Source organism: Enterococcus pernyi, from assembly GCF_045371165.1.
GTDB classification, from domain to species: Bacteria; Bacillota; Bacilli; order Lactobacillales; family Enterococcaceae; genus Enterococcus_B; species Enterococcus_B pernyi.
The window spans coordinates 1-57671 of the sequence record NZ_JBIQDM010000011.1; the positions used below are offsets into that span (position 1 = coordinate 1).

The 57671-nt window shown below is 38.2% G+C and carries 56 protein-coding genes, 1 pseudogene and 1 other annotated feature (1 of these 58 running past the window's edge); of the genes and pseudogenes, 13 read left to right on the plus strand and 44 right to left on the minus strand.

Going from position 1 to position 57671, the window contains the following annotated elements; translation table 11 throughout:
* Positions 1-118 precede the first annotated feature (118 nt).
* Positions 119-310: a helix-turn-helix transcriptional regulator gene (locus tag ACH0AK_RS11805; RefSeq protein ID WP_271524997.1), complete on the minus strand. Its 192-nt coding sequence runs from the start codon at positions 308-310 to the stop codon at positions 119-121.
* A gap of 103 nt (positions 311-413) precedes the next feature.
* On the opposite strand from ACH0AK_RS11805, the gene ACH0AK_RS11810 reads away from it, so the two are divergent.
* Positions 414-617 carry a hypothetical protein gene (locus ACH0AK_RS11810; RefSeq protein WP_430607942.1) on the plus strand — a complete coding sequence of 68 codons (204 nt, stop codon included), beginning with the start codon at positions 414-416 and terminating at the stop codon, positions 615-617.
* Here the strand turns inward: ACH0AK_RS11810 and ACH0AK_RS11815 are convergent.
* Positions 614-820: a hypothetical protein gene (locus ACH0AK_RS11815; protein ID WP_430607945.1), complete on the minus strand. Its 207-nt coding sequence runs from the start codon at positions 818-820 to the stop codon at positions 614-616. The genes ACH0AK_RS11810 and ACH0AK_RS11815 overlap by 4 nt on opposite strands.
* A gap of 301 nt (positions 821-1121) precedes the next feature.
* On the opposite strand from ACH0AK_RS11815, the gene ACH0AK_RS11820 reads away from it, so the two are divergent.
* The 3 genes from ACH0AK_RS11820 to ACH0AK_RS11830 are packed head-to-tail and all read left to right on the plus strand — an operon-like array spanning position 1122 to position 3109.
* Positions 1122-1472, plus strand: coding sequence for a helix-turn-helix domain-containing protein (locus ACH0AK_RS11820; RefSeq protein WP_430607947.1), 351 nt, complete (start codon positions 1122-1124; stop codon positions 1470-1472).
* 14 nt (positions 1473-1486) lie between these two features.
* Complete coding sequence (locus ACH0AK_RS11825; RefSeq protein WP_430607950.1) at positions 1487-1912, plus strand: ImmA/IrrE family metallo-endopeptidase; 426 nt, start codon at positions 1487-1489, stop codon at positions 1910-1912.
* 57 nt (positions 1913-1969) lie between these two features.
* A complete protein-coding gene (locus tag ACH0AK_RS11830; protein WP_430607953.1) occupies positions 1970-3109 on the plus strand; it encodes a site-specific integrase in 1140 nt (379 codons plus the stop codon).
* A 79-nt stretch (positions 3110-3188) separates the two neighbouring features.
* Here the strand turns inward: ACH0AK_RS11830 and rplL are convergent, their stop codons facing one another.
* From rplL to rplK, 4 genes are all read right to left on the minus strand, one after another.
* Positions 3189-3557: a 50S ribosomal protein L7/L12 gene (gene rplL, locus ACH0AK_RS11835; protein ID WP_010734285.1), complete on the minus strand. Its 369-nt coding sequence runs from the start codon at positions 3555-3557 to the stop codon at positions 3189-3191.
* Positions 3558-3615: 58 nt separating this feature from the next.
* On the minus strand, positions 3616-4119 hold the full coding sequence (gene rplJ / locus ACH0AK_RS11840) for a 50S ribosomal protein L10 (RefSeq protein ID WP_010734284.1): 504 nt from the start codon (positions 4117-4119) through the stop codon (positions 3616-3618).
* 170 nt (positions 4120-4289) lie between these two features.
* Positions 4290-4415: a sequence feature (ribosomal protein L10 leader region), on the minus strand.
* A gap of 79 nt (positions 4416-4494) precedes the next feature.
* Positions 4495-5184, minus strand: a complete 690-nt coding sequence (rplA, locus tag ACH0AK_RS11845; protein WP_010734283.1) for a 50S ribosomal protein L1 — start codon at positions 5182-5184, stop codon at positions 4495-4497.
* Between the two features lie 101 nt (positions 5185-5285).
* Complete coding sequence (gene rplK, locus ACH0AK_RS11850) at positions 5286-5708, minus strand: 50S ribosomal protein L11 (RefSeq protein ID WP_010734282.1); 423 nt, start codon at positions 5706-5708, stop codon at positions 5286-5288.
* Positions 5709-6028: 320 nt separating this feature from the next.
* Here rplK and sdaAB point away from each other — a divergent pair, with 320 nt between their 5' ends.
* Together sdaAB and sdaAA are read left to right on the plus strand one after the other, a co-directional pair.
* Positions 6029-6697 (plus strand): L-serine ammonia-lyase, iron-sulfur-dependent subunit beta, encoded by a 669-nt coding sequence (sdaAB, locus tag ACH0AK_RS11855; RefSeq protein ID WP_010734281.1) that lies wholly within the window; start codon positions 6029-6031, stop codon positions 6695-6697.
* A 15-nt stretch (positions 6698-6712) separates the two neighbouring features.
* Positions 6713-7585 (plus strand): L-serine ammonia-lyase, iron-sulfur-dependent, subunit alpha, encoded by an 873-nt coding sequence (sdaAA, locus tag ACH0AK_RS11860; protein ID WP_023520400.1) that lies wholly within the window; start codon positions 6713-6715, stop codon positions 7583-7585.
* A gap of 113 nt (positions 7586-7698) precedes the next feature.
* On the opposite strand, the gene ACH0AK_RS11865 is transcribed toward sdaAA, so the two are convergent.
* The 8 genes from ACH0AK_RS11865 to nusG all read right to left on the minus strand — a co-directional run bounded on the left by ACH0AK_RS11865 (position 7699) and on the right by nusG (position 16494).
* The gene (locus ACH0AK_RS11865; protein WP_023520401.1) at positions 7699-9009 is read right to left on the minus strand and encodes an amidohydrolase; all 1311 of its coding nucleotides are present in this window, start codon (positions 9007-9009) and stop codon (positions 7699-7701) included.
* Positions 9006-10730 carry an adenine deaminase C-terminal domain-containing protein gene (locus ACH0AK_RS11870; protein WP_062806143.1) on the minus strand — a complete coding sequence of 575 codons (1725 nt, stop codon included), beginning with the start codon at positions 10728-10730 and terminating at the stop codon, positions 9006-9008. The genes ACH0AK_RS11865 and ACH0AK_RS11870 overlap by 4 nt, the downstream gene beginning before the upstream one ends.
* A gap of 109 nt (positions 10731-10839) precedes the next feature.
* The gene (locus tag ACH0AK_RS11875; RefSeq protein ID WP_023520403.1) at positions 10840-11901 is read right to left on the minus strand and encodes an ABC transporter substrate-binding protein; all 1062 of its coding nucleotides are present in this window, start codon (positions 11899-11901) and stop codon (positions 10840-10842) included.
* A gap of 22 nt (positions 11902-11923) precedes the next feature.
* The gene (locus tag ACH0AK_RS11880) at positions 11924-12964 is read right to left on the minus strand and encodes an ABC transporter ATP-binding protein (RefSeq protein ID WP_023520404.1); all 1041 of its coding nucleotides are present in this window, start codon (positions 12962-12964) and stop codon (positions 11924-11926) included.
* A gap of 61 nt (positions 12965-13025) precedes the next feature.
* Complete coding sequence (locus tag ACH0AK_RS11885) at positions 13026-13805, minus strand: ABC transporter permease (protein ID WP_010734275.1); 780 nt, start codon at positions 13803-13805, stop codon at positions 13026-13028.
* Positions 13798-14634, minus strand: a complete 837-nt coding sequence (locus ACH0AK_RS11890; protein ID WP_023520405.1) for an ABC transporter permease — start codon at positions 14632-14634, stop codon at positions 13798-13800. Before ACH0AK_RS11890 ends, ACH0AK_RS11885 begins: the two co-directional genes overlap by 8 nt.
* A gap of 343 nt (positions 14635-14977) precedes the next feature.
* Positions 14978-15823, minus strand: a complete 846-nt coding sequence (locus tag ACH0AK_RS11895; RefSeq protein WP_228065561.1) for an alpha/beta fold hydrolase — start codon at positions 15821-15823, stop codon at positions 14978-14980.
* A gap of 125 nt (positions 15824-15948) precedes the next feature.
* Positions 15949-16494: a transcription termination/antitermination protein NusG gene (gene nusG / locus ACH0AK_RS11900; protein ID WP_010734272.1), complete on the minus strand. Its 546-nt coding sequence runs from the start codon at positions 16492-16494 to the stop codon at positions 15949-15951.
* Between the two features lie 372 nt (positions 16495-16866).
* Here nusG and ACH0AK_RS11905 point away from each other — a divergent pair, with 372 nt between their 5' ends.
* Complete coding sequence (locus ACH0AK_RS11905; RefSeq protein ID WP_010734271.1) at positions 16867-17028, plus strand: hypothetical protein; 162 nt, start codon at positions 16867-16869, stop codon at positions 17026-17028.
* Between the two features lie 97 nt (positions 17029-17125).
* Here the strand turns inward: ACH0AK_RS11905 and ACH0AK_RS11910 are convergent, their stop codons facing one another.
* The 4 genes from ACH0AK_RS11910 to rpmG form a co-directional block, all read right to left on the minus strand.
* On the minus strand, positions 17126-17752 hold the full coding sequence (locus tag ACH0AK_RS11910; RefSeq protein WP_306795957.1) for an Rgg family transcriptional regulator: 627 nt from the start codon (positions 17750-17752) through the stop codon (positions 17126-17128).
* Positions 17753-17759: 7 nt separating this feature from the next.
* On the minus strand, positions 17760-17993 hold the full coding sequence (locus ACH0AK_RS11915; protein WP_023520407.1) for a helix-turn-helix domain-containing protein: 234 nt from the start codon (positions 17991-17993) through the stop codon (positions 17760-17762).
* A gap of 182 nt (positions 17994-18175) precedes the next feature.
* Entirely contained in the window at positions 18176-18346 is a 171-nt protein-coding gene (secE, locus tag ACH0AK_RS11920) for a preprotein translocase subunit SecE (RefSeq protein ID WP_010734269.1), read from the minus strand.
* A gap of 17 nt (positions 18347-18363) precedes the next feature.
* Positions 18364-18516, minus strand: coding sequence for a 50S ribosomal protein L33 (gene rpmG, locus ACH0AK_RS11925; protein WP_005878997.1), 153 nt, complete (start codon positions 18514-18516; stop codon positions 18364-18366).
* Between the two features lie 158 nt (positions 18517-18674).
* Between rpmG and cbpA the strand changes: the two genes are divergently transcribed.
* On the plus strand, positions 18675-19319 hold the full coding sequence (cbpA, locus tag ACH0AK_RS11930; RefSeq protein ID WP_010734268.1) for a cyclic di-AMP binding protein CbpA: 645 nt from the start codon (positions 18675-18677) through the stop codon (positions 19317-19319).
* A gap of 124 nt (positions 19320-19443) precedes the next feature.
* Here the strand turns inward: cbpA and ACH0AK_RS11935 are convergent, their stop codons facing one another.
* Entirely contained in the window at positions 19444-19947 is a 504-nt protein-coding gene (locus tag ACH0AK_RS11935; RefSeq protein WP_019722317.1) for a QueT transporter family protein, read from the minus strand.
* Positions 19948-20649: 702 nt separating this feature from the next.
* Between ACH0AK_RS11935 and ACH0AK_RS11940 the strand changes: the two genes are divergently transcribed.
* Positions 20650-21654 (plus strand): diacylglycerol/lipid kinase family protein, encoded by a 1005-nt coding sequence (locus ACH0AK_RS11940; protein WP_023520408.1) that lies wholly within the window; start codon positions 20650-20652, stop codon positions 21652-21654.
* 342 nt (positions 21655-21996) lie between these two features.
* Here the strand turns inward: ACH0AK_RS11940 and recD2 are convergent.
* From recD2 to ACH0AK_RS11960, 4 genes and pseudogenes are all read right to left on the minus strand, one after another.
* A pseudogene (recD2, locus tag ACH0AK_RS11945) lies at positions 21997-24319 on the minus strand (SF1B family DNA helicase RecD2); the annotation flags it as partial.
* An 18-nt stretch (positions 24320-24337) separates the two neighbouring features.
* Entirely contained in the window at positions 24338-24991 is a 654-nt protein-coding gene (locus tag ACH0AK_RS11950) for a histidine phosphatase family protein (protein ID WP_010734264.1), read from the minus strand.
* Between the two features lie 326 nt (positions 24992-25317).
* Positions 25318-25821, minus strand: coding sequence for a tRNA (cytidine(34)-2'-O)-methyltransferase (locus ACH0AK_RS11955; RefSeq protein ID WP_010734263.1), 504 nt, complete (start codon positions 25819-25821; stop codon positions 25318-25320).
* A gap of 229 nt (positions 25822-26050) precedes the next feature.
* Positions 26051-26908 carry a methyltransferase domain-containing protein gene (locus tag ACH0AK_RS11960; RefSeq protein ID WP_041684305.1) on the minus strand — a complete coding sequence of 286 codons (858 nt, stop codon included), beginning with the start codon at positions 26906-26908 and terminating at the stop codon, positions 26051-26053.
* A gap of 193 nt (positions 26909-27101) precedes the next feature.
* Between ACH0AK_RS11960 and ACH0AK_RS11965 the strand changes: the two genes are divergently transcribed.
* Positions 27102-27743, plus strand: a complete 642-nt coding sequence (locus ACH0AK_RS11965) for a copper homeostasis protein CutC (RefSeq protein ID WP_023520410.1) — start codon at positions 27102-27104, stop codon at positions 27741-27743.
* Between the two features lie 187 nt (positions 27744-27930).
* On the opposite strand, the gene mgtE is transcribed toward ACH0AK_RS11965, so the two are convergent.
* The 4 genes from mgtE to yjbM are packed head-to-tail and all read right to left on the minus strand — an operon-like array spanning position 27931 to position 31691.
* The gene (gene mgtE, locus ACH0AK_RS11970; RefSeq protein ID WP_010734260.1) at positions 27931-29292 is read right to left on the minus strand and encodes a magnesium transporter; all 1362 of its coding nucleotides are present in this window, start codon (positions 29290-29292) and stop codon (positions 27931-27933) included.
* Between the two features lie 17 nt (positions 29293-29309).
* A complete protein-coding gene (locus ACH0AK_RS11975) occupies positions 29310-30209 on the minus strand; it encodes an RluA family pseudouridine synthase (RefSeq protein WP_010734259.1) in 900 nt (299 codons plus the stop codon).
* Between the two features lie 2 nt (positions 30210-30211).
* On the minus strand, positions 30212-31009 hold the full coding sequence (locus ACH0AK_RS11980; RefSeq protein WP_010734258.1) for an NAD kinase: 798 nt from the start codon (positions 31007-31009) through the stop codon (positions 30212-30214).
* Positions 30987-31691, minus strand: coding sequence for a GTP diphosphokinase (gene yjbM, locus ACH0AK_RS11985; RefSeq protein WP_019722324.1), 705 nt, complete (start codon positions 31689-31691; stop codon positions 30987-30989). Before yjbM ends, ACH0AK_RS11980 begins: the two co-directional genes overlap by 23 nt.
* 130 nt (positions 31692-31821) lie before the next feature.
* Between yjbM and ACH0AK_RS11990 the strand changes: the two genes are divergently transcribed.
* Positions 31822-32397 (plus strand): CYTH domain-containing protein, encoded by a 576-nt coding sequence (locus ACH0AK_RS11990; protein ID WP_499796929.1) that lies wholly within the window; start codon positions 31822-31824, stop codon positions 32395-32397.
* Between the two features lie 114 nt (positions 32398-32511).
* Positions 32512-33180 carry a DsbA family protein gene (locus tag ACH0AK_RS11995; protein ID WP_023520411.1) on the plus strand — a complete coding sequence of 223 codons (669 nt, stop codon included), beginning with the start codon at positions 32512-32514 and terminating at the stop codon, positions 33178-33180.
* Positions 33181-33281: 101 nt separating this feature from the next.
* Here ACH0AK_RS11995 and ACH0AK_RS12000 read toward each other — a convergent pair whose 3' ends face one another.
* The 14 genes from ACH0AK_RS12000 to spxA all read right to left on the minus strand — a co-directional run bounded on the left by ACH0AK_RS12000 (position 33282) and on the right by spxA (position 49091).
* The gene (locus tag ACH0AK_RS12000) at positions 33282-33470 is read right to left on the minus strand and encodes an RICIN domain-containing protein (RefSeq protein WP_023520412.1); all 189 of its coding nucleotides are present in this window, start codon (positions 33468-33470) and stop codon (positions 33282-33284) included.
* 52 nt (positions 33471-33522) lie between these two features.
* The gene (locus ACH0AK_RS12005) at positions 33523-33882 is read right to left on the minus strand and encodes a ricin-type beta-trefoil lectin domain protein (protein ID WP_224434923.1); all 360 of its coding nucleotides are present in this window, start codon (positions 33880-33882) and stop codon (positions 33523-33525) included.
* Positions 33883-34009: 127 nt separating this feature from the next.
* On the minus strand, positions 34010-34549 hold the full coding sequence (locus ACH0AK_RS12010) for a ricin-type beta-trefoil lectin domain protein (RefSeq protein ID WP_023520414.1): 540 nt from the start codon (positions 34547-34549) through the stop codon (positions 34010-34012).
* A 980-nt stretch (positions 34550-35529) separates the two neighbouring features.
* Positions 35530-36477, minus strand: a complete 948-nt coding sequence (locus ACH0AK_RS12015; protein ID WP_023520416.1) for a transketolase family protein — start codon at positions 36475-36477, stop codon at positions 35530-35532.
* 3 nt (positions 36478-36480) lie between these two features.
* The gene (locus ACH0AK_RS12020; protein ID WP_010734250.1) at positions 36481-37338 is read right to left on the minus strand and encodes a transketolase; all 858 of its coding nucleotides are present in this window, start codon (positions 37336-37338) and stop codon (positions 36481-36483) included.
* Between the two features lie 12 nt (positions 37339-37350).
* The gene (ulaA, locus tag ACH0AK_RS12025) at positions 37351-38715 is read right to left on the minus strand and encodes a PTS ascorbate transporter subunit IIC (protein ID WP_010734249.1); all 1365 of its coding nucleotides are present in this window, start codon (positions 38713-38715) and stop codon (positions 37351-37353) included.
* 27 nt (positions 38716-38742) lie between these two features.
* Complete coding sequence (locus ACH0AK_RS12030) at positions 38743-39024, minus strand: PTS sugar transporter subunit IIB (RefSeq protein WP_010734248.1); 282 nt, start codon at positions 39022-39024, stop codon at positions 38743-38745.
* Positions 39021-41060: a BglG family transcription antiterminator gene (locus ACH0AK_RS12035; RefSeq protein WP_023520417.1), complete on the minus strand. Its 2040-nt coding sequence runs from the start codon at positions 41058-41060 to the stop codon at positions 39021-39023. Before ACH0AK_RS12035 ends, ACH0AK_RS12030 begins: the two co-directional genes overlap by 4 nt.
* A gap of 294 nt (positions 41061-41354) precedes the next feature.
* A complete protein-coding gene (gene abc-f / locus ACH0AK_RS12040; RefSeq protein ID WP_499796931.1) occupies positions 41355-42827 on the minus strand; it encodes a ribosomal protection-like ABC-F family protein in 1473 nt (490 codons plus the stop codon).
* 356 nt (positions 42828-43183) lie between these two features.
* The gene (locus tag ACH0AK_RS12045; RefSeq protein WP_023520418.1) at positions 43184-44215 is read right to left on the minus strand and encodes a zinc-binding dehydrogenase; all 1032 of its coding nucleotides are present in this window, start codon (positions 44213-44215) and stop codon (positions 43184-43186) included.
* A 605-nt stretch (positions 44216-44820) separates the two neighbouring features.
* Positions 44821-46632 (minus strand): oligoendopeptidase F, encoded by a 1812-nt coding sequence (gene pepF, locus ACH0AK_RS12050; RefSeq protein ID WP_010734244.1) that lies wholly within the window; start codon positions 46630-46632, stop codon positions 44821-44823.
* Between the two features lie 130 nt (positions 46633-46762).
* A complete protein-coding gene (locus tag ACH0AK_RS12055) occupies positions 46763-47758 on the minus strand; it encodes a competence protein CoiA (protein WP_137072862.1) in 996 nt (331 codons plus the stop codon).
* A 120-nt stretch (positions 47759-47878) separates the two neighbouring features.
* Positions 47879-48529, minus strand: a complete 651-nt coding sequence (locus ACH0AK_RS12060; RefSeq protein WP_010734242.1) for an adaptor protein MecA — start codon at positions 48527-48529, stop codon at positions 47879-47881.
* A gap of 163 nt (positions 48530-48692) precedes the next feature.
* Positions 48693-49091 carry a transcriptional regulator SpxA gene (gene spxA / locus ACH0AK_RS12065; RefSeq protein ID WP_019723016.1) on the minus strand — a complete coding sequence of 133 codons (399 nt, stop codon included), beginning with the start codon at positions 49089-49091 and terminating at the stop codon, positions 48693-48695.
* A 753-nt stretch (positions 49092-49844) separates the two neighbouring features.
* Here spxA and ACH0AK_RS12070 point away from each other — a divergent pair.
* On the plus strand, positions 49845-50567 hold the full coding sequence (locus ACH0AK_RS12070; protein WP_010734240.1) for an HAD family hydrolase: 723 nt from the start codon (positions 49845-49847) through the stop codon (positions 50565-50567).
* 136 nt (positions 50568-50703) lie between these two features.
* On the opposite strand, the gene ACH0AK_RS12075 is transcribed toward ACH0AK_RS12070, so the two are convergent.
* The 3 genes in view from ACH0AK_RS12075 to ACH0AK_RS12085 are tightly spaced (at most 18 nt apart) and all read right to left on the minus strand, a layout consistent with a single transcriptional unit that may run on beyond the window.
* Positions 50704-53898, minus strand: coding sequence for a DEAD/DEAH box helicase (locus tag ACH0AK_RS12075; protein ID WP_178946524.1), 3195 nt, complete (start codon positions 53896-53898; stop codon positions 50704-50706).
* 18 nt (positions 53899-53916) lie between these two features.
* Entirely contained in the window at positions 53917-57048 is a 3132-nt protein-coding gene (locus tag ACH0AK_RS12080; protein WP_023520421.1) for an AAA family ATPase, read from the minus strand.
* A 6-nt stretch (positions 57049-57054) separates the two neighbouring features.
* Positions 57055-57671: the 3' portion of an exonuclease SbcCD subunit D gene (locus ACH0AK_RS12085; RefSeq protein ID WP_019723019.1), read on the minus strand. 502 nt of this gene lie beyond the right edge of the window; the window shows 617 of its 1119 coding nt (coding positions 503-1119); its start codon lies off the right edge, out of view — the gene reads right to left on this strand; it ends in the stop codon at positions 57055-57057.

Genomic DNA, 57671 nt, shown 5'->3' on the forward strand with positions numbered 1-57671 from the left:
GGTAGCTCAGCAGTCTTTGTCATCATTTTGATGCGCTTCTCAAACTCTGCTACTGCCAAACTAACGATTCCTGATGCTACTTGCTTTTGAATTTGTTCATCTGGTATATGCAAATCCATTAACTATTCCCCTCCCTCAATAAAGCTAACGCATCCTCGATTGGTTTAATTTGCTTTTCAGGACTGCGTTTTCCGTTCATAATGTCAGACATATAAGGTCTAGAAATTCCGATAGTATCAGCTAACCAATTTTGAGACTTCCCATACTTCGCTAATTGAATTCTGACTTTGACAATGAAATCTTGTGACACATTTAACACCTTCTTTCTTATTTTTCTTAAACGTGTTTAATAATTTTGATATAATTCTCCTATCAACTCATTTGTTGAAATAAATTGAAAGGAGAGTGATTAAATGAAGCAAATAATTATTGATGCATTAACCTCTGGTAAAATAGTTAGATTCTACTTCACGAGCGAGAAAAGTTATTCTGCGAATGAGTTACTAGATCGTATGGAGCAATTCCCTGATCAGATTTATGTTGGACAATCTAGATATGATCAAGACTCTGTTGTAAATCTAAATCAAGTAACACATGTAAAAATTGTAAAATCCTAAAATGTTTGTTTAACTACCTTGAGCAATCCTGCTAATGCTGACACCATTTCAGGATTGTTTTTAGTCTCATTAATTTCGATAGTCGTGTTAATGAATTCTAAAATATTTAATTCTGTTTCTCGGATAGCCTTTTGATACTTTCTAGCTTCCTCTTTGTTTTTCATATGAACATCGACTACTCCTTTCCCATCTGATTTCTCCATTCTGCTCACCTCATTCCTTTTAAAATTTGTAAGCTAATAAAATTAGCTAATTTCCGTTGACAACAAGTATCGAATAGGGTACCATTTAGACATAGTTAAATAAGCCTAGAATTATCCCTATTAAATCAACATTCTTAGTTTGGCGACGTCGAATTGTTTATTTTTACTAGGTCTCTTTCTTGTTGCTTTTTAGCTTATTAAATTAGCTTACGAGATAAATATAATCGAAAAAGATACTTAAGTCAACTGAAAAATATCTTTTTTTACAATTATTCATCTCGAAGATGTAAGGAAGATTGCTATGACAACGTTTGATAGAATAAAAGAATTATCGAAGAAACGTGGAAAAAACCCGAAGCAAGTTGCACTTGAACTCGGGTTAGGAGAAAATTTATTTTATAAGTGGAAAACTAGCAGTCCTACAGCAGATAAACTTCAGCTAGTAGCTGACTATTTCCATGTCTCTACTGATTACCTATTAGGAAGAACCGATGATCCTACTGCAGGAACGTCTGAGAAGCCACAGTTTACCGTTGAGGAAGCCCTTGCTTCCGTTATGAGCAGTGATGGGAAACCTTTAACTGAACATGATAGGAAGGTTCTCACTGGTATTATCGAAGCGTATATTGAAAATAATTCTGATGCTGAGTAGGTGATTTTTTGGATTTGGATAATGAAGTAGACAAGATTATAGACGAGCTTGGGGTAGCTGTTATTGAGGTACCCGAGCTCGATGCTGATGCTAAGTATATTGCTATAATAAACACGATTGTTATAGATTCCCGATTGCCTGATCGAATTAAATTACTTAAACTTTTACATGAATTGGGTCATGCTGCTCAGCATAAAGAAAATTATGTGTTATACAGAAGAACTTACGCTTTGCATTCAAAAATGGAAAACGAGGCGGAGGAATTTATGATTGAAAAAATGCTTGAGGTTACGTTAAATGATCCAGAATTTAATCCAGACTCTTTTGATTGTATTAATTTCTTGGAAAGTTATGAAATGGAAGTACGATACGAACCTTTAGTTAAAGCATTTATGACAGAATATCTCGTTGGCGCCAATGCCAACAATATATTTTTTTGACAAAAAGAGAACATATATTCGCTAAAACAATATAAAAGATGGTAACGGAGGAATCTTATGATTAAGGAATATGAAAAGAAGGATGGGAAAAAATATTGGATGTTTAAAGCTTATTTAGGGATCGATCCTGCCACTGGAAAGAAGCTTTATACAACTAGGCGTGGTTTTAAAACACAGAAGGAAGCAAAGATTGCAAAATCTAGGCTTGAATTGCAGGCACAAGATAACAAATACACACCTGAAAAAAATTATACTTTTATAGAGATCCAAGAAATGTGGTTTGAAGAATACAAAAGCACTGTTAGAGATAGCACTCTATCAAGAGTTAAATTTCTTTTTGATAAAAACATTTTTCAATATTTTGGAAACAAAAAAATTTCATCTTTTACACTGGCCTATTGCCAGAAAACAGTTAATAAATGGAAAGATGAATATGCAACTTATAAAGCTTTAAAAACTTATACTACAGCTGTTTTTGATTATGCCGTGCGAATAAATGTTATTAGTACAAACCCGATGAAAGAAGTATATATTCCAAAAGGTAAGTTTCGAAAAAAAGATAAACGAGTCAAATTCTATGAATCAGACGAATTAAAAAAATTCTTAGAAGTCGCTAAAAAAGACAAATTTCCACTCTCCTATCCATTCTTTAGATTACTTGCTTTTACTGGTATCAGAAAAGGAGAAGCTTTAGCACTAACTTGGGAAGATGTGGATTTCGACAGAAAATTGCTAACGATCAATAAAACAATCGCAAGAAATACAAAAAATGAAATTGTCATCAACCATCCAAAAACTCAATCTTCAGTTCGAGAAATTTCCTTAGATGATATCACCCTTGATATATTGAAAAAATGGCGCCAAGATCAGAGGAAATACTTGCTAAGTTATGGCCACAACTCACTAAGACCTAATCAAATAATTTTTGCTTCAAAAAATAATAATCACCTAGATCCAATTAGACCAAATAATATTCATAAAAGGCTTTGCAAAGAAAGTGGAATAAAGGATATCACGATACATGGTTTTAGGCACACTCACTGCAGCTTATTATTTGAAGCTGGTTTATCTATACAGGATGTTAGGAATCGACTCGGTCATTCGGATATCCAAACAACAATGAACATTTATGCCCATGTCACTAAAAAGCAAAAAGATACCTCGGCGGAAAAATTCGCCAGATACCTTAATTTTTAGCAGTATGGTCAAAAGTATGGTCAAAACAATAAAAAAAGCGCCAAACCCTTTGAAATCAAAGGATTCAGCACTCATAAAATTATTTAACTGTTACAGAAGCGCCAACTTCTTCAAGTTTAGCTTTTAATTCTTCAGCTTCTTCTTTAGAAACGCCTTCTTTAACTGGTGCAGGAGCGCCATCAACTACAGCTTTAGCTTCTTTCAAGCCTAAGCCAGTTGCTTCACGAACTGCTTTGATAACTTTAACTTTTTGGTCTCCAGCTGCAGTTAATTCTACAGTGAATTCAGTTTGTTCTTCAGCAGCAGCACCGCCACCAGCAGCAACTGCAGCTACAGGAGCAGCAGCAGATACGCCAAATTCTTCTTCAATAGCTTTAACTAGGTCGTTAAGTTCTAGGATAGTTGCTTCTTTTAACTCAGCAACGATGTTTTCAATGTTCAATGCCATTTTTGTTTCCTCCATTTTAAATGTTCTTTTTTTATTTATTGTTTATGCTATGCGGCGATTAAGCTGCATCTCCATCTTCTTTGTCTGCGACTGCTTTGACAGCGTAAGCCACGTTGCGGACTGGCGCTTGTAGTACAGATAGCAACATAGATAGAAGTCCTTCGCGGTTTGGCAATTTTGCCAATGCTGTGATTTCTTCCAATGTAGATACTTTACCTTCGATGATACCGCCTTTGATTTCTAATGCTTTTGCTTCTTTAGCAAATTCGTCCATGATTTTCGCTGGTGCTACTACATCTTCGTTACTGAATGCAACGGCTGTAGGGCCAGTGAAAACTTCGTCCATGCCTTCTAGGCCGGCTTTTTTCGCTGCACGTGAAAGGATTGAGTTTTTGATAACTTTCATTTCAACGTTAGCTTCACGAAGTTGTTTACGTAAGCGAGTTACTTCATCAACAGTTAATCCACGGTAGTCAACTACGACTACAGAAGCTGCTTCAGTAAATTTTGCACTTACTTCGTCAACGATTGCTGCTTTTTTTGCGATAATTGCTTCACTCATTTTTGAGTTTCACCTCCTGAATTTTGATGGAAGAGTTTTTTACGACTGAATCGTTTGTTCATCATCTAATCACTGCGTTCTTAGTGATTCTACTCGCTTGCGCTCGAAAGGAGACTCCTTTCGCTCAACTCAATGAGTATTGTTCATCATCTAATCTCTTCGTTCTTAGTGATTCACAACAAAAAACTCTATGCCACCGTAGACATAGAGGGACTATTGAATATATTCAATAAACGTCCTCGGTAGGAAATTAAGGCTACGCCACCTACTGTCTTCGGTACAAGTTAATTATTAACCTCAACTAGCTTAGCACGCTAAACTAGTTGAGTCAAGAATTATTTTTCAGTTGGATCAATCAACGTTCTAATCGTTGGATTAGAAAGAAGCTTGGTCTACATGGATACCAGGTCCAAATGTTGTTGTTACAGTAATGTTTTTCATGTATTGACCTTTAGCTGCAGATGGTTTAGCTTTCACTAATACATCATGGATCGCAGCAAAGTTTTCAACTAATTTTTCGTTGTCGAAAGAAACTTTACCGATTGGTACGTGGATGTTTCCAGCTTTGTCAACGCGGTAAGTTACTTTACCAGCTTTTACTTCGTTGATTGCTTTTGTTACGTCCATTGTTACAGTACCAGTTTTAGGGTTTGGCATTAAGCCTTTAGGTCCTAATACACGTCCTAGACGACCAACAGTAGCCATCATGTCAGGTGTTGCAACAACTACGTCAAAGTCAAACCATCCGTTTTGGATTTTTTGAACCATGTCGTCGTCACCAACGAAGTCTGCACCAGCTGCTTCAGCTTCTTTTGCTTTGTCTCCTTTAGCAAATACTAAAACAGTTTGTGTTTTACCAGTTCCGTTTGGTAATACAACAGCTCCACGAATTTGTTGGTCTGCTTTTTTAGGGTCTACGTTTAGACGGTATGCAACTTCAACTGTTGCATCAAATTTTGCAATGTTTGTTTCTTTCGCTAATGCTACTGCTTCAGCGACAGAATAAACTTTACTTGAATCCACTTTTTTCAATGCTTCTTGCATTTTTTTGCTCTTTTTAGCCATTTTGGTTCCTCCTTGATTGTGGTTATAACGGTTGTACCTCCCACGTGTCCTATACCTTTCAATACAGGGCCAACTGAGAAGCTACTTTCTTAGGGTGTAGATTATTCTACAGTGATCCCCATGCTTCGTGCAGTTCCTTCAACCATGCGCATTGCTGCTTCAACGTTAGCTGCGTTTAGGTCTTCCATTTTTAATTCAGCGATTTCTTTTACTTGATCGCTAGAAACTTTAGCAACTTTATTTTTGTTTGGTTCGCCTGAACCTTTTTCGATTTTCGCTGCTTTTTTCAATAATACTGCAGCTGGTGGTGTTTTTGTAACGAATGTGAATGAACGGTCTTCGTATACAGAAATCACAACTGGAATGATCAAACCTGCTTGATCAGCTGTACGAGCATTGAATTCTTTTGTGAATCCCATGATATTGATACCCGCTTGACCTAGTGCAGGACCTACTGGGGGAGCTGGAGTTGCTTTACCTGCAGGAATTTGCAATTTAACGATTTTTTCTACTTTCTTTGCCACGAGACATACCTCCTTAAGTCCGTGATGTGGTTAATTGGAGATGCATATTTCTCCTCCCACGTATTGTCAGTTGATCTTAAAACCAATTGACATATCATGTACATAACGAATGCACACTGATACAGTATAGCAAATTTTTCTCTTTTTTCAACAATTTTTTCTGATTATTTTCACCTTTATCCAAAAAAAAGCTAAATATCTGGTTAAAACGTGAAGAAATCTCTTTATAAATCGCTTATTTATGCTAAACTTACGCCTGTATGAACCTAATACATATTATATATAACAAATAAGTTCTTCTATTCTAATGAGGTGAAATAATGAAAGATCTAAAATACAGAAGTGTATTTGATATTATTGGTCCTGTCATGATTGGACCGAGCAGTTCGCATACTGCTGGAGCAGCAAGAATCGGAAAGATCGTCCGTAGTATTTTTGGTGATCAACCAGATTCTGTTGACATCTACCTATATGAGTCTTTTGCCAAAACCTATCGTGGACATGGTACTGATATTGCCTTAGTTGGAGGATTATTAGGCATGGAACCTGATGATTCTCGTTTAGCAGATTCGTTAAGGTTGGCTCATGAAGCAGGTATGGAAGTATTATTCGTACCTAAAAGTGAAAAAGCCGATCATCCTAATTCCGTCAAAATGTTGTTGAAAAAAGGCAGTCGAAAGCTTTCGGTTACAGGCATCTCAATTGGTGGGGGTAACATCCAGATTTCTGAATTGAACGGCTTCAAGATTTCATTAAGCATGGGAACACCTACCTTGATCATCGTTCATCAAGACGTTCCTGGCATGATTGCTAAAGTCACCAATATTCTTTCAGAAACCAACACCAATATCGGTACAATGACAGTTACTCGTGAGTCAAAAGGCGAAAATGCCATTATGATCATGGAAGTGGACGATCCTCAAGTAGAAGATACCGTAAAAAAACTAAAACAGTTACCAAATATTGACAGTGTCAATTATTTCGAGTAAAGGAGCAGACGAGGTATGTTTTTATCAATTGAAGAATTAGTCCAACAAGCACAAGACTACCCTAGCGTTGCCGAATTGATGATCGCAGTTGAGATGGAGATGAGCGGTCGTTCTCGTGAGCAGATCATCAAGATCATGGAAAAGAATCTACTCGTGATGGAACAATCTATCGCAGAAGGAAATGCCGGCGTAACTTCTGTCACAGGAATTACTGGCGGCGATGCCAAAAAGATGGACAACTATCTTTCTAACGCTGATTTTCTTAGTGGCGAAACAATCTTGACCGCGGTTCGTAATGCGATTGCTGTGAACGAAGTCAATGCCAAAATGGGATTGATCTGCGCAACGCCTACTGCGGGCAGCGCAGGAGTTGTCCCAGGTGTCTTGATGGCCGTACGTGATCGTTTGCAATTAACCCATGAACAACAACTCGACTTCTTATTTACAGCTGGCGCTTTTGGCTTGGTCATTGCAAACAACGCATCAATCAGCGGGGCTGAAGGTGGCTGTCAGGCAGAAGTTGGATCGGCGAGTGCGATGGCTTCGGCTGCCTTGGTTTGTGCGAAAAACGGCACAGCTCACCAAGCCGCCCAAGCGGTGGCAATCACGCTTAAAAATATGATGGGTTTGATCTGCGATCCTGTAGCTGGTCTCGTCGAAGTCCCTTGCGTTAAAAGAAATGCTTTAGGTTCGTCACAAGCATTCATCTCAGCTGATATGGCTTTAGCTGGCATCGAAAGCGTGATCCCACCTGATGAAGTAGTCGCTGCCATGTACCAAGTGGGCAGACAAATGCCTTCGATTTTCAAAGAAACAGCAGAAGGCGGACTTGCAGTGACACCTACCGCGAAACGACTAACGAAAGAAATCTTAGAAAAACAATCATAGTTACTTCTTATATCAAAAGCTGAATCAGACAATGCACAAAAATTCGTTATCGCCAAAGATATGCCGAATAACCATGGCAGCAAATTTGCTGCCATGGTTATTCGGTTTGTTTCTTACATCCTCTGCTTTGCTTCAAACACAAATTGCCCCATTTGTTCATAGAGATCCGCTTTGATTTGTTTAAAATCATGATGGACTAACTGATGATCACGTACGAGTTGTCTGCCATCCACCCATACATGGGCCACATTGGAAGCATTCGCTGAATAAACTAAGGCAGAATATGGATCAAAAATCGGAAACATATTCACAGACTGCGTCTCAACTACAATAAAATCTGCCTTGTTCCCTACAACAAGCTGACCAGTCTCTTTAAAATCTAACAATTCCGCCCCACCTCTAGTGGCTAAACGGACAATTTCCTTCGCTGGGAAAAGCGCACGATCTTTTTCAAAGGTTTTATGGAAATTGGCAAAGAGCTTCATTTGTGCAAAGAGGTCTAAAGTGTTGCCACTACTTGGACCGTCTGTACCTAACCCGACAGTTAACCCCGCAGACAGCATGGCTTTAACTGGTGCTATACCTTTCGCTGATTTTGTGTTCGCGCCGATACAGTGCGCAATTCCGACTTGCTCTCCTGCTGTAGCGACCAAGGCAATATCTGCTTCTGTCATATGGATACAATGGGCCATGATCAACGGTCTGTTCATAAAACCTAAGTCTTTTAATAACTCGAATGGCGTTTGTTGATACTGCTTCACTAATTCCTGCATTTCATAGTCCATTTCTGCCACATGCAAGGTGATCGGCACATCGAATCGTTCACTCAATTCAACTGTCCGCTTCAGCCCTTCATAGGTATTGGTATTCGGCGCATGAGGAGCCAACGCAGGCGTAATCAATGGATGATCTTTCCACTTTGGCAGGAATGTCTCACAATAAGTCAAGCCGCCAGAAGGCTCTACATTATCACACACAGGCATATCAATGATCGTTTCACCAAGAATCGCACGAATCTTAAACTGATCACATACTTGCGCGACTTGATCTTCAAAATAATACATGTCACAAAAAGCTGTCACACCACTAAGCAACATTTCACTAATTGCATATGCTGTACTTGCTGCCACTAGATCTGGCGTCATGAACGCTTCTAATGGAAATAAGAACCGTCGTAACCGATCTGGCACATCGTCTCCTAAAGATCGAAAAGGAATCATCCCAGCATGGGTATGTGTATTCACAAAACCTGGCAACAAGATGCCGCCTGCTCCATCGATGACTTCCTCCGCAGAAGCTATCCCTTCCTGCCATTCTCCTATCTCAATGATACGATTTTCTTCAATCCGTACATACCCGTTTTTGTATTCAGTCAGTTGATCATCCATCGTTAGAACGTGGACATTTTTTATCAGTGTACTCATAACAAAACACCATCACTTGGAAAAACCAGCGGATAAAATTCCTGTGTTTTCGTATTCATCATTCCTTTATCTGTCATTTTGATTGCAGGTGAAACTGGTAGTGACAACGTAGAAAACGACATGATCTCATTCATGTTTTTATAGCCTAGATTTTGCATTTCTCTACGCACAGTTTTTAAGTCTTGGCCTAACTCTTCAATTGGCGCTTGTGAAACGATCCCGCCAATCGGTAGCGGGCAAGTTGCTGTTAATTTGCCCTCTTTAACTACCACATAGCCACCTTGTAATTCCAACAATTTTTGCTGAGCCAGCAGAATGTCTTGGCAGTTATTCCCCATCACCATCACGTTATGATGATCATGCGCCCAAGTCGTCGCAATACTTCCTGGTTTTGAAATGGGTTCTTCCATCAAAGCATACGCCACATTGCCATTCTTTCCATAACGTTCCATCACGAGCAATAAGGCGCAATCTGAATTTTCCCAATCGAGGTACCCATCTTTCACCGGAATTTTCTTCGTGATCCGTTCTGTAAATGTACCAACCTCATGTTTACGAATAACATTACAACGAACACTTGCCAAATCCGTTTTGACTGGCAACCTTAGATCGTCTAAAGAAAGCTTTTTACAATGGACCGTTTGACTGTATGAAGTAGGAAATTGTTCGATTTTTTCTGGATAAGTGATCGCCTTACCTTGCCTGTAGACTTCTTTGCCCGATTTAAAGACCGCAGAAATAGCGAATGTGGATAAATCATCTAACAAAATAAAATCAGCCATTCGTCCAGGTCCAATCAATCCACGATCATTCAAACCCATTCTACGTGCAGGCGTATAAGTCGTCATATAGATTGCTTGTTCGATCGGCACCCCCGCCTCTACTGCCTTTTTCAAATTTTCATTTAAGTGACCAGTGAGTAAATCGTCTGCCATCACATCATCAGTGATGAGACAAGCATAGTCATAATATTCATTTTCTGTGATCACCGCCATATTTTCCGGTGTGATCGACTTGTTTTGGAATTGGATGAACATGCCGTTCTCAATTTTTTCTGCTAAGGATTCCGGAAACTGATGCGTATGATCAGAAGAAATCCCGCTATACATAAATGCTGCCAATTCTTCTTCGTAAATTTTAGGACAATGTCCTTCTAACGGCATGGTCGGACGTTTTTCTTTACATAGGTCAATAATTTGGCGAATCAGCGAAGTTGGTTCATGGGCAATGCCGTGAAAATTCATGGCTTCGCCTAAACAAATCACTTTTGGATTGTCTAACAACTTTTCTGTTTCAGCTAACCCAATGATGCCACCGGTAGTTTCTAGTTCAGGTGTAGTGGAAGGAACGGACGATGGGATTGCATGGAAAATATCTAATTCCGTTTCTGCAGCCATAAATTCAGTCAACCCTTCAAGCCCAAAAACATTTGCCATCTCATGCGCATCCGCAATCACTGTAGTCACACCAAATGGTAAAACGGCCTTTGAAAAAATACTTGGCGTAGTCATTGAACTCTCAATGTGCATGTGGCTGTCAATCAAGCCAGGAATCATGTATTTCCCTCGGCCATCAATTTCTTGAAGGATCTCCAAGTGACTCAGATCCTTTGTTGTGATGTAATAAAATTTTTCACCGCTGACTGTGACATGTTTCTTCTCAAAACATTGTTTGGCTGTGTTATACACTTGTGCATCTCTAATCAGTAAGTCAATCTTCACATTTTTCCCTCACTTTTATTGTCCTTAGACAAGAATAGGGGGCTGTGCGCTTCCGACACAACCACCCCAATGTTTATTTTTTCAATGATTTCCCGTTATAGGAAAATGTTTATTGGTTGATCAAACGATTCCAACGATCGATCCAGTCAGTCATTTGACTATTCACGAAATCAAAGTCAATATTTTTTGCGCGATCAGCAACTGCCCCATACGTCATATTACCAGCTTCTTCTTCACTCAACTCCACTTTATCATTCGTCGGTGCTTCATTTAATGAAAGTGCCTTTGTTTTTTGTGATTCTTCGCTAATTCTATAGTTGATGAATGAGTAAGCCAATTCTTTATTCGCTGCTTCTTTTGGAATATTGATCGTGTTGTAGTTCGCATATGTGCCACTTTCTGGTACAACATACTCGATCGTATCAGAATCTCCTTTGACGATATCATAAGCAAAATCCATCACGATCGCTGCTTCGATTTCTCCTGCTTGGAACATGTTTGCTAAGTCAGAAGATCTTGCATAGGTCTTAACGATATTTGGTTTCAATTCTTCTAAGGCTTCAAATGCTGCCTCACCATTGTCATCTTCAATCGCTACACCCGCATGATCACTTGCAATATACATCATCAAAGGACCGGCAGTCGTAGTAATTTCCGGGATCGAGATTTTTCCTTCTAATGCTGAATCCCAAAGATCTGACCAGCTAGTAATTTCTTTTCCAACTTTTTCTCTGTCGTAAACGATACCTACACTGTTTACAGCAATCGGAACACCCGCACCACTATCAAAGACTTCCTTCGCTCCTTCAGTTAAGTCCGCTAAATTCGGGATTTTTGATTCATCTAGTTTTTCAAATAATTCTTGAGAAGCGCCATCCGCTGAGTTCGCTTGCGCTAACTCAATCACGTCGATTCCTCTAGGATTACTGATTAATTTGTTGAAGCGATCGCCACTGTTCCCTAGATCCATTGTGATCTTCGCATCGAATTCTTTTTCAAAAGGATCCATTACATCGCTTTTCACGATATCTTCACTTAAACCAAATGTTGATACAACTAGATCTTTTGACTCTTTCGCTTCGGATGAATTAGTTTCAGATCCTCCACCGCAAGCTGTCAATACAAACATACTCGCTAAAACTACTGAACTTACTAGAAAGCCTTTTTTCACTGATTTTTCCCCTTTTCTTTGCTTATTTATCTTCCAAAAGAACGATTTTATCTTTTGGGAAATGCAGGTTGATTTGATCCCCTGCTTGGTAAATTTGTTTATCCGTACCGTTTACTAAGAACTTACCTAAAGCCGTTGTCACTTCATACTGGTAACTTTTCCCTAAAAATGTTCTGACTTTCACTTCACCTTTTACAACGTTATGTGTCGCATCAGAGGCAATCTCGATATCTTCGGGACGGATCGTCGCTACTAATCGTTCTGCTATCGGTTGCTCATAAGGTGTCTCAATGACATTCCCTGCTGCTTGATAGCGGATGCCTTCGATTGGTTCAACTGGAAAGAAATTTTCAAAACCGATAAAATGTGCAACAAAACGAGTTTTGGGATGCCGATAGATTGTTTCCGGTGTATCATATTGCTCGATAACGCCATTATTCATGACCGCGACTTTATCCGAGATCGAAAAGCATTCTTCTTGATCGTGGGTCACAAAAACTGTTGTGATACCAAGTTGTTGTTGAATACGTTTGATCTCGATCCGCATTTGGACACGTAGTTTAGCGTCTAAATTACTTAATGGTTCGTCTAAGAGTAGTAACTTAGGTTCAATAACCAATGCTCGAGCCAATGCCACTCGTTGACGTTGCCCACCTGATAGTTGTTTCGGGTAACGATCACCCAACTGTTCTAAGCCACAGATTGCTAACATATCTGCTACTTTCTTGGCGATATCCGCTTTATTTTCTTTACGCAATTTCAAACCGAAAGCAACATTCTCAGCAATCGTTAGATGAGGAAACAACGCATAGCTCTGAAATACCATACCAAAATTACGTTTATGCACAGGAACTTTCACTAATTCTTGATTTTCCAGAACAAAAGAGCCCTCATTCGGCGAAATCAATCCAGCAATCACACGTAGCGTCGTTGTTTTACCGCAACCACTGGGGCCTAATAAAGAAACTAGCTCTCCTTTTTCCATTGAAATAGACAAATCTTCTAATATATTTTGTTTTCCGTCATAACTCACACGGATATTGTTCAAATTTACAAAACTCACGGTTCTCCCCCTCATAGTTTCCAGTCATTCTCAAGTACGGTTCGATTTCTTCACTCAATAGTTAAGCGATTGAAGCCAATCCTAACGTTTTCTCAATAATAAACATCAAGAAAACGGTTAATACCATGATCATTACTGAAATCGCCGACACAGTCGGGTCATACGTATATTCAATGTAGCTCAACAATGAAGTGGGCAACATCGTTACTCCTGGTCCAGATAAAAACATTGAAACTGGTACATTATTGAATGAGTTGACAAAAGCCAGCATAAACGCCGCAAATATTCCAGAAGAAACATTTGGTAAGACGACTTGCATAAAAGCGCGGGTTTTGGTACAACCCAACGTCCAGGCAACTTCTTCAATCGAAAAATCTAATTGCTCCATGCTTGAACCTACGACGCGAATGATATACGGTAGGCTGATCAAAAAATGACCAATCAATAAAGCTTGGATCACCGGCAAGTTAAACTTGATCACAATGTATTGGAACAAGGAATAGCCGACAACGATACCCGGAATCATCGTTGGTGACAAAAAGAAATTTTTAAAAAGCTGTTTACTCTTCATGTGGTAACGAGAAAGTGCGTAAGAAGTCGGCACGCCTACTAATAAAGCTAACAGAGTAGCCCCTACGCCAATACTTAAACTCAATTTAAAGCTATTCATAAATGTTTCAGAACTTAGTGCTTTCTTGTACCATTCTAATGAGAATCCATCAATCGGAAATTGTATCGTCGATGATTGTCCAAAAGACGTTACAACAATAATCACTAATGGTAAAAACAAAAACGCAAAAACTAATACTGCGATGATCGTCATCCCTTTTTGCTTACGCATGATTCATTTCCCTCCGATCTAAACGTGCAGCAATCATATTCAATCCTTTATTCACCATCAGAGTCGTGATGATCATGATCAATGCAATGACACTTGCTGAAGTCCAATCACCTAAAGTCGATGCTTTCTGGTATAAGAAAGTCGCCATCATCATATTTTGGTTCCCACCTAAAAGTTGTGGTGTCGTATAAGCCGTCAATGTGCCTGTAAATACTAAAATACTGCCAACGATCACTCCAGGTATACAAAGCGGCATGACAATTTTATAGAACGTTTTAAACGGACTCGCACCTAACGTTTCGGCAGCTTCCAGTGTTTCTTTCTCAATATTTTCCATCACGCCAACAAGTGTCATGACCATGGTAGGTAAGAATAAATAGACAGACCCGATAATAATTGCAAACTCCGTATATAGTAAGGCGATGGGTTGTTCGATCAGTCCTATGCGAATCAAGAAATTATTGATTACTCCTGTCCTTCCTAAAATGTTGATCCAAGCAAAACTACGGATGACTGAATTGGTCAATAATGGAAACATCGTCATTGCCATCAATAAACTTTTCCACTTTTTACCCACACCTGCAATAAAATAAGCAGTTGGAATACCTAAAACGGCAGAAATCAACGTCACAATGACAGAAACGCGAATTGTTCGAAGAAAAATCTTCAAATTGAAATCATCTGTCAAAAAACTGGTGTAAGCACTTAGACTAGCACCTGTTTCAGTAAAAATAGTTGGCCATATAATATTGACCAATGGCAAAATCATAAAAAATAGTAATAAGATCGTTCCTGGCGCAATGATCAAATACGGAACATTCTTCCTCATTGTTCTCCCCCTCATTCGTGTTCTGTCTCATTATAAGAAAAAATACGAACATTTTCAAGAAAACTTTGTAATATATTCAGAAAAAAACATGAGTTATATGAAAAACATCGTAAAAAACCTGCGTTTATCCGTTTTATACAAAAAATACTCGTATTCATTTTATTTTTTTTAGTTATCTATGTTTATCCGCCAAACGATTATTAGTAATTAATGCGAGTTAATTATCAAAAGTGTCGAGGAATACATCTCATACGAAACAGAAAATCGGTTTTCTGGAAACCCAAAAAGAGCAATTACCGAACATTCACCCAAAAACGTTCGTTAATTACTCTTTTTATTCGACTCAACTATTCCATAAAAACTGACTAACTTCTCGATCCACTTCTTCATTTTCATGAAGCATACTATGTGAAGCACCTTCACCTTCTTCGACCTTTTCCATTACAGGGTTACCATGTTGTTTCAATAAGGCGTAAACTGCCAATGCACTATTCAGCGGAACAGTTCCATCACTTAGCTCTACTTCACTCAACTGCCCTGCAACTAATAAAAATTGTGTGTCGGTAGGGAGATTCCCTATCATTGTTTGATAATCTTGATACCTTGAAGACACCACTGTTGGCCCATTTTCGAGTAAATCAGCTAAATTCTGACCGCTATCATCCACAAAGTCATTGAACGGTGCGCCTAGTGCTACAAACTTTTCAACTTGCGGTAAAGTTGTTTCTTGGCCATACGTGACTAGATAACGGAGGCCGCTGACTCCACCCATCGAATGTCCGACAATGTTCACTTTGTTGATTTGATCAGTTGTCTGCAAATAAACCAGACATGCACGAATCCATTCTGCTTGATTCCACTCATTATTTTCATTGTCTTCGAAAAGCACTTGGATCATTGGATTGGTTGCTTCTTTTGATAACTCCCCTTGCGCTTGAACGTTCCCATTAGTATCTACAGTCAATGTCAATTCTTGTTGCCCTTTGCTTTCTCCTTCTAACCGATCGATCATTCCTTTGAATGAATTCACTGTTCCTTTATATCCGTGAACAAATAAGGTAGGCATACTCCCCTTTTCTACGGATTCTACTTGGCTTGTCCTCGTTGTTTCAGTAGAGGCAGTTTCTTTTTGGCTCTTGTTTTCTTGCGTTTGACAACCAGAGAGGATTAGCAGTACCAGCAACACCATGCCACTTAGCACCCGATTAAAATTCACTTCATTTTGTTTTATCACTTTTCTCACTCCTTTCATTCAAGACAAAAAAGAGCTGAGATGACTAGGCATCCCAACTCCTCCATTATTCTGATCACTGTTTAGTCGATTTTATCTACTTGATCAAAATCAAGCTCTGTACTTGTTTCACGACCGAACATGTCAATGTTTACTTTTAGTTTTTCTTTTTCTTCATCGACTTCTGTCACTTGACCTTCTAATCCAGCAAAAGCTCCTTCGATGATCTTAACAACTTCGCCAACTTCTACTTTCAGTTCGTTTTGACGTAAACTCATACCGATTGAACGTAAGATATGATTTACTTCTTCCGGTAATAAAGGTGCAGGCTTACTTCCTGCTCCGTGAGAACCAACAAAACCTGTAACGCCCGGTGTGTTACGGACAACATACCATGAAGCATCTGACATGATCATTTCTACTAAGACATATCCAGGGAATGTTTTATGAACGATTTCTTTTTCTTTCCCATTTTTCACTTCAGTTTCTGTTTCTTCAGGAACAACGACACGGAAAATAAAATCAGCCATTTTCATACTTTGCGCACGTGACTCGATATTTGCTTTTACTTTGTTTTCGTATCCAGAGTATGTATGCAATACATACCAATTTTTTTCAAAAGATTCCATTGAAGGCTCCTCATTTCATTTGTAAAATAAAAAAACCTCAGTTCCCCGAAGCTTTTCCTCTCTTTGATTATAGCACCGTTTGCTGGTTTTTACTAGTGACTTATTTTTAGTTCTCTAGTAATTTAAAAAGCGTTATTTATTCTTATTTTGGTGCAGAAATTATATTATCTACTGTTTTTTTGAAAAAAAATAATTCCTTAAAAAGCTTATTTTATAAAGATGAATCAATAAATTTTTTTATTTTTTGTTATTCAGCGAAAAGGCATAGGAAAATACATACCCATGTCAATATTATTTATTCCTACAATGTACAATTATAGTCATAAGGCATCTTATTGAGCTTTAAAGAACTTTACGAGAGGAGGTATCCCCATGGAAACAATTAGACAACTCATTGCAACGGTTTTTGATTGGTTAGATTCTCTCGCCTTGATTCTCTCCTGTCTCACTGTTTTCTTTTTAAGTTTAAAAGTCTCATCTTTAGAAAAAGAAGTAAAAATACTAAAGGATACTTTTGAAAACCATTCAAAATAAGAGTCATGTTGTATGAATCAATACATATCTACATTTTCAGATAGTCCGATCAGTTCAAACTCTCCCTAAATAAGCAAACAAGAAATCTCTTTTAGCCTCATATATTAAAAATATGTTCAATCTCGTATTGTGTTTCAAATCTATGTAAATCAGCTAAAAATTCATTCTTCAACTTGCTCGCTCCAATCAATTCTAATCCCATAATAAAATCCTTTATTTTATTACTGACAGCCTCTCCTTCGATGTGCGCAAGTACAAGTTGATAAAACCGATGATATATTTCAGTTTCTCGCTGAAAAATAATTCTACGTCGAGTCTCACATAGTTTTTCCAAATAATACTTAGCTAATTTTAGCTCTTCTCTTTCAATCATCAGTAAAAACACATTATTATAAATACCTGATAATATGGAATGGAAGCTCTCCAACTCTCCTTTTTTCATCACATTCTTTTCTACTTCTTTCAATCGCTGTTTGATGTAACTTGTTTCAAATAAATAGATGAGAGTAGCAAAAGTCGTCATTTCAAATCTTCCCCACTCATCGATTTTCTCTAAATAATCAGATAATCTTTTCAGATAGTTAGTATCTTTTTTATTTAATTTTTTTACACCACCGATTCCCTCATACCACTTATAAGTTTTGACAGCAAGATAATTTCTTATGACGACTAAATCATCTGAGTATTCTACTTCTTGGGCTAGTTTTTTTAATTGATAATTGATTGCACCACTATTTTTTTTCTAGATTCCGGAATATTTTCTTCAAACTCAAATTTTTTTGAGATACTTTATCTCCATCAAGATAAAACATGAATTCATCGATCGTCATATTCAAGCGTTCTAATAATTCTAAAAAGACTAATAATGGTAAATGATTTTTCCCATTCTCATATTTAGCTAACGTTTCCCGCGAAACAATTCCATCGGCTAGCTTTTTTTGAGAGATGCCTCTGTCAACACGCATTTTTTTAATAATTCATGAACTTCCATATGTTCCTCCTTACTTATCAACTAGCAAAGCAAAAGAATGATCAATGATTCACAAAAAACTTGTTGAAATTTCACGGTTACTATCAAAAAAAATAGAGCTTCCAATTGATTGATAATCATGGATAGCTCGCCTTTTATTTAGATAAACTTATTGAATTATTGCAAGATCCATGCAAACAGACTTTGGATCGCTGTATCCATCACGAAAAACATTAGTCCGAAGATGATCGACGTTTCGATAACGACTAGTGTATCTTTACGTAATTGTTTTTTACTTGACCAAGTCACTTGTTTCATTTCATCTTTTACACTTTTAAGAAATTTCATCGTAAGCCTCCTCCTTGTTATTTTGTCTCTTTATGTAATGTGTATTGATTACAATATTTACAAAATTTGTTGATTTCCAAACGCTCGCCGCTTTTTCCTTCACTAATCGACTTAGTATAGTTTCGAGAACCACAAACGGAACATGCTAATGCCGCTTTTTTCTTTGCCATCCGTTTCCCCTCCTCACTGAAAACTAAATTTATACCATACTACATTATCATTTAAATTATTTTATGTCAATTAGTGATCATACGCTCTACTGTTTTTATTTTAGTTATGATATGATTACTTAAAGGATTTTAAAAATGAACAATCTGGAGGTATGACTATGCTATTAAAAACTCTTGTTTACAAGAAAAAAGATTTGACTACCGTCTCTGAGACAAGCAACTTGGAAGAAGCACTAGAAATTTTAGAAACATCCGGTTACCGTTGTGTACCGATTCTTGATACTTCCGGAAATATTTTCCGTGGGAATATTTATAAAATGCACATCTATCGTCACAAAGCAAATGGCGGCGATATGACTTTACCAGTCACTCATCTATTGAAAAACGCAACAAAATTCATTTATTTAGATACTTCTTTCTTTAAAGTATTCTTTACGATCAAAGAGCTTCCATACATTGCTGTACTTGATAGCCAAAACCATTTCTATGGGATTTTGACACACAGTACCTTACTTGGTATGTTGTCTCAGTCTTGGAGCGTAGAACAAGGAAGCTACGTCTTGACGATTGCTTCGACAGGTAAACAAGGTGACTTAGCGGCGATTTCAAAAATCATCGCAAAATATAGTAGCATTGCTAGTTGTATCACTTTGGATATCGAAAAAGATGAATACATCCGTCGTACCTTGATCACTCTACCAGCTCATACAGAAAAAAGTGTCTGTGATTCGATCGTCAATCACTTAGAAAAGAAAAATTACAAAGTGATCGAAATTGAAAATTTACAAGATACTGATAAATAAAAACCTGTTTAGTGGTTGATATTTACTAACTATTTTTCGAAAAATCATATTTCAAAAAAGCCAGAAATCCCAAAATCATTTACGACTTTTGGAATTCCTGGCTTTTTTACTCGATTAAAAACAATCATACACGATCGTTGAATTTCACTGCTTGGTCTAGATAATACATCAATGGCGCAGAAACAGCCATCACGATAAATTCACTTAACGCAAGTGTACCATACGTTGTCCAAAACGCTTGACCGCCAGTTGGTACTAACATATAAGCAATCATAAACATACTGATTGTAAAGAACGCTGTATTTAATGCTAAGCGCACTTTGACATTTTTCACTTTATTTTGGATAAGTGCCGTTAGTCCTAATGCAAGTAGTGTTTGACCACCACCGAAAATCACATCCATGACACCAAAACCATAAATGGCATTATAAACAATCACGCCACCTAAGACACCCCATAATAATTTTCGATTGAATACAACTAAATGATTCAAACTTTCTGAAATACGAAATTGGATTGGCCCCGAAGACACAGGTGCTACCAAAATCGTTAACGCTAGATATAAGGCCATGATCAACCCATTAATAACGACTACCATCAGTCGTTGCCTACTCTTTGTTCTCTCCATATTCTATTCCTCATTTCTCCTAGTTTTGTTAATGCGGGATGGTTGATGAACCGCAAGGCGTATTATAACATAACAATTCTAGATTACAACCTTCCCTCCACCCCACCATTTCAGCATTTTTACCTTACCCTGAAAAGATTGTTATAAAAAATAAAAGAAATAAAAACAAGCAAGACACCTCGAGTAGTTAGCGCAAGACCTTATTGAACAGCCTCATTGAGAGATTGAGGCTTGATAGATAAAGGAATCGCACTCTTCTTATCAAAAAAATGAGTGTCGCTGTTGACTAATACTCTCCAGACAATTCTTTGTTTCTATCTTTTACCTACGTTTTTTCGTTTGTTCTTTATTGTATTTTCTAACTTAACTTCTTTTTCATTTCCCCAAACCTCTGCTATAATAACCAAGATTGTAATTCTTTTGACAATAATGACGAGATGCTTTGTTGAACCTTCAGTGGTTGACTCTATTATTCAACCACTGCTTACTCAGGGTGAGACGATTTAGTAAAGCATCGTTGATCTATTTACATGACTAAAACCACAAGTATTCACAGCTGTTGATTAAATCTGACACTGCTTGCTCTCCTTTTGACTATGTCGCCTTGCTATCGTATGTTAATGAGAACTCATGAAGGAGCCCGACAAGACTTGTTTTCTCAACTCAGGTACACGATACTTTGGTGCATTCCAGGAGGAAAAAATGAATTTTCATTATCACCTATTAATCAACCAAGCTGCTGGTAGCGGAAACGGAAAGAAAACAGCGGATAAGATTTTACCAATTTTGGATCAAAAGAAACTTTCCTATACGGTTCACTATAGTGAATATAAAGGGCACGATGCCCTTATAGCGGAACATTTAGCCGAAGATACCCTCATTGAATGGGAAGAGGATATCGATGCTGATACTATCGGATGGTACCCACTTCTCATCGTCATTGGAGGAGATGGTACGCTTCATCAAGTCCTGAATACGTTTCATCATTTATGTGTATCTTTTCCTGTCGGCTTCATACCAGCCGGCTCAGGCAATGACTTTGCTCGTGGAATTGGGTTAAGTAGAGATCCAGAAAAAGCTTTAGAAACGATTTTAGCAACCAAAGAACCACAAAAAATAAATGTGTTGCATTATGAAGAAAAAGTAAACGATCGCGAAGGGCTGGCACTCAATAATTTCGGGATTGGTTTAGATGCAGCAATCGTTCATACTACGAATCATTCCAATGCAAAAAAACGATTGAATAAGTATAATTTAGGCTCGCTTTCTTATATTTTTTCTTTACTATATGCTCTTTTCTCACAAAAAGGCTTTCCGATTCTTGTAGATATTGGTGGGAAACGTGTGAATTTTAAAAAAGCCTTTCTATGTACGGCAACTAATCATCCTTATTTTGGTGGAGGAGTATCGATTGTTCCTACTGCAGATGTGACCAAGCCAACTATCGACTTCGTGGTTGTTGAACGAGTAAATCTATTTAAAATCGCTTGGTTGCTTCTTTTATTATTACAGAAGAAACAAATGCACTCGAAGTATTTCCATCACTATACAACAAGCAAACTTCGAATTGTTTCTACTATTCCCCAATATGGTCAAGAAGATGGGGAAGATTTAGAAAAACAATCGTTTGATTTACAACTAACAAATAAAACACAGTTATTGTGGTGTGAAAAAATAGTAATGAGGGAGGAACAGTCAGCCTCTTGATCTGTGGAAGTTCTTCAGATGGAGCATCTACCTTTCCAATGAAAAGACACCCGAAACGTTAGCGTTTCGGGTGTCTTTTCTGGGCTGATACTTCACACTTCCAACTGATGTTGCCTGTTTATGGTCGAATGTTCTCCATACCGATCATTGGATCAATCCATTGCTGTTCCACAGCTTCGGTTGTGAGAATGTAATTATCAGGTAATTTTGGCGTTTCAGCTTCTTTCACTTCATTTTTTTCTTCTTCGATGGCAAAAAGCGAAACTTCCTGCGCTTGGTCAGTTGCCTCTTTACGGTCCTCTATTTGTTTTGTTGGCTCAGACACTTGTTCAATGGCTGCCGAATACGTTCCTTCTTCAAATGGATCATCACCTGTCAAGGAATCTTCATAAGCGGCTAATTTCGTACGCAGATTAAGAGTCATTTCGTTATCTTCGATCCGCTTCTTCAGTGTCGTCAATCGAACAGCGGATTCGTTTTTTGCACATGTCAAATATGCTTGCTCTTCCCCTAACAAAATCAATAATTCCTTACTACGAGTAACCGCTGTATACAACAGATTCCTTTGGAGCATTCGTTGGTATTGATGAACCATCGGCAAAATCACCATCTTAAACTCGCTACCTTGGGATTTATGGATCGAGCAACAATAAGACAGGGTGATCTTATTCCATTCATTTCGTTTGTAACTCACTTCATTGGCATCAAATTGGATGACGAGTTCGTCCACCTTATCTTCCGAATCTTTTGCTAAAACAATTCCCGTGATTACCCCCATGTCACCATTGAACACATTTAATTCTGGCGTATTGACCAAATGGAGTACTTTATCCCCGATTCGATAAACTGTATCATTCCAGTGAACTTCTTTCCGATTCCCACCGCCTGGATTGAAAATATTTTGCATCATTTTATTCAAGGCATCGATACCAGCTGCACCGCGATACATCGGTGCCAACACCTGAATATCTTGTGCAGTAAATCCTTTGTTTTTCGCCTTTTCCACGATTTTAGAAATCAATGGTTCGATTTGATACGCATCACTTGCAAAGAAAGAGCGATCCTTTTGATTTTTCGTAAAATCTGCTGGCAATCTTCCTTCTTTGATCTCATGAGCCAAAGGAATGATACTTGAGCCATCGCCTTGACGATAGATCTGATTCAATTCGATTTTAGGGATTTGATCGATTTCTAATAGATCATGCAAGACTTGCCCAGGACCTACTGATGGTAGCTGATCCTTGTCCCCTACTAAGATCACTTGCATATTCGTAGGGATCGCCTTGAACAGTGTATTGGCCAACCATGTATCAACCATCGACATTTCATCGACGATCAATAAGCCACCGTCTAATTCCTTCGTGCTGATTGAAGGGGTTTTTTCACGACCATTCAAACCTAAAAGCCGGTGGATCGTACTAGCTGGCAAGCCAGTCGTTTCATTCATCCGTTTAGCAGCCCGTCCTGTGGGTGCAGCTAAGAGGATCGGAAAAATCTCTTGTGTATATTTCGTCGGATCAAGATCTAAGCCGTTTAACTCTGCAAACAGATGAACGATGCCATTGATCACTGTAGTTTTTCCAGTTCCTGGACCACCAGTCAAGATAAATAGTGGTGAGCGAATCGCTTCAGAAATCGCTTCTTCTTGTGAATCCCCATACTGGATACCAAACATTTTCTCAATTCGTCGAATATTCTTTTTAATTTCTTTTGGTTCGTACTTGATTTCCTTTTTTCGACTCAACAAGCGTTGGATCGAATTGCCAATCCCCCATTCAGAAAAATACAAACTATTTTCATATAGATTCGTTTCTTCTTGTTGGATCTTTCCCTCTTCCACTAACTGAATAATGACAGTCGCTACTTGATCCGGTTCGATTTCGATTGGACGACTTGATTCCAAGATTTTGATCGTCTGCTGCAATAAAGATTCAGCAGGCACATAGGTATCACCGGTTTGGATCGCCTGTTGGAAAATCTGGTGCAAGATCGCTGCTCTGATGCGTCGTGGCGAGTCAGCAGCAATGCCGATTTGTTCAGCTAAGTTATCTGCACGTTTAAAGCCGATTCCTTCAATCTCTTCGACTAATTGGTAAGGATTTTCTTGAATGATATCCAACGCTTCATTTTTGTAAGCTTGATAGATACTAAAGGCTAATTGACTCCCAAATCCGTAACGGTTCAACCCCATGATCACTTGATCCATTCCATGATTCAAACGGATCGTTTCAGCAATCATTTCTCTTTTTGGCTTCGTTAAACCTGAAATCTGTTGCAATTGCGCAGGATCTTCGATGATTTTTTCAATCGCATCTTCACCAAGCAGTTCCACGATTTTCTCTGCGGTTTTTTTTCCGATACCGGGAAACTTGTCACTTGATAGGTAGTTGACGATCCCGTTGGCTGTCGTCGGCTTTTCCTGTTCGTAACGCTCTACCTTCAACTGTCTGCCATATTTAGGATGATCAACTAGCTCACCATAAAAACGATACACTTCGTTCTCTTGGATATCGCCAAAACTACCAGTTGCGACAATTTCTTTTTCCCGATAATCAACACTTGTTTCACTGACTTGGATGAGCAATACTTTATAAAAATTACTAGGATTTTGAAAAAAGATAGCGGCAACTGTGCCGACAAAATAAGGCATTTCTTCTGGCTCCATCGAGGCCGCCTCCTTTATTTATAGTAAAGGCTCTGGCTGTCCATTACCTAAAAAATCCACCTGATTCCATACTTTAAGGTCATATGGTAACAGATTGTTTGGTTCTCCTGTTTCTAAAATCGTCAAGCTACTATTGAATAAACCGCCCATTTCTCGTAACTGACCTAATTCTTTACCAGTCATCCACTGGATCGCAGCAGTTAAAGAGGCACCATGCCCTACAAATAGAATAGGCCCTTGATGTTGACAGACTGCATCCGCAACAACGGCTTCGATCCGCGTGATTGCTTCGGTGATCGGCTCTCCTTCAAAAGGTGTTGGATCATATTTATCTAAATGATTTCGTAAATTAGGTAAGTTCTCTGGAAATTTTTTGTACATCTCTTCGATCGACTGTCCTTCCAGTTTTCCTAAACCTAATTCTCTTAATTTATCTGTATAAATGATTTCTGTCGGATGGTCCAATTCTTGATTGATCCCTTTTGCTGTATCTCTTGCACGTTTTGCCGTACTGCAATAAATAGCTTCAAAAGGAACAGACTTGACCATTTGGCCGAATGTCTTGATCTCCTCATAGCTTTGAGGTAACAACGGTGAGTCTCCTTGGCTTCCTTGAAAGCGTCTTTCAAGATTCCATTCCGTTTTACCATGTCTTGTAAAGTATAGTTCCATAGATGTTAGACTCCTCACTCCGTACTTGTATATATATACTATCATATAGGATTTTCCTGTTGGACCGTGTAGAAAAGCTTGTTTCTAAAAAATAGAGGCTTTCGCCAATTGAATATCGCTAAAAATCGACTGTAAAAAAACTGTGCTATCGTTTATGTAGTCTTGTTTTCGATCAGCGATGTTCACGAAATATACTTCATCCACACCCTCGATCAAGGAAATGCAAAAGGAAGCTCCTACTCTATCAAAACGAAGGTTGAGCAGCAAGAGAAACTATTTTCTCAACTTCGTCTTCTTAATAGGAGCGAAACCTCTCTTTACAACCTTTAGTCTAGCTTATCATTTTCGTAATGATGTGTTAACTCTAAATTTGGGAAACCTTGTTGACGCAATGCCTCATACACGATCATTGCCGCTGTATTCGATAGATTCAATGAACGGACGTGTGTATCATTCATAGGGATACGTAAGCATTTTTCTTCATGCTCGCGCATAAAGGGTTCCGGTAATCCAGTTGTTTCTTTCCCAAACAAAAAGAAATGCTCTTCGCCATCTGCAAAGTTTTCATCACTGTATACTTTATTCGCAAATTTGGAGATCAAATGTAACTTTCTATCGCCTAAGTAAGCCATAAATGCTGGTAGATCTGCATGATACGTGATATCCACATCATGCCAATAATCAAGCCCCGCTCGTTTCAGCTGTTTATCATCTGTTGAAAATCCTAGTGGTTCGATCAAGTGTAACGGTGTGTTGGTCGCTGCACATGTTCGTGCAATGTTTCCTGTGTTTGCAGGAATCAAAGGTTCAAATAAAACGATGTGGTTCATACTATTCATCCTCTCATGTATATGTGAAATCCATTTTAGACTAAATCTTGATTTTTGCATAAAAAAAAACGTATCAACTCGGTGTCAGTCACTGCGAGTCGTTACGTTAGTGAAGCTCTTTTCACTATCTTTTATCAGAACAGGAACCTGATAAAAACCAATGAAAAAACAACTTGTTGCTACTATATCACCATTAAACGCTTTTTGCAACCTTAACTCTATAATATTCTTATTGGAATCGTTTTCTCTTATTTCCTTTTAACAATTCTACGTCAATTGTAATTTTTCTAAGGGGTTCTTCCATCAGAGCCTCTTTTATTTCTTTTGCTACTTGCCATTCCAGTGGCGACATTGCCAAGAGATCACGGCGATTTTCTTCAGGAATCGTAAATTCATACGTCACACGTTGACGTTCCACTGACGCCATTGATTCCATGAATTTGTCAACAACACGTTCGTTAGAATAATGGTGTTTTTCTGGCTGATCTGGATAAAAAGCTTGGCGTAATTCTTTTAAATAGCCTGATTGTGGAACGACTTTTAATACCATGCCGTCATCTGCAAGTACTCGCTGAAACTCTTGATAGTGAGAAGGCGAGAAAATATTCAATATCGTCGAAAATTGTTGATCCGCAAAAGGCAAATTCGTTAAATCCGCGACACACCAAAATGCTTGCATCGGCTGTTCAGTGGCTGCATAGACACCTTCTTTCGCGATATCAAAGCCAATTGCTTGTTTTAATGGTTGTAATTGATCGATGGCCGCCAAAAAGCTCCCTTCTCCACAACCGACATCTAGAACAGTCGCATCACTTGGTAGATGCTTAGCTAACTGTTCGATCAATGGTTGATACATACCTGATTGGATCATTCGTCTTCTTGGAGCAAACATACCTTGATCATATTCGGTTTTGATTGCGTGAGATAAAAAATACAACGTTCCCTTTTTAGATAAATCAAAACGATGATTCTTTTGGCAAATAAGCCCATTCGTGGTCGATAAAAAGGATGCTTGACATAACGGACAGCGGAACATTTGGGCATTCTCTGATAAAAATAGTCGACTCTGGTCTATTTTCTTTAACATAGTGATTATTCATTCCTTTAAAATACGTAGTGAGATAGTCATATAAAGATAAAAAACTTTCTTTAAAAACATTCGTTATCCGATGTTGCCTATCATGCTATCCCCTTCATCTTACCGTTTGAAGAGCGCTTTAGCAACTGTAAAAACTATGGTATAATTTCAACAAAAGTAGACATAATAAAGGAGCAAGAATATGATCAAAGAATTTTGTGCGGAGAATTATACATCGATCCCGTTAGCCATCGCAAATGGAGCCAATCGGATCGAATTATGTGACAACCTAGCAGTAGGTGGCACTACACCAAGTACTGGTGTCATTGAAGAAGTATTGAGCTACGCTAATGAAAAAAGTGTACCTGTCATGACGATCATCCGACCACGTGGTGGCGATTTTGTTTATAATGATATCGAATTGAAAATCATGCACACTGACTTGATTGAAGCCAAAAAACTAGGAACTGATGGTGTAGTGATCGGTTGCTTGACTCCTTCTGGTTGGTTAGATGAAGAAGCACTGGAAGTCTTGATCGACTCCGCAGAAGGCCTACAGATCACCTTCCACATGGCGTTTGATGCGATTCCTCAAGAACGTCAATACGAAGCCATCGATTGGTTGGTTGAACATGGCGTTCATCGTATCTTGACACATGGCGGTGTTGCCGGTACAAACATCGAAGATAATTTTGCACACTTAAAACAGTTGATCGCTCATGCAGACGGTCGAATCATCATTTTACCTGGTGGTGGTATCACTTCAGAAAATGCACAAGTAGTTGCTGATGCTTTAGGAGTCCACGAAGTCCACGGCACCAAAATCGTTCCTTTATCTGAATAAACAAAAATAAGAGGTCGGAACAGAAGTGTTCAGCCTCGAGAAATAAGGCGCCATCCACGAAAATTGTTCTTCAAATTTTTGTGGATGGCGCCTTATTTCCGAAGAGGTTACTTCTGTTCCCGCCGTTTATTCGGTTTTAGGTGGTACAGAGGACTAATGTCCCAGACACTATTTTAGCTCTATTATCTTACATAAAATACCCCATAAACAACGAAGCGATATTGAAATAGATCAATACACTGGTCAAGTCACTCAAGGTCGTAATAAATGGCCCGCTGGCAACGGCAGGGTCAAAGCCTAAACGATCCATCAACATCGGGATCAAACTTCCCGCAAGATTTGCCACTGTGATCGCAAATAGCATCGCAATACCAATAACAAAGCCTAGAATAAAGTTCTGCTTCCAAAATCCTACGATCAAGAAGATCGTTAGGCCAGTCACAGCGCCGGTCACTAAACCCGTCAATACTTCCGCCACGATCAACCGAACAAAGCCCTGATCTTTTTCATCTGAAATCGCTAGGCGACGTACAGCGACCGCTAACGATTGTGTACCGGCGTTTCCAGCCGTCCCTGTGATCAAAGAAATAAAGACAGCTAAAATACTTGCTTCACTGACCAATTCTTCATAATGACTGATCAAAGAGGCAGTTGACATACCTAAAAATAATAAAGTGATCAACCAAGGTAAGCGGCGAGAAGCTGATTTTACTGGATTCTCATTGATTTCTTCGACGTTGACCCCCGCCAATCCAGAATAGTCACTCGCGGCTTCATCATCGATAACGTCAATGATATCATCGACAGTCACGATCCCTAATAAATGATCATCATAATCCGTGACAGGCAACGCAAGAAAGTCGTAGTCACGGAAAGTTTGTGCCACATCTTCTTGGTCATCGCCTACGTGAACAGATAATACCCGTTCACTCATCAAATCAGAGATCATCGCATCATCATCATTGACGATCAAATCACGCAACGAGATAACCCCAACAAGTTGATTGTCCTGATTGACTACATAAATGTAATAGATCGTTTCTGCCACATCTGCTTCATTTTTCAAGACATACATCGCCGAACGAACGGTTTGGTTCGCAACGATCGAAATAAATTCGGTCGTCATGATCGCCCCAGCCGTTTCATCTTCATAATGCAAGAGGTCTTTGATCTCGCTCGCATCTTCTGCTGCCATCAAGCTAAGATATTTCGCCACTTGTTTCTTATCTAATGTATTCAACAAATCGACCGCGTTATCGGTATACATCTCTGAGAGCATTTCCGCAGCATAACTAGGACGCATTTCTGCTAAATATTCCTTCATATATTCGTTATCTTCTTCAATGACATCGAACATATCCGCCAATTCCTTTGGCGAAAGATAGGTATAAATCTGTTGACGATCTGCTTCCTTAAGGGATTGATAGAATTGCCCCTGTTCGTAGATATGCATCTCCAAGAAGTTATTTCTAAAATCTTGAATATTGTTTTCTCTTAGATCTTGAGCTAACTGGGCAAATCTTTCCTCTAATTCTTGATTTTCGTCCAAACCAATCTCACCTCACCTTAATCTTCAAATCGTTTCACTATTGTTGCCATATCTTTTGCTAAAGGCTGTTTGAATGCTAATAATTTTTCTGTAAACGGATGATAGAACTGTAAGTCATAACAATGCAACGCCTGTCTAGCTATGTCTTGATCCATCCTTCCCCCATACATGTCATCGCCTAAAAGAGGACACCCGATCGCAGAAAAATGCACTCTGATCTGATGCGTGCGCCCCGTATGCAATTGGATATCAACGAGTGCAATCTCTGCTGATCTGTTTTCTAACCAGTATTCCGTTTGCGCACTTTTCCCCGTAGAAGAAACTTTACGTTTTAATAATGATGTCATATCACGAGCAATTGGTAAATCGATCTGCCCATGCGCTTTCAACGTAGCCACATCGCCACTGACCAAGGCTTGATATTTTTTGACGAACTTCTTTTCGCGAAGCTGTACGTCCAATTTTGCATGCGCAAAACCATGCTTTGCAAAAAGCATCAATCCTGAAGTATCTCGATCTAGTCTAGTCACTACGTGGATCACCTGATTTTCATAGCCTTGTTGTTTATAATAAGCTTTCACTCGATTCGCCATCGTACCGGTAGGATGGTATTGTGCCGGTATCGAGGATACTCCAGCTGGTTTATTGACGACTAAGAGGTGTTCATCTTCATAAACGATCTCGATCGGTGTTTCGTCTAAAAGAACCGTTTCATGCTCGCCTTCTGCTGGAATCACAATGGTTACCTTATCATTTTGAGCCAAAGAAAACAAGACGTTCTCAACCTGATCATTGACCATGATCGTGCCGCCTTGAAACTTGATTTTCGCTAGTAGCCCTTTGGAGATCCCTTTTTCTTTTAAAAAATATTTTACTTGTTGCGCTTGCTCTTTTTCATAGATCCATGTAAACTCCATTGCTAAACCTCACCAATAAAGGCATCTTTCACACGGTGCCAAAAATGCATATGTCGATAAGAAGCAAAGTGGATTCTTTCTTCTGCAATCCGATAATAAATGGCTCGTATATTATTTTTTGAAACGTCCAATTGATCAATCGTCACCAAATAATCTGCGGTATTCTCTAAACGAATTTCCACCCATTCATCTTGAGCAATGACCATCGGCGCACCTAGCGTACGAAAAACGCGGTTATTCAATGAAGCAATCTCTGCTAATTGAAATGCATTGATACTTGGATGGATCACAGCCCCACCAACACTCTTATTATAAGCAGTCGATCCGGTAGGCGTAGATAATGCCAAACCATCACCACGGAAGCTTTCAAATAGTTCGTTTTTGATATACACATCTGCTACCATCGTTCGGTTAGAACGCTTGATTGTCGACTCGTTCAAAGCAAAAAAATGTTGATCAGGCTTATCATCTAAATAGCTGATTCGAACGTCCAGCAACGGGTAGCTGACACTTTGCTCACGATTAGTTTTCAGGCTATCGACTAGTTCTTCTAATTCATAGTCCCGCCAGTCCGTATAAAAGCCTAGATGCCCTGTATGGACGCCTAAAAAACGCACATCGTTCAAAGCATGGCTAAATTGATGGAACGCTGCTAATAGCGTCCCATCCCCACCAACTGAAATCACTAACTCTGGCTGTTGATCGTCGATTTTGATATTTGCTTGAGCCAAAAGATTTTTCAATCGTTCGGTGACTGCTAATGTTTTGGGCTCCTTGTTATGAACGATCGCTACCTTCATCTTTTGCCTCCTCATGTTTATTCTCTTGATTGATCAATGAGCGATAATAGGCATCTTCAGATTTGCCTCTGCCATGTGAGAATAACCGTTGTGCTTCTTGGATTTCTTCACGAATATTCGACATTTCTTCGTCGAGTTGATACGCGGCTTCCGCTGCACGTTGTAATCGTTCACTCATTTCTTCCGGAAATACACCTTGATATTTATAATTCAACGAATGTTCGATCGTTGCCCAAAAGTTCATCGCTAACGTTCGAATTTGAATTTCTGCTAAAATTTTCTTTTCACCACTGATCAATTGGACTGGATATTCGATCACTAAATGATACGAGCGATACCCACTCGCTTTTTTATTGGTGATATAATCTCGCTCTTGTAATACTTTCATGTCTTTTCGGTTACGGATGATCTCAACCACCTGATGGATATCTTCTACAAATTGACACATGATTCTTAGCCCAGCAATGTCTGACATTTCTTCCTCTAAACGCGCCATTGGGATATGACGCAATTGAGACTTGGTAACGATGCTTTCTACCGGTTTGACCCGCCCCGTCACAAACTCGATTGGGACATGGCGATTTTGTTCTCTAAATTGTTTACGTATTCCTCTTAGTTTTACTTTTAATTCTGATACTGTTTGTTCGTAAGGTGCTAAAAACTCTTCCCAGTCTCGTTCCATAATCTATACCTCTACTTTGTTAACATTCATAGATATTCTAACATATAAACATAGTTTTTTTGCACCTTCTGTCTTTGAAGTTGACCAAAAACAAAAAATTAGGCAAAATAAAAGAAAAGGGGCGAAGCCAATGACTGAAATGTTAGAGATCGAATTTAAAACATTGCTAGCTAAGGAAGATTACACGCGTTTGCTTTCGCACTATCAACTTACAACGGAATCCTTCCATATCCAAACCAATATTTATTATGACACGCCTGATTTCCAATTAAAACAGCGTGGTTGTGGCTTACGTATCCGCTTATTAGATACCTATGCGGAGTACACGTTAAAAACGCCAGCTGCAGAAGGAAAATTGGAAACAACAGACACCTATACGCTCCAAGAAGCCACTAAAATGATCGAGGATCAGACACTGCCACGAACGGGCGCTGTTTTAGAAAAACTTCATAAGCTATCGATCGACTCCAATCAATTGTTCGAAATCGGAGAACTGACGACTAAGCGTGTTGAATTTCCTATTGATGAAGGCTTGTTAGCCATTGACGAAAGTTGGGGGGAACAACTTCACGACTATGAATTAGAATTAGAAGTCACTGATGCTGCCAGTGGAAAAGTAGCATTTGAGCGCTTCCTTCAACGTCAAGGAATTCCTTATCATCCTTCAAAAAATAAAATCCAACGAATGTTTGAGGCCAAAAATTAGAACTCTATCATTTTCATAAGGCTCATGAGTTCATTTTTTCGGGATTTTCTGGTAAGTTATACGTTGTGAATATTATTCATGATTTGCATAGAATCTAATTTGGGGGAGATTCGTATGATCGAAATCTATTTTTTTGTTAATCCATTGGGGAAAAACTGCTTTCATTTAGAGCAACAGCTCGTTCAATTTATCGATGAGGAATATGGAAAGAAGCCGAAAGACAAAGTACAATTTCGTTTTCTACCACTAGTTAACTTGCAGACAATCGGGGATGTCATGCAGACTAACGGGATTTCTCAAACTAATCTTGAAGAGCGCAACAAACTATTTTCCATTACTTATTCAGCCGCATTAGATTGCAAAGCTGCGCATTTTCAAGGAAAGAAAAAAGGAAGACAATTTCTTAGCCGTTTACAAGAAGCAGTCAGTTGTAAAAAAATTCCATATTCTCAACAGCTTTCTGAATCGATTTTTTCAGAAATTGGAGATCTAAACATGTTCAAAGAAGATCGCCAATCTGAATTTGTCAAAGAAGCATTTTTCTCAGACCAAAAAATGGCCCGTGAAATGGGAATAAAGAAACATCCATCTGCTGTTGTTTATAATTATAATCGTGAACAAAATTTTGGAGTATTAGTTGAAGGCATGAACAGTGTTCGCCAAATCATGGCGATCTGTCAAGGAAAAGAAGACAGCTATCAGCTGTTTGAAAGCCATCCATTGCAAGCAACGAATCCACAACTTCATTCCGGAAATAGCCATTTATCTTTGCTTTCAAATTAAATAATAGATGTGTGTATCACACAAAATAAAAAGACACAAAACAAGGTAAACTGTTTTATGTCTTTTTTACTATTTTTTCAAATCAAATATATTGTATATGGTTAAACATTTCCTACAATATGAATACGGAACCTTTGACTTGACGTACCACGACCCTCTCCTTCGGTAGCAACTAATTTCTGACCTTGTGAAGGAGCCCCATTTTCAATATCCAGTACTTTACCTGTTTCAGTATTTTGTAATACAAAAAGTCCATCACCTAAAAGTTCATCTACACCTACTTTATACAATCGCCAATTTGAATTTAGACCTGTCGTTGCAATTCTTGGATTTCCTTTGCTATCAAAAGATTTTTCGGATACAGATAAGGATGGCTGATTTGATAAACCCGTTGAACTGATGAGGATCAGTTGAGAGAGTGTACGTCTCAGTAGCAAAATTATAAAACATATTCCATTTTTGATTCCATGAGTTAGCACTATTATATATAATCACTTGGTCTAAATTGCTTTGATCCCAATCCAATACCATTCCTCTATTCATTTCACTTTGAATCTTTACAACTTTGTTGTTAAAGTAGTTAGCAACATTAGATCCTGGTATATTTTCTTCTATGCCTGCCGAGACTGTTTGATTTCCTCCTACTACTCCTAATGTCGTTACTACAAACGCTCCTACCATTAACTTTGTGAACACTTTCATTTTTTATTCCCCTTTTTTGTTTTTGTCTTTTTTCGTTTTTCTTCGATTTAAATGAAATACAGCTAGCGAAGGATCAAAGGTTACCTACTACTCTAAGAATAAATCGTTGACTAGCAGTTCCAGTACCCTATCCTTCACGTGCGACTAGGCCTTTCGTGTCGTACGGGCTACCATTTTCCAGATCCAATACTTTACCTGATTCAGCATTTTTTAAAACATAAACACCAGCACCCACAGCATCGCCTACTCTGTACAGTTTCCAATTTACTTTTAATCCAGTCGTAGCAATCTTTGGATTTCCTTGACTATCAAAAACTTTGTCAGATACAGCCAATTCTGCTGATCTGATATAGCCGTTGATCTGGTGAGGATCAGTTGAGATAGTATATGTATCAGCACTAGAATCATAAAACATATTCCATTTTTGATTCCATGAGCCAGTATTATTGTACATGATTACTTGGTCAAGATTAGATTGATCCCAATCCAACGCCCTTCCCAAATCCATTGCACTTTCAATTCTCACCACTTGATTTTTAAAGGTGTCCGCAACATTAGAACCTGGTATGTTTTGATCCAAATCTGCCGAGACTGTTTGACTTCCTCCGACTACTCCTAACGTCGTTGCTACAAATGCTCCTAAAAATAATTTTGTGAACACTTTCATTTTTTTGTTCCCCTTTTTGTTTTTTTGTTTGATACAAATCGATTTGTTGAACACAGTATGCATGTTTTTATTTAGTAAATTTATTTTGAGTGGTAATACAACACTATTTATTTTTTATTTAATAAGTGCGTTAATTATAATAAAAAGCACTTATTTTATAGGCTTTCTTGCTTTTTCACGCACAATGAAAAGTAAATTTACTATGAATTTTTTCATGTTTTTTATTTTTATTATTAAACATAAAAATATATTGTTTTTCAACTGTATAAAAAAGAGAATCATCGGTTACTTGAAACACCTACAATTCTCTAATTATTTCTGTTAAATTATAAATGATACACACTGCCGGACTAATTTCCTTAAACAGCAGACTGATCCTTCTTTCTTTTTTTATTGACAACAACTAGTAAAACCAAGCAGATAAGAAGACTAATGATTCTCAGTGCAGGAGTAAATAATAGGAAGATCATCAAATTAGCAAACCCTTGAACAATGGTAGAATCCGATTGATACAATTTGATCCAAAGGCTCTGCAAACACGCTCACATGGCGATAGACATATGCAGTAAATAAATACATAGCCACACCTACTCCTACTATAAGGATATTTTTTATTGATTTCGACAATTTCTGTTCCTCCATCTAGTGTTTATTGATCGGATTTCTCTTTTTGTTTTCATAATCGATCAATAAAAATTTCTTTGCTCTAACTAGAAATCCATTTTATCTTTAAATAACAAATCATAAAAAATATGTACATGTTTCTTTCTAATTAGAAAAGCTGTAGACATTCATATATCATCTCCTAATTCGTTAATCAACATTCTTCATCTCCTCACATTTATAACATAAGACAACATATTTATCCTATAAAAATCCATTGTACTACTAATAGATCACCCACTCAAAAAAGGAGTAAAAAAGGGTTACCCTCTCATTACTCCTTTTCGCTATCAAATAATCGTAGTCAATACGCTGACTTATTCCATCATCTGCTTTTTGATCCCCGCAACATCCAACCCAAATTCTTGTTGCAAGAAATCTGGTGTGCCAACTTGACCAAAACGTTCATTGACACCGATTCGTTTCAGAGGAACGCCAATCCCTTCTTCTGCAAGAACTTCAGCGACTGAACTACCTAAACCGCCAGTAATCGAGTGATTCTCAATGGTTACGATTTTTTTCTTACCAATTGCTTCACTGAGGATCAACTCTCGATCAATCGGTTTGATGGTAAACATATCGATCACTTCACAGCTGATTCCTTCTTCCATCAATTGTTCGGCTACTTGCAATGTTTCAGAAACGAGTTGCCCTGTTGCAATCAGCAGATAATCCGTCCCTTTACGCAAAACATTTCCTTTGCCTAATACAAATGTTGAACCTTTCTCATAAACAGGCGTGACGCCTTTACGATTTCCTCGTACATAATGGATTCCTGACATTTGATGAAATTCTTTGATGATCCATGCCATTTGTACGTCATCTGCCGCATCACATACTACGGAATGAGGGATGGCTTTCATTAAGGCCACGTCCTCCCAAGTCGTATGAGTTCCCCCATTGTGCCCTGCAGCAAATCCCGGATCTGAACCATAAATATTGATGGTATTCCCGCCGTAGCCACCTGAAATAAACAGTTGATCAAATACCCGGCGTGTCGCAAATGGACCAAAAGTATGGATAAATGGTGTGTACCCCGTCAAACTTAATCCTGCTGCGACGCCAACCATATTGGCTTCGGCAATTCCCATATTGATAAAGCGGTCAGGGTGTTCCTTTCCAATCGCTGTCCAACCACTTGCAGATCCTAGATCAGCATCTAACGCAATGACTTTCTCGTCTTTTTCCATCAATTCATTGATGGTTTCCACGACACAAGTTCGTAATTCTTTTTCGATCGCTGTCGATTTAGTTAAATGGAACATCCCTTATCGCATCCTCTCGATTTTTTCTTCTAATGTTCGGATTGCTTGATCTGCTGCTTGATTGACTTGTTCCGTATTGAATTTTACGGAATGATTCGCGCCTAAAGTTTCAAAATATGGAACCCCTTGTCCCTTCACGCTATCAAGTACAAGACAAACTGCTTGATCAGTCACTTCTTTACATTTGTTGATTGCAGCATCAATCGCTTGTATATCGGAACCTTTTACTTTTAAGGTATAGAAACCGAATGCTTCCATTTTTTTCTGTAAATCGAACGGGTCAAGGATGTCCTTTGTTTCTCCATCTAATTGCTTTTTATTATCATCGATGATCACGATACAATGATTTAATTTAAAATGAGCGATATATTGGAATGCTTCCCAACACTGGCCTTCATTCAACTCTCCATCTCCCACGATCAAGTACACATAGTTGTCTTTGTTAGCCTGCTTAAAACCTGTAGCGATCCCCGCAGCTATTGAAGTCCCTTGACCTAAAGAACCCGTAGTTGCATCAACACCAGGTGTTTTTTGGCGATCCGGATGAGAAGGCAGTCTTGTTCCACCTTCATTGATCGTCAGTAACCATTCTTTGTCAAAATAACCAACATTTGCTAAAGCACTGTATAACCCAGCTCCTGCGTGTCCTTTAGATAAGACCAACCGATCGCGTTCTTCCCATTGTGGATTTTTAGGATCGACCTTCATCTGCTTACCGTATAAGACGGCTAACAACTCAACGATCGAAAATGAACCACCTAAATGCCCTTGCCCCATATGTTTGATACTGATTAATGTATCTAATCGTATTTTAGTTGCTAATAATTCCAGTTCTTTTAGCTGCTCTTCCTTGATGGTCAAAATGATCCCCCCTTACTCTGCGACTGTATCTGATTTTTTACTTTTCTTTAAAAGTGTCAAACCGATCAAAACAGCAAGCACAGCGACCACACCAGAAATAACTGCAATTTGTCCGCCCATATTTGCTAAGTTTCCTAAAAAGATTCCTGAAACACCATAATCTGTATCTGAGAAAGTCGAACCTTGGAACCCGAGATCGCCCATTACTGGCATCAACAAGATCGGCATGAAACTAATGATGATCCCGTGGATAAAGGAACCGATGACCGCGCCACGTACGCCCCCAGTGGCATTTCCATAAACACCGGCTGTCGCGCCACAGAAGAAATGAGGAACTACGCCAGGAATGATCACTGTTGTCCCGGTAAAGACCATAATCACTAAACTAACTAATCCACCAACAAAACTTGTTAAAAAGCCAATCAATACGGCATTTGGTGCATAAGGGAACACGATTGGACAATCCAACGCTGGAATCGAATTCGGTACTAATTTTTCAGAAATTCCTTTAAATGCAGGAACGATTTCAGCTAAAATCAAACGTACACCGGCTAAGATCACAAAAACACCTGCGGCAAATGAACCCGCTTGTTGTAACGCATAAATAATATAATTCGTGCCATCGCTCAATGTGGTAGTAATATAGTCACTTCCGGCAAACAACGCAACGATCACATAGACGATTGCCATCGTAATCGTGATACTTACTGTTGAGTCACGTAAAAAAGCTAACCCTTTAGGAAAATTGATGTCTTCTGTTGATTTTTCTTTATTTCCAACATATTTACCGATCAAGCCACTCAATGCGTAGCCAAAGTTCCCTGTATGACCTAAAGCTACAGAGTCATTTTTTGTGATTTGACGTGTAAACGGTTGTGCGATTGCTGGAAAAATCGTATTACAGATGCCTAGCGCTAACCCACCGAATAAAATCAGACTAAACGTACTCATTCCTGTTACACTTAAAATGACTGCAATCATACATGCCATGTATAACGTTGCATGCCCTGTCAAATAAATGTATTTGTACCGAGTGATTCTCGCAATCAAAATATTGAATGCCATCCCCGCTAACATAATAAGTGCTGTATATGTTCCATAGGTAGTTAGAGCTAACGCTACTATCGCTTCGTTATTAGGAACAACTCCTTGCATATTGAATGCGACTTGAAACATTTCTCCAAATGGCGCCAACGAACTTTCTATGACCCCTGCACCAGCTGTCACAACCAGAAATCCTACAAAGGTCTTGATTCCGCCTTTAACAGTCGTTGCCACATCTTTTTTCTGCAACATATTCCCCAATACAGCAATCAATGCCACTAAGATTGCTGGTGTACTCGCAATATCGATCAATAGATCTAAAATACTATTCATTTATTTTTCCTCCCCCAAAAAAATTTTTTATAGTAATCCTTTTTGTCTACATGTCTCCGCTACTTTTTCTTTCAATTCATCTAGATCGATGATACTCTCCAACACGACGATTTCACCTAAATGTTGTGCGCTATCTGCTAAATCTCTACCGATAAAAAAGACATCTGCTAATTCTGGTGCTGCACTTCCTAGATCGTAATGAGCAACTTCCACTCCACTTACCCCTAGATCATTTAATACTGAATTGATATTCATCTCCACCATAAAACTGGATCCTAATCCTGAACCACATACTGCTGCAAATTTCATTTTTCATCTTCCCCTTCTTTGATTACATGGATGATTTCTTCTACATCTTTCGCTTCGAGTAATGACGCTAAACGTTCTTTATTCGACAAAATTTTCGTCAAGCTAGCTAAAGCTTTCAAGTGCATCTCGTTGTCCACTGCTGCTAAACAGATAAATAATTGGATGGGATGCTTTTCATCGTCGCTCAATAAGACTGGATCAGTTACCTTCAGTAATGACATCCCAATTTCTTTCACTCCATCTTCTGGTCGTGCATGAGGCAAAGCAATTCCTTTTCCGATATGGATAAAGGGCCCATGTTCCATGACCTTTTCGATCATCGCCCCCACATACTTTTCTTCGATTTTATTGGTCGTTAACAAAGGCTGAGCTGCCTCGGTGATGGCTTCTTGCCATGTCAGTTGTTTGTCCGTAAATTGTATGGTTTCTTTTGTTAATAATTCTGATAACATCGGCCGTTGATCTTCCCTTCTGTTCAATTCTTTGTTTATTTTTCTCTCGACGATCTGTCGCAGTTTCCTCTTTGTCATTCCCTCTTTCAAATCAATATATGGAAAAATCACTTCCAAAATTTCTTCGATCGAATGCACACCTCTTTCTGAAACATAAAATGCTTGTTGGACCTTTTTAACTAATTCATTTTTTTCTAAAGGAGTCATGATGGGTTTCACAACATAACTGGTCACCGGTGTTTTTAGTGGGACACTGGAAAACACCATATCAATGTCTTCCGAAAAACGAAGCATCTGATATTCTTCTGTTGATCGTGCTGGCAAAAATTCGATTTGTGGAAATAGCTCTTGTAATTCCGATTCCATGATCAAGCCAGAGCTGATGCCACTCGGGCAGACGATCATCGCCTTTAATCGTTGGTAATGATGTCGCTCCTTTTGTTTTCTGATCTCTCCACCAAATAAAATCGTAAAATAACCAATTTCTGTATCCGGAATCTCGCCAACTAATTGTTTGAGTGGATAAAGCGCTAAACGAGTCAATTCAAATAATTCTCGATATTGGGTTTTGATTTCATCGATCAACACATTATTCAATGTGAATCGATAGCGGATACGAAAATAAGCGGGAACAAGATGATAAAAGAAATTCATCAATAATTTCCGATAGTCAACAAACCGGACAGCGGATAAACGTTCCATCTCATGGATGACCTCTCTTGCACATTCCAATAAAAATTCTACAGAGTGATCCTCGATATCGCCTTGTAGAACAGTTTTTAACAGCACAGTCAAATAGCATTCTTCTTCTACTTGATTTTTGATTTGACCAAAATCTGTTAAAAATTTTTTGCTTGCTTGATAGACATTCAAAGAGGTCAGCATCTCTTTATCTTTTTCAGTTAGAAAAACTGCTTTTTTTGTGATCCGTGACAATAAAAAACTAATAAAATACAACATTTCCTCAAAACGACTAGGAACGATGATTAAATCAAATTCCTCTAAAATACGAAGCAGGCGGTCTCTCACCACAACATAATTCGTTCTAGAAATGCCATAGATCCCTTCAAAAAGTAACCAGTGGCCGTTCTTGGTGTCTGTTAGTACTCCCACAGTTGAATAAGCTACGCGGCGAACATCAAGTTCAGCGCCATCTATGTAGAAGCCTTTTTTTCTCGAATAAATCAGTCGAATGTCTTCCTCTTGGAGTTTCATTCTTAAATTTCTGACATCTTTTAAAACTGTATTCTTACTTACATTGAATAATTCTTGAAAATAATAAACAGATAAGTCATCAACCATCGAAAAAGCAAGAAGATAGATCATGGCTTGTCTTTCCTCTTCAGAAAAATATAGTTCCTGTTTTGACACTTCGAAGAGGACTTCAGACCATCGTCGTCGAATCGCCTCTGGAACCAGTATCTCCTCTCCAGAGATATTTATTTTTTGCCCTAGCTTTTTTTCACAAAAATGATTGATTTTTGTTAATTCTATTTTTAGAGTCTCTTCCTCCAAGTTCGTCAGTCTTATCAATTTTTGTCTGTTCGTTTCCTCAAACAGATAACTCAAGCGGTAATTGATCATTCCCGTCCCCCCATTTCAACTATAATGACTTTTTACTGGAAACGCTATCACACTTCAGCCCAATTTGACTCGTGCTTTTTCCATTTTGATGGACCGAACAGAGTCAACGACGCAGCCGTGTATTAAAATTAAAATAAAAAAAGTAAGTCACCAGAAAAAAATCTTGCAAAAAGAAACAGCGAAATCCCAAAATAGGAAAAACGATTTCCGGATTTCACTGCTTATTCAGTTGCCTATTTTGGCACTCCCTTTAACTCTCACTTAGCAACAATAGCAAGCTCGTTTTACGCTGATTCAATCTCGTCGAATCAGTTTTCGATCCTTTATTTCATAGACTTGATCTGCCACTTGTTGAACAAAATAAGGGTCATGCGAGGTAAACAAAACAGTTCCATGATATTGTTTCAAAAAATACTCTAGCGCATTCATTGTCCGCAGATCAATAAAATTAGTCGGTTCATCTAGAATCAATACGTTGGAAGGCTTAGCAAACAAGGTTGCTAGTGACAGCCGTGTAGCTTCTCCTCCACTTAACGAACAAACTGATTGTTGGATAGCCTCCGGTGAAAAGCTTAAATGGTGTAGCATACTTCGGATCAAACTTTCTGGATATTCGGTCTGACGCATCAAATACTGTAGGACGGTCAGATCCTCAACATAGTGATAATCCCTTTGCTCATAGACAGCAAAAGTAACTTTGGGACTAAGCTTCACTCCATTTTTTTGCTGTAAGATGTGTCGTAATAAACTAGATTTCCCACTGCCATTCGATCCAATAATCGCGATATTTTTCCCTAGTGCGAAGGCAAAGTTAACTTCATCAAGCAGGATTTTTTCATCATAATGGATCGTCACTGATTCACCTACGACTGGGAACTTATTGTGTAAAACAGTTGTTTCTGACTGCGGGAAATCAATCGGATGCTTTTTTTGTACTCTTGCGACTTCCGTTAATTTTTCTAAACGTTTCTCCATTGACTTCGCCGCTTTCATTATCCCTTTTTGACCACTTTCTTTTTGTTTTGTTCCTGACAAACGATCAGGTTTCCGACTGTTTTTATTACTTTTGCTTTTTTGATTGGAAGATTGTGCCATTTTTTTGGCTTGTTGCTCTTTTTTGATCATGCTATTTTCTAATTTTTTACGTTCTCTCAAATAGTCATCATGCGCTCTTTCTTGAGCAATTACTTCTTGTTCTTTTTGCTTTACATAATCATCATAATTCCCTGTATATTCTTTGATCGTATGTCCCGATACTTCCCATATTTTGTCAGCTAATTCATTGAGAAATAAGCGATCATGGCTAACAAAAACTAAGGTTCCATAATAATACCGAAGTTCTTCAATCAACATTTGCACGCTTCGTTGATCTAAATGAGTGGTTGGTTCATCTAACAACAAACCTGTCGTGTACGTAGATAATACTTGTGCCAAACGATATTTCGTTTCTTCACCACCACTAAAGTGAGCCATTTGATTGGGAACTCGGAAACGGCTGAGTAACTCAAAATCGATTTCTTCGACTAGATGCTGACCAACGGTATCGATCTGTGCAAAATATTTAAAATCAATCCTTCGATCTACTCTTCCTTTTTCTGGTAGGATTTCTCCAGCTAATAATTTAAGTAACGTCGATTTCCCGCTACCATTATCTCCGACGATACCGATCCGCGCATTCTCATAAATCGCTTGCTCATTGATTGTTAATACTTCTTTTCCGTTATACGTAATCTCAATCTCTTTTAATAGCATTGCTAATGCTTCCATTGTTTGCACTCCTTTTGTGCAAATGAACATCCTTCTAACGGAAACACAAAAAAGAAGCAGCCTGTGAAAGACTGCTTCTTCAAGAATTTTGTCCATACTAAAAAAGCATAGAAAAAAAGCAAAGTTCCCGTGAATTGTCATTTACAAGTTATTTTTAAACGATTCAATTAATTGTTTAAAAATACTTGATCCAAATAAAACAACCACATGGCACATCGCTCCTTTTCTCTAATTACATTTATTTTATCATGATTGAAACCGTTTGACAAACGGTTTCAAGGTTAATGAAAGATACTATATTGAGTAATTAGATGGTAGCATTGCTTCTTGACCTCTGATCTATTCAAACTCAAGAACTATGTGATGACCAACAGTGATTTGATTGCTTTTCGTTCATCCATTGCCTCATAAGCAGCTTGAACTTGATCTAACTCGAATTGTTGCGTAAAGACTTTACCTGGTTCGATTTTATTTGATAAGACTGCTTCTAATAGTGCAGCTCGGTCGTGAGTCGTCACAGCCGCAATCCCTCCACGTAAACCGATATTACGATAAAACAAAGCGTTCGTATCCAACTCATCTACGTGAGGGACGCCAACACGACCAACAACCGCACCTGGTCGGCCTACTTTTACAGCCGTTTCAACTGCTTGTTGTGTCCCTACACATTCTAACACTGCATCTGCGCCGGCACCTGTTAATTTCATGACCTCAGCGATTGCTTCTTCTCCACGAGCCGCAATGATATCCGTTGCTCCAAATGTCAAAGCTAGCTGTTGACGGTCTTCATGTCGACTCATCGCAATGATTTTTGATGCGCCTAACAATTTTGCTCCAATGACTCCACATAACCCTACAGCTCCATCTCCGATCACAACAACTGTATCTCCTTCTTTCACCTCAGCACTCACTGCTGCATGATAGCCCGTTGCCATAACATCTGCCAACGTAACAAAAGAATTTAACATATCATCGGAATAATCTTCTGGTTTACCAGGGATTTTTACTAACCCCCAATTCGCATTGCGATAGCGAATATACTCTGCCTGATACCCTGTTGAACCTGAAGTATCTGATAAACAATCACCATCAAACCCAGCTAAACAGGCCTCACATTCCCCACAACCATGGGTAAAAGGCACAATAACAAAATCACCCGGTTCAACGTTTGTAACATCTTCTGCTACTTCTTCTACGATACCAATCGCTTCATGTCCCGCAGCAGATCCTGCTTCTTTTTTAGAGATACCACGATACCACCATAAATCAGAACCACATACACTTGCACGTACCACACGAATGATTGCTTCGTTCTCTTGATTCAATTCTGGCTTAGGCATTTCTTTGATAGCCATTTTCCCTGGCTCTAAAAATACTGTTGCTTTCATAGCTTCCACTCCTTAGATTAATTGCTTCTAGTATATCCCCTTGAGTCAACTCCAAGTCAAATAAAAACAATTATAGCCAGTCTTTTTCCAATAAGCCGGAAGAAATTGAACTCGCTTTTATATACTCGTTATGGTATCATAACTCTGAAAAGAGAGCGTTGTATCAACAACCCTCTCTTCAGATAGCACCGTTTTACTGGTGGCTAGCTTGGTTAGTTACAGAAAATAACCGTTAAACTCGCCAAAGTTTAAGGAGCGGTTATTTTTTGTTGTCTTTGTCGCTGACGATCAAGACCAATGTTGCAAACGACAATGCAAACATCAATGCCTCAAACACAGACATGCTTATTCCTTTCTAGGAGAAAGCCACAGATCAACATAGGCATCACCTCTTTTCTTAAGGTTAGCCACCGCATCAACTTTACTATCCCTGTCAGTATACTATAAACCGAAAATCCAAACCTTAATTTTTAAATTCTCATGTTATTTTTAACAGTAAAAACCGGAAAAGTGTTGAGCGAGAAACTCACACACTTTTCCGGTTTTTGGCAGGATCAGAACGGACCTAGAAAGATCCAATCAATAGATCACTCAACACATGATTTCTATAATTCTTCCACTAATGCTTCTAATTCATTTAATCGTTGTTCAAACACGGCCATTGCATCTTCAATATAAGCTGCTTGGGTCATGTCCACACCAGCTTTCTTCATTACTTCTACTGGATAATCGCTGTTTCCTGCTTTTAGATACGTTAGGTAAGCATCTAATGCGCCTGGTTCTTTCTCCCAGATTTTCTTCGCTAAAGCAGATGCAGCAGAAAATCCTGTTGAGTATTGATAGACATAATAATTATAGTAGAAATGTGGGATACGCGCCCATTCATCTTTGATTTCTGGATCTTTTTCAACAGCTGGACCATAATACTTAGCATTTAATTCGCCATAGCTTTCACTTAGGTACTCACTCGTCAAAGGTGTTCCTTTTGCATCTTCTTGATGCATGAAGTGTTCAAACTCTGCAAATTGTGTTTGACGGAAAATTGTTCCTTTAAAACCATCTAAATAATGATTCAAGACATAGGCACGAACCCGAGGATCTTCTTCGGTCGCTAATAAATGTTCGGTCAAAATATTTTCATTTGTTGTTGACGCGATCTCGGCTAAAAAGATTGAATAATCACCATAGACGAAAGGTTGGTTCGAACGTGTGAAATAGCTGTGGACACTATGTCCCATTTCATGGACCAAGGTGAACAGTTGATCCAACGTATCATGCCAGTTCATCAGAATGTAAGGGTTGGTATCATAACTACCAGAAGAATAAGCGCCACTGCGTTTCCCTTTATTCTCGACTACATCGATCCAACGGTTTGAAAATGCTTCTTTTACGACAGCCAGATATTCTTCTCCCATTGGCGCAAGTGATTCAATGGCTTTTTCTACTGCTTCTTCATACGTAAATTTGATTGGTGCTTCACCTAATACTGGCGTATACAGATCATACATATGCAATGTATCTACGTTTAATAGTCGTTTCCGTAGTTCCATATATCGATGCAATAACGGCAAATGTTTGTTCACAACAGTAACTAAAGTATCATACACACTTTCAGGAATATGGTTATTGCTTAGTGCAGCTTCTCTGGCAGAAGCGTATCGACGTGCTTTGGCTTTGAAGTTGTGCCCTTTGATATGCGTCCCAAGTGTGGAAGCAAAAGTGTTTCTAAATTGTGCATATACGCTGTATAGTCCTTTGAACGCCGCTTCACGTACTTCACGATTGGTACTTTCTAATAATTGACCATATACACCATGCGATAATTGGATCTTTTCACCATTCTCGCCAGTGATTGTTGGGAACTCTAAATCAGCATTATTCAATACTGCAAATGTACCACTTGAAGCACCAAAGATTTCTCCGGCTCCAGCAAGTAATGCTTCCTGATCTGCTGACAAGATGTGTGCGCGGTTATCAACCATTTGTTTGACATAATGACGATAAACTTCTAATTTTGGTTCTTCTTCAAAATATTGCCAAATTTGCTCATCAGAAAGTTGCAATACTTCTGGCTCATACCAAGCAATTGCTTCACTCACTTTTGAAAGTAAACTGCCAGCACGAGCATACAATGCTTGATATGTCGTATTTGTCGTATCTTGGTCATTTTTTAAATGGGAATAGACATAAATAAGCTCAACTTTACGATACATTGTTAAGACAAATTCAAGCGCCTCCAAAAATGCTGTTGCTCCATTACCTAATGTTCCTTTATAATGCTCAGAATTTTTTAATTCTTCAGTCAATTCTTCGTACTTTTTATCAAATTCTTGATCGCTTGAAAAGATTGGTGTTAGGTCCCATGTCAATTTTTCAGGCAAATCTTCTCTATTTGGTAACTTCGTTGTTTCGCTCATCTGTTCCACTCCTTTTGTTCATCTTTGCAACTATGCTTTTCTGAATAAAAAATAATAGTTACTTTTTACTTACTCTTTTGAGTTTATCATAACTCTTTCATGTTTTGTATATGGAATTCTTCTCTGATTATTATTTTTGTACTAAACGTTTACACTCTTCATAAAACAATCGATAAATTTTTTGTTCATCAATCAAAGGAAATAACCACTCATTTTTATATTCCTTGATTTCCTGATACCATTTATCGAAAGAACTTGTTTTCTTATCATTCTCTTTGCATTTCATCTGTGAAAACAGCAACCGATAAAAGAATACTTGTTCAGAAAAAAAGCAAAAGAAATCACTTCCTTCATAGAACCACGATTCAAGATAAAGCACATGCTTCTTTCTTAGATAGCACTGTTCTTGTACTCCTAATACTTTTTTATTTTTTCGAATGATTTGTTTTGCTATCCAGTCTTTTGTTTTCACGGAAGAAGAACTTGGTATTTTTCGCAATGAGCCACTTTCGACTTCTAATACTGTTAATAGCTCTTTCTCAAAAAAGGACCAAGAAGATTGTTCAAACCTGATTTTCCCCGATAAGTCTGTGAAGATCTGACTATATAAGTAAACCTTTTGCGTAGACCAGTCGATTTGCCAAAAGTGGAGCTGTCGTAAATCGTCGTAGTAGCAAAACTTTTTTTCTAATCTTAAGCAATCGTTCCTTTTGAAAAATTTCATTCCTAATAGCCACCAAACAACATACCCATTTGCTTTGTAATTGATCGTCCTTTCGATCATTCGCTCATAAGACAATGGAGAACATTGGATCTCAAACGCATGATGACCAACCAAGATATCCGGACGTTGCATCAGTTGTGATAGATATCCTTCCATTTCTACTCTTGGATAGCTTTTTTTCAACCATCGGAAACATTGTCTTTTTAGATTAAGATGCTCTTCAGATTCCGCCTCACTAAATACTTGGCAGTCCGAAGTATCATGATGGAAAAAATGGGCGATTCTCTTCATTCCTCTTTTTAAAAACACTTGATTCCCACAGTTTGGACAATAGTAGTCGCACTCTTTTGTTGCATCAGTTGCTAAAAAAATAGACCCTTCTTTGTCTTTGGCGAGTAACATCGACTCACTTCCTTTCATTAGATAAATACGCCAACGAAAAAAGGTCTCAACAAATGTTGAGACCCTCGACAAAGCATACCTAGCAATGTCAACTATCGCTGTGTTAGCCTATCCTATGCTTTATTCAAAATAAAATTTTACTCGTTCCAGAGCATTACGTTCCATCAATTGCTGCCCATATTCATTCAATGCTTCAGCTGTTCGTGTACTTTTCTCAGCGAATTCTAAAATACGTGCATATTGATTTTCAACATCGGTTTGATTTAGATTTTCCATCCAAAAGTGAACAACTAAATAATAACGTTCTTCTAATTGGTATAGATCTGTCCAAGCTGATTCTAACTGAACATCATTGGCAAGCTGGATCACTTGCTCAAAGTCATTGAATACAAAGATTGCTCGTTGTTCACTTGCAGTAGTTGATTCTGTTAAGTCGCTTTCCTCTTCATTTGCAAGCATTTGACCTTGAAGAAACTCACTAACATCTGCGCTATTCAACGTCGATTCATTGTTTTGACCGATCTCTTCGTCTGGCATATTCTTACTGATAAACAGCTCTAGGCCATCCCCTTTTGGCAAAACTTGGAAAGTGACAGCTTCGCTACTTTGGAACTCCTCTTCAATATCCACTTCTTCTAAGATACTATAAAAAAAGTTTTCAATTTCTCTGTGGTTACCTAATAAATCTAAAAATGAGACCCCACGTTCTTCTAGGTCATCATGACCAATCATTACACGAATCGTATTCTCATTGATATGTTCCATTTCCATATGCTACACCTCACTTTATCCCAACTATCCATATAGATTAATTGTAGCGAAATAAGAATAAATGTAAAGAAAAAATCATTAAGTCCTAAAAAAACACAATTTATTTTTAATAAAAAAAAACTTAGAAAGACATCACATCCTCCTAAGTTTCATTCTGTGTTTTCTATAAACCAGCCATTAGCTGGGCTTGACGTAATTCTAATTGACGAACATCTCGTGGTAAGAAACGACGAATTTCATCTTCATTAAAGCCGACTTGTAGACGTTTGTTATCGATCATAATTGGTCTACGTAACAAACCAGGATTGTTTTGTACAAGCTCTAAAAGTTCTTGTAATGGTAACTCATCAAGATCCATGTTTAATTTTTGGAAAACTTTTGAACGGGTAGAAATAATTTCTTCTGTTCCGTCTTCCGTCATTTGTAAAATTGCTTTTAATTCAGAGCTATTAAGAGGTTCTGAAAAAATATTTCGCTCTACAAATGGAATCTGATGCTCTTGCAACCACGCACGAGCCTTTCTGCAGGAAGTACAACTTGGGGAAGTATATAGTGTTAACAACGTGCATCACTCCTTTTTGTGATTATAGCCACATTTTTGTAACAGAAGATCCTGAATATCTTCCATCTGTTTCTATTATACCTAATCAACATTTAAATAGCTAGCTTTTTTTTAAATTATTTTTAAAAAAAATGAAAGTTATCTAAGACAGATATACAGTTAAACCAAGGTTTCTACTTAATTTTGAGTAAAAAAATTAGAGTTTTCAAATACTTTTACAATACAAAAAACACATAACACAGCACAAAAATCTGTACTAGTCTTTTTGAAAACTTTAAAAATGATAGCGTTTTTTTCACGTGTAATGTTTTTTATTTATTTAATAACAAAAAATTTTTAAAACTCAGAAAATAAAAAAAACTAAAAAAATGTTGATTTTAACGCCACTATAAAATTGAAGTAGCAGATGCGTTCAACGGAAAAGTTAAAACCTACTAGCCAGCTTGCTAGTTAACGTTATTTTATATTTTGCTAATTTTATTTTTTCTGTATTAAAAAAACAAGTTATCTTTTGTTTTATTTATTTTTACTATTATAATCCATTTGACAAAGCGGAAAATAGATTTGTTGATTTCTTTATAATAAAATTAATTATTTTTAGTTAAAAAAACTAAAATACACAAACCTTATTCTGTCAACTAATAAGAAATATAGTAATAAAAACCTTTAAATCTCAACGTTTTTATCACCTTTTTTTTGATACAATAAGCGAGGATTTGTGAAAAGATAGAATATTGAAAGGCGTGTAATAATTTGATTAAATCAGTTGTATTTGATGTTGACGATACAATGTATGATCAGCAACAACCATTTAAGAATTCAGTTCAAAGCGTGGTACCTCAAGTAGCAGAAGAAGATATGCATGGATTATATATCCGTTTCCGCCATCACAGCGATGAGAATTTCCCAAAAGTCATGGCTGGAGAATGGACACTTGATTATATGCGTGCACACCGCATTAGTCAGTCCTTGATCGATCTAGGTTATTCACCTATCTCTGATGAAAAATGCTTAGTTTTCCAAGAAGTCTACGAAGAGGAACTAGCAAATATCTCTCTTCATCCTGAAGTAAAAAAAACACTTGATTTTCTTAAAGAAAAAAATATTCCATTAGGGATCATCACCAATGGACCAACTGATCATCAAACAAAAAAATTAAATCAACTTCAATTAACAAATTGGATTCCTGCTGATTGTATGCTAGTTTCTCAAGCAACTGGCTTTCAAAAACCAGAAAAGGAAATCTTCCAATTAGCCGAGAAAACTTTCAATATGTCACCTAATGAAACACTATACGTTGGCGATAATTACGAAAACGATGTGTTAGGTGCTAAGAGTGCCAATTGGCAGACGTTATGGTTCAATCACCGCAAACGTTCCATCAACGAGCGTCCAGTGTGTGATGTAGAGATCAACGAGTTCGATCAACTGCTATCCGCTATAAAAACTGCTGTAGGAGAAGCTCAGCTTGTCTGATCAAATAAGCATCTGCGAATAAATAAACAAGAAAAACCAAGGAAGATCACTGCGCAGATTTGCGTGGCTATCTTCCTTGGCTTATTTACTGTTTCCTGTATAAGAGAGTAATTACTCAATAAATGATCTTTACGTTTTATTCGTCATTTTCACCAATACTTAGAATCAAACGAATATCGTCTTCTGTTAGTTTCGTCAATTGTTCTTCGTTTCCTTGGATTACTTTTTGGAACAATTCTCGTTTTTCTTGCTGTAAGGAATCCATTCGCTCTTCGATTGTTCCTTCAGCAATCATTCGCCATACTTCAACAACATTTTTTTGTCCAATACGATGGGCTCTTCCAGCAGCTTGTTCTTCGATCGCTGGGTTCCACCATAAATCATAAAGGATGACTGTATCTGCGCCAGTTAGATTTAACCCAGTCCCTCCTGCTTTAAGTGAAATAAGAAAGACATCTTTTTCACCCGCGTTGAAAGCATCGACCATGGTTAAACGATCTTGTGCCTTTGTACTTCCTCGTAAATAAAAGGTACTTAGCCCTAATTCAGCTAATTCCTCTTGAAGGATCGTCAGCATACCCGTAAATTGGGAGAACAACAAGACACGACGGTTATTTTCTTTTGCAGCTAGTAATAAATCTTTTACTTGTTCTAACTTACCTGATCCACCTTGGTAGTCTTCTACAAACAAGCGAGGATCACAACAAATTTGACGTAAACGTGTCAGTCCTGCCAAGATGCCGATCCGATTCTTTTTGAACGACTCTGAATCCATAGCTGATACTTCTTCACGCATTTGTCTTAAATAAGCAAGGTACACTGTTTTTTGTTCTTCCGTCAACGCAGAATAAAGATTCATTTCAGTTTTTTCTGGTAAATCTTTGAGAACTGTTTGCTTATCTCGTCTTAAAACAAAAGGTCGGATCATTTGCGCGATTTCATCTGTCGTCAATTCTCTAAAACGTGTCCGATTCGGAAAGAATCCCGGCATGATTGTAGCAAATAGTGACCATAGTTCTTCAAGGCTATTTTCGATTGGTGTCCCACTTAAAGCAAAGCGCTGTGGAATATGCAACTCTCGTAAAGCTTGAGCAGTCTTTGTGCTGCTATTTTTCACCATTTGCGCTTCATCTAAGACTAAATAATTAATCGTCGATGATTGATATTCAGAAAGATCCTGACGTAAGCTCGCATAAGAAGTAACACGAATATCTACTTTTTCAGCTAACAAAGTTTCTCGCTCTTTCTTATTGCCATTGATCACTTGGACACTCAATGAGGGTGCAAACTTTTTCACTTCGGCTTGCCAGTTATAGATCAAACTCGCCGGTGCTACGATCAAGGCGTCCAACGCACCTTTTTCTTCTTTCTCCGAAAGCAGAAAAGCAATAGTCTGCAACGTTTTCCCTAGACCCATTTCATCAGCTAAAATGCCACCAAATTGATAATGACCTAACATTTTCAACCATTGGAAGCCTTGCTTCTGATAGTCTCTAAGCTCTGCTTGCAAATTCTTTGGTAAAGTGGCTTTGTAATTCGTAGGATCGATCAAGTCTTGAGTCATTTGTTGGAAAGAATCGCCAAAACTAGCATTACTTCCTGTAAATTGTTCTTTGATCATCAATCCTTGATTTTTTGGCACTTGGATAACGCCATCGTCTGAACGGATCGTATCTCTGAATTGTTGTAGGATTTTGCTTGTTTGTTGGAATTCTTCTGAATCAAACGATAATACCTGTCCACTTTCTAAGGTATAAAATGAATCATTTCTTAACAAACTCTGCAAAACATTGTCGATTTCATGCTCGTTGATTCCTGTCACATCAAAGCGGATATCTAGCCATGATCCTGTTTCTTCTACTTCGATCTGTGGTTGGTGTTTTTGTGCATCTAGATATAATTCCCGTAATTTTTTTCCTATACGGACTTCTCCAAATTGACGAAAAACAGCTAATTCTGTCCGGAAAAACTGATACAAAGCTTCACCTTCAGGTAATGGACGTTCGTAGCCCGTTTTATTTTTCCGGTAACGGTACATACGAAACAAATCAAGGACCCGCTGTTCTTGCGCCGTATCTCTCAATATTTCGGTAGTTTGCTCAGCAAGCGTTTCATGTCGTTCATCTGTGGAGAACACAACATCTCCATATACAAAATCGATCCTTGCTTGAATTTGCCCTTTCATTTTTTTAAAAACAAAGACAAACTCTACTGGAATATCTGCGACTTCTGCTGTCACTTCATCATCAATAGCAACGGTTCCTATCTGATCTAAAAGCGGTAAAATTTCTTTAAATAAAGAAGACAATTCTTTTTTATGAAAGGCAACTTCTGGCTCTTCAAAACGTTTCATCAGTTGTTTCCAAGTCAAATAGATCGTCTGTTGCTGTTTAGTCAAATGATAGATAGTACCTTGTCTGATCCCCCACTGATAGTGAGACAAGAACAAATCAAAGTCACTTACGGCAGTCAATTGATACTGTGTTTCTCTCTTCTTGACTTGAAAACTTAGCGGTTTCGTATCATCTGAAAACTGGATGCCATGATAAGTTTGATCATTGATCTGTAGTTTCAAACGTGTCGATTGATTCATACGCTCTAACAAAGATTTCGATTGATCGATTGGCAAAAGTAAGTAACGCTTGTCTAATTTCCCTTTTACCAAGACACCGTTTGCGCCTAATAATGTTTGTGTCTGTGCAATACCTGCGAATAGCTCCATTAGTTGTTGATCTTCTTGTTGGAAAACTCGGTGCTCTAAACGGAATTGATACTGTTTATTGACCGTATAGTTTTCTTCTTCTGTATACGCCTGTAGAAATTCATAAATATTTTTTACGATGTATGTCTTCTTAGGTGTTTCTAGAAAGCCCACACGTAGATAAACCGCCAAAATAGAAAGTTCTGGATGGTATTGATTGGTTTCGATCTGTTCGACATGATAATCGATCACTAAGGGTTGCAAGGATTTAGTAGAAGTCTTCCCTTTTAATCGGGCAAATCCTTTTGTCAATAGTTCTCCTTCACTGGTCTTTTTCGTTGGTTCGATCATTTTTTGATCTTTCTGCATGATACGAGAAAGTTGTTTCGATCGTAAATAAAGTTCTACTGCAACAGTGTGCTTGCAATAATGATGTTCTTCCCAGTATGGGCATTGACAGTAGTCGATTTCTTTTGCTGTACCATCTAAATCAACTAAATACAGCTCGCTACCTAAAACCTCTGCATGCCACACATTATCTTCTTGATCTGGGACAACCGATAACACACGGTCTTCTTGCAAATATTGACGCCCTCTTGCAATGACTTTTTCCGGAATACTCCATTTCATTGTTATCAATCTCCCTTCTTAACCAAAATGGTAGTGTATTTCACTCTGTCCACTACCTTTTGTATCAATTCGTATTTGTTGCAAGACACGTTCTTTCAACTCACGTACATGGCTGATGATCCCGATCATCCTGCCTTCGCTTTCAACTGTTTCTAATGCTTCCATCGCCATTTCCAAGGCTTCTTCATCCAGTGAACCAAACCCTTCGTCAATAAACAATGCTTCGATCGTGATTCCACCAGCTTGCGCTTGAATCACTTCTGCCAAGGCTAAAGCTAATGATAATGCAGCAATAAAGCTTTCGCCTCCGGATAAAGTATGCGATCCTCTGGTCGTTCCTGCTTCATCATCGTACACGTTGATCTCCAGGCCAGTCTTTCCGCGGTAGCTACCAACTTCTTCATCTAATTCAAACTGATAGCGGCTTTTTGTCAATCGTATCAGATGTTCATTAGCGACTTGCAAGACTTCTTGTAAATAAACTTGCAAGACATAACGTTCAATACTTGTTTTTTTAGGATTTTCGCCATTCATTGTCTGTGATAATTGTTGCAACTGGATCAATTCATCTAGTTGTTCCTGACTATTTTGATAACTTGTAGTAAATTCCATGATCACTTTCTGATTGGTTTTATACTCTTGTTGTAAGTGATAGATCAATTGTTGTTGCTCTTCAATGTGTTGTTTGATTTTTTCGATTCGTTCACTCAACACTGTCAAATCTTGGGATTTTTCATCATAAGTGACATGTGCCAATTGTTCTAAGCGAGTGGAAAGAACCAACTGTTTCGTTTGATAATCCTTGATCGTTGTTTTTCTATTTTCGTATGTGACTGTTTCTTTTAACAACGCTGCTATTGCTTCTTGCGAAGAAAAATCAGTGTGTTGCTCTAAGAAACTAGAGATTTTCCGTTGTTCTTTTTCATATTGAGCAATTGTCTTTTCGATTTGTTCAGTCAACGCTTCGATTTTAGTCGTCAAAACAGCTGATTCTTGCTGGAGTTTCTCACCTTGGGCCATTTGCTCTTCCAATTCTTGCTTGCTCTTGCTCGACTGTTCGGCTAATTGATCAGCTTCTTTTACTAAAGTATCAAGGTCTTCTGCTCCTAATTGTTGACTCAATCCTGCCATCTCACCTTGGAGTCGTTGGATTTTTTCATTATGGAGCATTTGTTGAGCTTTGATCTGTTCACTTTGTTCTTTGTTGCTGGCTAGTTCTTCCATGACCCTTACTTGTGCTTCTTCTGCTTTTTTGATTTCCTTTAAACGAGCATTGAGGGTTTTCTCTATTTCCGCCAACCCTTGAACAATATCTTCTTGGACATCTATTTGGAAGGTGGCTTTTAACTCTGTGTTCAAATAAATTGCTTGTTGATCCAACTGTTGACTCATTTCCACTTGTTGCTGGCTTAAACGAGCAAGCTGTTGGTTGATTTCTTCGATTTCTGCTTCTTTTCGACCAATTTCTTGATGCGTTTTTTCGATCGATTGTTCTGCTTGGACCATTTTTTCTTCAAGCACAGCTAAGTTTTCCTGCACTGATTCACGATTATCCGGTGTCAATGGATGCTCCGTTGCACCACATACTGGGCAAGGTTCACCAGGTATCAATAGGGTTTGTAAATAAGTAATTTGTTGCTTTGCCCAGTCGCTTTTACATTGATTGAACTCGTGTGTTTGTTGTTCAAGTAATCGTTGTTTTTCTACCAATTGCTCTGTTGTTTGTTCAAAGTACTGATGATTTTTTACTAGTTCTTTGTCAAGGTGATCAAGGTGTTGCTGTTGTTCACAGTAACGTTCCCCTTCTAAACGTAAACGTTCATAAACCAACTGTTTTTCTTGTAGTTCCCCTTGGGTTGCTAAAACGGTTTGACTCGTTTGTTGTCTTTCTTGAAGGATCAATTGCTGATCTGCCAGTTGTTGGATTTCTTGCTGTAACTCACTGACTTTTTTTTCCATTACGGAAAGTTCCGATTGTTTTTCTCTGAAAGTATCGGCCACTGGGATCAATCGTTGCTTTTCTTGGAGCGTTTGACTCATTTTTGCTATTTTTTGTTCGAGATTTTCTCGTACGTCCGCCTGTTCTTGCCATTTCTGTAAATCACTTGTCACCTTATTGCACGCAATAATTAGTTGCTGTTTCTCACTTTCCTGTGTGGTAAGTGATTCTTGATATTCTTGGCTACGTTCAAGCGGTGTGCGCAATTGCTGAGCAACTTCATAATGGGAAATCCATCTTTGGTGCTCCTCGATCACTTGTTGTTGCTCATTGAGCACTTGTTGTTCTGCTAATAATTGTTGCTTTTCTTCATAAGCAAATTTTTGATTTTTCCCGTGGTAGTAATCCGTCTCGCTGATTTTTTGTTCTTCTTTCAGTTGCTCTAATACTTCTTGCTCTGAGGCGAGCCTTGTTGAAACTTGATCTTGATACTCTTTCCACTCATTGATCACTGTCTCAAAAGATTGTAGACCAGCCGGTTGCTTCTCCTCATAGGAACTAAATTGCCTTTGCAATAAGACTAATTCTTGCTCTAAATGATCCAGTTCTTTTTGCTTGTTCTTGGCTTTTTCTTTCAATTGTTCGGTGAATCGTTGAAAGAATTGTGTGCCGAATAAGTTACGTAAAACTGTTTCTTTTTCACTACTAGAGGAAATCAAGAAATTCCGAAATTCTCCTTGCGGCAGTAAGACGATCTGTGAAAATTGTTTCGCATCTAAATTCAATAGTTCTTTGATTTCTTGATCGACTTCACTACGTTTTGTTAATTGTCGAATTTCTTTTCCTTTTTCATCAAAGATCGTTAAACTGACTTTTGCCGCCTGTTTTCTCATGCCCTCACCCTTGCGTTTAGCTAACAATTGTTCAGGCTTACGTTCGACTTCATAACGCAACTGTTGATGTTCAAACGAAAAAAAGACACTCGTTTCGTCTTCTGGTGTCGCAAATAATGACCGCATCTCTTTGCCAGACCGCAACCTTCCAGATGTTTCTCCAAAAAGCGCATAAGTCATGCCATCAAAAATCGTTGTTTTGCCAGCCCCTGTTTTTCCTGTAATCAAAAACAAGGCCGCTTGGGTCAATTTTGAGAAATCAATCGTTTCATCAATAAATGGGCCAAAATTTTTCAATCGTAACGTCTGTGGTTTCATACTTGATCATTCCGTTTCTGTGAGTTCTTGCAACGTTTCTTCTAACCAGCTCATTTGTTGTTCTGTCATCGGTTCATCCACCATTTCGGTAAAGAATGTTTCCGCGAGTTTCTTTGGTTGCTTGATTTCAAGTGTCTGTCGTTTGCTTGTGGAACGATGCCGTCCATTGACACGTTCGACACCAAGTATTCGAGGATAGATTGCTCGTAGTTGGTTCATCATGTTAGGAATAACTGCGCGATCTTTTAAATAAATCTGCAAATAATTTTCTCGGTTGATCGTATGGTAAAAACTTGGGTCTAATAATTCTTTAAAACTAGCAGTTACTTCAGCGATATCATACAAAGGTGTGATTTCTTGAAAATCCAACACCAAGGTGTCAGTTAGATCAACGATCCAAACACCTTTTTTCTGATTGATCTCTGAAAGTGAGAATTTAAGTGGCGAACCACTGTATCTAGCATTTTCTTGTTGCAAGGCTGCTTGATTATGAAGATGTCCTAAAGCGACATAATCAAATGGCTCCAATAAACTACCTGGAATCGCATCTAGTCCGCCCACTTCGATTTTTGTTTCTGAATCTGATTTCTTACTACCCGTCACAAAAAAGTGGCTGACCAGCA

Bases quoted from the DNA above. Each gene is read 5' to 3' on its own strand.
- nusG (WP_010734272.1), bottom strand. From the start codon at position 16,494: ATGGAATCTTTTGAAAAAAATTGGTATGTATTGCATACATACTCTGGA.
- ACH0AK_RS11950 (WP_010734264.1), bottom strand. From the start codon at position 24,991: ATGGAACTATACTTTACAAGACATGGTAAAACGGAATGGAATCTTGAA.
- ACH0AK_RS11830 (WP_430607953.1), top strand. From the start codon at position 1,970: ATGATTAAGGAATATGAAAAGAAGGATGGGAAAAAATATTGGATGTTT.
- pepF (WP_010734244.1), bottom strand. From the start codon at position 46,632: ATGAGCGAAACAACGAAGTTACCAAATAGAGAAGATTTGCCTGAAAAA.
- ACH0AK_RS11815 (WP_430607945.1), bottom strand. From the start codon at position 820: ATGGAGAAATCAGATGGGAAAGGAGTAGTCGATGTTCATATGAAAAAC.
- ACH0AK_RS11965 (WP_023520410.1), top strand. From the start codon at position 27,102: ATGATCAAAGAATTTTGTGCGGAGAATTATACATCGATCCCGTTAGCC.
- ACH0AK_RS12080 (WP_023520421.1), bottom strand. From the start codon at position 57,048: ATGAAACCACAGACGTTACGATTGAAAAATTTTGGCCCATTTATTGAT.
- cbpA (WP_010734268.1), top strand. From the start codon at position 18,675: ATGCTATTAAAAACTCTTGTTTACAAGAAAAAAGATTTGACTACCGTC.
- ACH0AK_RS12035 (WP_023520417.1), bottom strand. From the start codon at position 41,060: ATGATCAATTACCGCTTGAGTTATCTGTTTGAGGAAACGAACAGACAA.
- yjbM (WP_019722324.1), bottom strand. From the start codon at position 31,691: ATGGAACGAGACTGGGAAGAGTTTTTAGCACCTTACGAACAAACAGTA.
- ACH0AK_RS12060 (WP_010734242.1), bottom strand. From the start codon at position 48,529: ATGGAAATGGAACATATCAATGAGAATACGATTCGTGTAATGATTGGT.
- ACH0AK_RS12045 (WP_023520418.1), bottom strand. From the start codon at position 44,215: ATGAAAGCAACAGTATTTTTAGAGCCAGGGAAAATGGCTATCAAAGAA.
- rplL (WP_010734285.1), bottom strand. From the start codon at position 3,557: ATGGCATTGAACATTGAAAACATCGTTGCTGAGTTAAAAGAAGCAACT.
- ACH0AK_RS11960 (WP_041684305.1), bottom strand. From the start codon at position 26,908: ATGTTAAAGAAAATAGACCAGAGTCGACTATTTTTATCAGAGAATGCC.
- ACH0AK_RS11935 (WP_019722317.1), bottom strand. From the start codon at position 19,947: ATGGAGAGAACAAAGAGTAGGCAACGACTGATGGTAGTCGTTATTAAT.
- rplJ (WP_010734284.1), bottom strand. From the start codon at position 4,119: ATGAGTGAAGCAATTATCGCAAAAAAAGCAGCAATCGTTGACGAAGTA.
- secE (WP_010734269.1), bottom strand. From the start codon at position 18,346: ATGAAATTTCTTAAAAGTGTAAAAGATGAAATGAAACAAGTGACTTGG.
- ACH0AK_RS11980 (WP_010734258.1), bottom strand. From the start codon at position 31,009: ATGAAGGTAGCGATCGTTCATAACAAGGAGCCCAAAACATTAGCAGTC.
- abc-f (WP_499796931.1), bottom strand. From the start codon at position 42,827: ATGGAAGCATTAGCAATGCTATTAAAAGAGATTGAGATTACGTATAAC.
- ACH0AK_RS11890 (WP_023520405.1), bottom strand. From the start codon at position 14,634: ATGAGGAAGAATGTTCCGTATTTGATCATTGCGCCAGGAACGATCTTA.
- ACH0AK_RS12030 (WP_010734248.1), bottom strand. From the start codon at position 39,024: ATGAAATTTGCAGCAGTATGTGGTTCAGGATTAGGATCCAGTTTTATG.
- ACH0AK_RS11975 (WP_010734259.1), bottom strand. From the start codon at position 30,209: ATGGAGTTTACATGGATCTATGAAAAAGAGCAAGCGCAACAAGTAAAA.
- ACH0AK_RS11995 (WP_023520411.1), top strand. From the start codon at position 32,512: ATGATCGAAATCTATTTTTTTGTTAATCCATTGGGGAAAAACTGCTTT.
- rpmG (WP_005878997.1), bottom strand. From the start codon at position 18,516: ATGGCAAAGAAAAAAGCGGCATTAGCATGTTCCGTTTGTGGTTCTCGA.
- ACH0AK_RS11955 (WP_010734263.1), bottom strand. From the start codon at position 25,821: ATGAACCACATCGTTTTATTTGAACCTTTGATTCCTGCAAACACAGGA.
- ulaA (WP_010734249.1), bottom strand. From the start codon at position 38,715: ATGAATAGTATTTTAGATCTATTGATCGATATTGCGAGTACACCAGCA.
- ACH0AK_RS12005 (WP_224434923.1), bottom strand. From the start codon at position 33,882: ATGAAAGTGTTCACAAAGTTAATGGTAGGAGCGTTTGTAGTAACGACA.
- rplA (WP_010734283.1), bottom strand. From the start codon at position 5,184: ATGGCTAAAAAGAGCAAAAAAATGCAAGAAGCATTGAAAAAAGTGGAT.
- sdaAA (WP_023520400.1), top strand. From the start codon at position 6,713: ATGTTTTTATCAATTGAAGAATTAGTCCAACAAGCACAAGACTACCCT.
- ACH0AK_RS11820 (WP_430607947.1), top strand. From the start codon at position 1,122: ATGACAACGTTTGATAGAATAAAAGAATTATCGAAGAAACGTGGAAAA.
- ACH0AK_RS11895 (WP_228065561.1), bottom strand. From the start codon at position 15,823: ATGGTGTTGCTGGTACTGCTAATCCTCTCTGGTTGTCAAACGCAAGAA.
- ACH0AK_RS11915 (WP_023520407.1), bottom strand. From the start codon at position 17,993: ATGCGTGTTGACAGAGGCATCTCTCAAAAAAAGCTAGCCGATGGAATT.
- ACH0AK_RS11990 (WP_499796929.1), top strand. From the start codon at position 31,822: ATGACTGAAATGTTAGAGATCGAATTTAAAACATTGCTAGCTAAGGAA.
- ACH0AK_RS11905 (WP_010734271.1), top strand. From the start codon at position 16,867: ATGGAAACAATTAGACAACTCATTGCAACGGTTTTTGATTGGTTAGAT.
- sdaAB (WP_010734281.1), top strand. From the start codon at position 6,029: ATGAAAGATCTAAAATACAGAAGTGTATTTGATATTATTGGTCCTGTC.
- ACH0AK_RS12055 (WP_137072862.1), bottom strand. From the start codon at position 47,758: ATGTTACTCGCCAAAGACAAAGAAGGGTCTATTTTTTTAGCAACTGAT.
- ACH0AK_RS11940 (WP_023520408.1), top strand. From the start codon at position 20,650: ATGAATTTTCATTATCACCTATTAATCAACCAAGCTGCTGGTAGCGGA.
- ACH0AK_RS11865 (WP_023520401.1), bottom strand. From the start codon at position 9,009: ATGAGTACACTGATAAAAAATGTCCACGTTCTAACGATGGATGATCAA.
- ACH0AK_RS11810 (WP_430607942.1), top strand. From the start codon at position 414: ATGAAGCAAATAATTATTGATGCATTAACCTCTGGTAAAATAGTTAGA.
- ACH0AK_RS12075 (WP_178946524.1), bottom strand. From the start codon at position 53,898: ATGAAATGGAGTATTCCGGAAAAAGTCATTGCAAGAGGGCGTCAATAT.
- ACH0AK_RS11885 (WP_010734275.1), bottom strand. From the start codon at position 13,805: ATGCGTAAGCAAAAAGGGATGACGATCATCGCAGTATTAGTTTTTGCG.
- ACH0AK_RS12015 (WP_023520416.1), bottom strand. From the start codon at position 36,477: ATGTTCCATTTAACTAAATCGACAGCGATCGAAAAAGAATTACGAACT.
- ACH0AK_RS12010 (WP_023520414.1), bottom strand. From the start codon at position 34,549: ATGAAAGTGTTCACAAAATTATTTTTAGGAGCATTTGTAGCAACGACG.